We start from the raw sequence: 55,811 nt of genomic DNA, 5'->3' as shown, positions 1-55,811 counted from the left end.
CTGACCCCGGCGCTGTGCAGCCGCTTCCTCAGCGCGCACGACCACAAGGCGGCACCATCGCGCTTCGGCCGCTGGCTTGATGCCGGTCACGAGCGGATGCTGCGCATCTACACCGTGCTCCTTGATTTCTCGCTGCGCCATGCGCTGCTGCTGTCGTTGACGCCGTTGATCCTGATCGGCGTCACCATCTTCCTGTTCGGTGCGGTGAAGAAGGGGGCGTTCCCGCCGCAGGACACCGGCCTGATCTGGGGCCGCGCCAACTCCAGTGCGACGGTGTCCTTCGAGGACATGGTCAGCCGACAGCGCCGCATCACCGACATGCTGATGGCCGACCCGGCGGTGAAGACCGTGGGCGTACGCCTGGGCAGTGGCCGCCAAGGCTCCAGCGCACAGTTCAACGTCGAACTGAAGTCGCGCAAGGAAGGCCGCCGCGAAACCACCGCACACGCACTGGCACGGCTGAGTGCGAAGGCCGACCGCTACCCGGACCTGCAGCTGCGCCTGCGCGCGATCCAGGACCTGCCCAGCAATGATGGCGGTGGCAACAGCCAGGGCGCGCAGTACCGCGTCTCGCTGCAGGGCAACGATCTGGCCGCGCTGCAGGAATGGTTACCCAAGCTGCAGGCGGCGTTGAAGAAGAATCCGAAGCTGCGCGATGTCGGCACCGACGTCGACAACGCCGGGCTGCGCCAGAACATCGAGATCGACCGTGCCAAGGCTGCACGCCTGGGTATTTCGGTGGGCGCCATCGACGGTGCGCTGTATGGCGCCTTCGGCCAGCGCCAGATCTCCACCATCTACTCGGACATCAACCAGTACAGCGTGGTGGTCAATGCGCTGCCGTCGCAGACCGCCACGCCCTCGGCGCTGGACGAAGTGCATGTGCGCGCACGCAACGGCGAGATGGTGCCGATCACCGCGGTGGCCAGACAGGCGCCGGGCCTGGCGCCCTCGCAGATCACCCATGAAAACCAGTACACGACGATGGACCTGAGCTACAACCTCGCCCCCGGCGTCAGCATGGGCGAGGCCAAGGCCATCATCGACAGCACCGTGGCCGGCATGCGCATGCCCGGCGACATCCGCCTGGCCGATGACGCGGGCTTCGGCTTCAATTCCGACCCCAGCGACATGCTGATCCTGGTACTGGCGGCGATCCTCACCGTCTATCTGGTGCTGGGCATCCTGTACGAAAGCCTGATCCACCCGGTGACGATCCTGTCCACCCTGCCGGCGGCCGGCGTGGGTGCGTTGCTGGCGCTGTTCGGCACCAACACCGAACTGTCGGTGATTTCGATGATCGCGCTGGTGCTGCTGATCGGCATCGTCAAGAAGAACGCGATCATGATGATCGACTTCGCCCTGGTGGCGCAGCGCGAACATGGGCTGACCCCGCGCGAGGCGGCACGCGAAGCCAGCATCGTGCGTTTCCGCCCGATCATGATGACCACGATGGTGGCGATCCTGGCGGCGGTGCCGCTGGCGATCGGCCTGGGTGAAGGGTCGGAACTGCGTCGCCCGCTGGGCATCGCGATGATCGGCGGCCTGCTGTTCTCGCAGAGCCTGACCCTGCTCAGCACGCCGGCCTTGTACGTGATCTTCTCGTGCCTGGCCGACCGCTGGAAGGCGCGGCGTGCGCGCAGGCGTGAAGCGAAGCTGCTCAGGCGCGCGCAGCGGGCATAGGAAGGCCCATCCACGCATGGCGTGGATCTACTGCAACACCTGCCTCTGGTGGGTGCGGACCGTTGGTCCGCACGCCGCTTTGGATTTGACGCGCTGCAACTAAAAGAGAACAATTCTCATCCAGCCATGGTCCTGCGCCCCCTTGCGGCGCCCCGCTGCCGTTGCCGGCACGCCTGTGTGATCCCAGCCACCGACCTTTCCCCCCTGCATGGGCGGATGGCCCGTGGCCGCCCGCCGAGGATCTCCATCGATGTTGCCCATCCGCTCCCCCCGCCTGGCCGTGCTGGCCGTAGCGCTGTCCGCCGCCTGCACGGCACACGCCGAAGCCCCCGCCGACGCCCGTAGTGCCACCGATCTGGACGCGGTCAAGGTCATCGCCGAGCGTACCCACACCGAGGCCGGCGCCCTGGGCGACCGCGCCCTGCGTGATACCCCGTTTGCGATCACCGCGGTCGGCCGTGAGCAGATCGAACAGCGCCAGGTCGTGTCGCTGGGCGAAGCCTTCCTACTCGACCCCTCGGTCACCACGCAGGTAAGCGCCTATGCCAGCGGCTGGAGCTCTCCGATCCGCAACCGCGGCATCGACCTGAATTTCGACAGCTACCGGGTCAACGGCCTGCAGGTCTCGTCCTGGGGCACCGAGTGGCCGCTGGAAGTGATGGAACAGGTCGACCTGCTGAAGGGCCCCGGCGGGTTCCTGTACGGCTTCGGCGCACCCGGCGGCATCGTCAACTACATCACCAAGAAGCCGACCGAGGTACCGACCTTCTCCGCCCAGCTCGGCTGGCGCGAGCAGGGCATCGTCAGCGGCGGCATCGACGTCGGTGGCCGCTTCGGCAACGAGCAGATGTTCGGCTACCGCTTCAACGCCTTCCAGGAAAAGGGCGAAACCTTCAACGGTGGCCATGTCGATCGCAAGGTCGGCGCACTGTCGCTGGACGCGCGCTTGAGCGATGCGCTCACCTGGACCTTCGACGGCGTATTCCAGTCGCGCGACCTGCGCGAGGAATCACCGCAGTACTATTTCCGTGGCCTGACATCGCTGCCGCGGCAGATCGCTGGCGATGTCGACAACAGCGTGCCTGGCACCTACTACGACACCCGCTCCAGCCTGCTGTCCACAGCCCTGGACTGGCAGATCAACAGCGACTGGAAGGCCAGCCTGAGCTATGGCGTCACCACCTCGTGGAACGACGTCAACAAGATCTTTGCCTACATCGACGACCTCAACGGCGACTACAACGTCAACGTCTACGAGCTCGGCGGCAAGAGCGAGTGGAAGCTGGCGCAGGCACTGGTGCAGGGCAGCTTCGGCACCGGTCCGCTGCAGCACCAGCTGGTGGCCGGTGTCAGCCATCAGATCGGGCTGGGCTGGGACCGTCCGTACGAATTCAACCTGATCGGCCGCGCCAACCTCTACCAGCGCCATGACATCCGCCACGACGCAGTCGGGTCGCGGGTGATGAGCCGTGGCAGCGAAACCGTGCAGAAGGCCGTGTTCGTCAGCGATACCGTCGACCTCGGCCATGGCTGGTCGGTGCTGGCCGGCTGGCGCTACAACGACTTCGAGACCAAGGGCGTCTACCACACCTATCCGGTTACCCCGACCTACGCGGTGATGTTCAAGCCCACCGAGGCCGTCACCCTGTATGCCAGCTACATCGAGTCGCTGGAAGCCGGCGGTCGCGTGGGCAACAGCTACGTCAACGCCGGCGATGTGCTCGACCCCACCATCAGCAAGCAGTACGAGATCGGCGCCAAGGTTGAGGCGGATCGCTGGAACGCGAACGTCGCTGCGTTCCGCTTGGAGCGCGGCGCCAACATCGATCAGCTGACCGATGCAGGCAAGCGCCTGGTGCAGGATGGCATCACCCTGTACGAAGGCATCGAGGCCAGCGCCGACCTGCACCTGAGCGATGCGCTGACCGTCGGCGGTGGCGTGACCTGGCTTGACCCGACCTACGACAAGCTGTCACCGGGCAGCGTGGCGCAGGAAGGCAACCGCACCGCCGGTGCTGCACGCTGGAGCGGCGTGCTGCACGCCACCTACCAGCTGCCATGGGTGGAAGGGCTGGAGACCTATGCCGCCGTGCGCTACTACGGCGATGTCTGGTATGACGCCGACAACACCCTGAAGCTGCCCGACTACACGCTCGTCAATGCGGGCATCGGCTACCGCCTGCTGGCCTCCGGCCACCCGGTGACCCTGCGTGCCAGTGTGGAGAATCTGGCCAACCGCAGGTACTGGTCGAATGCGGGCGTCGGCCTGCCGCGGACCTTCGCGCTGAGCGTGCGGTTCGACATGTAAGCGGCAGGCAAACGGTAGTGCCGGCCGCTGGCCGGCTCTTCATGAGCCCGGATGAAGATGCGAGGAGCCGGCCAGCGGCCGGCACTACCGGCTATCGAGCGGAAAATCATCCACGCATGGCGTGGATCTACCATTTCACGCGCGGCCCGCAATAATGGAGGTCGATCCTTCCGCCGAGCCTGCATGTCCGCACGCCAATCCCGCCTCAGCCGCCTGTGGGCCCACGAGAAGGCCAGCTATGGCCTGCGGGTGTTCATTGCCCTGACAGCGGCCTTGGCCGTGTGCTGGCACCTGGATGCGCTGACTGCACTGCCCGGCGTGTTCCTTGGCATCATCGCCAGTGCGATTGCCGAGACCGATGACAACTGGTGGGGCCGAACCAAGGCCGTACTGCTGTCGCTGCTGTGCTTCTGCCTGGCGGCGGCCTCGGTGATCTGGCTGTTCCCTTGGCCGTGGATATTCATCGCCGCCCTGGCGTTGTCGACGTTCGGCCTGACACTGCTCGGTGCACTCGGCGAGCGTTACGCGTCCATCGCCCAGGCGACCGTGACCCTGGCCATCTACACCATGATCGGCCTGGAACAACATGGTGCCCATGACCTGCACAGTGCGCTGGACGCGGTCAGCCACCTGCTGGCGGGTGCGGTCTGGTACGGGCTGCTGTCGATTCTGTGGACCACGCTGTTCGCCAACCGGCCGGTGCGCGAGCGCGTGGCGCGTCTGTATGTGGAACTGGGCCGTTACCTGCAGCTCAAGGCCGCCCTGTTCGAACCCGTGCGCGAGGCGGACCTGCAGCGCCGCCAGCTCGACCTGGCCGAGCAGAACCGCCGCGTGGTGGGTGCGTTGAACGAGGCGAAGACGGCGATCCTGGCGCGCTTTGGCCGCTCCGGCCGGCCCGGCGTCAACTCCGGCCTGTACCTGCGCTTGTATTACATGGCACAGGATTTCCATGAGCGCGCCAGCTCCTCCCACTATCCGTACGGCGCGCTGGTCGATGCGTTCTTCCACAGCGACGTGCTGTACCGCTGCCAGCGCTTGCTCGACCTGCAGGGCCAGGCCTGTGCGCGGCTGGGCGAAGCAATCCGGCTGCGTCGACCGTTCGTCTACGGCGAGAGCAACCAGCAGGCCGGACGCGATCTGGCCGATGCGCTGACCTACCTGCGCGACCAGCAACGCCCGCAGTGGCAGCGCCTGCTCGGCTCGCTGGACCTGCTGGTGCACAACCTGCGCAGCATCGAGCGCCGCCTGCTCGATGCCGAACGTTCCGAAGCCAGCCTGGACAACGTCGACACCCGCCTGCGCGACAGCAACCCGCACACCTTGCGGGAGATGGGCGTGCGCCTGCGCCAGCAGCTCACCCCGGGTTCGGTGTTGTTCCGCCATGGCCTGCGCATGGCGCTGGCACTGATCGCCGGTTTCGTTGCCATCCATCTGTTCAATGCACAGAACGGCTCGTGGGTGCTGCTGACCATCGTGTTCGTGTGCCGGCCCAGTTTCGGCGCCACCCGCCAGCGCCTGGCCCAGCGTATCGTCGGTACGCTGGCCGGCCTGGTACTGACCTGGGCGCTGCTGCAGCTGTTCCCACGGTTGGAGATCCAGCTGCTGATCGCGCTGCTGTCGGCGCTGCTGTTCTTCTTCACTCGTACCGACCGCTATCTGGTCGCCTCGGCTGCCATCACGGTGATGGCACTGACCTGCTTCAACCTGATCGGCGACGGCTTCGTTCTGATCGTGCCGCGCATGGTCGATACGATCCTCGGCTGCGCGATTGCCGCAGCCGCCGCGTTCCTGATCCTGCCGGACTGGCAGGGTCGACAGCTGCACCGCGTGCTGGCGCGGGTGCTGGATACCGCCGCCCGCTATCTGGAATCGGTGCTGGGCCAATACCGCAGCGGCATGCGCGACGATCTGGCCTACCGCATTGCCCGTCGTGACATGCACAACGCCGATGCCGCGCTGTCCACCGCCTTGTCGAACATGCTGCGCGAACCGGGTCACGTGCGCCGCAACCTCGATTCGGGTTTCCACTTCCTGGCGTTGTCCAACACCCTGCTCGGGCACCTGTCGGCGCTGGGTGCGCACCGCGACCAGGTCGACAGTTACGCGGGTGATCCACTTGCACTGGCCGCCGGCGAGCGGGTGCGCAAGGCATTGCAGCAGCTGGCGTCGGCGTTGACGGCGCAGCAGCCGGTGTCGGAGGAAGACAACGATGCAGATCGCGCGGTGGCTGCGGAACTGGAGCAGCTTGATGAGACGATGCCACCGAAACTGCAGTTGATCCGCACGCAGATGGCGCTGGTGCTGCGGATGCTGCCGAAGGTGAGAGCGGCGGCCAATGGCGCGGTGCGTGGTTTGAGCTGACGGCATCCACGCATGGCGTGGATCTACTGGAATGGCATCCACGCATGGCGTGGATCTACTGGAGCGGCTGTCGGCCGTGCAACATCGTGTTGCGTCCACGGGGGCATTCCGATCACGCCCCGGCGCCGATACTGCCGTGTCGCCCACGCAGGATCTCCCCCATGAAGATCGAACTCAACGACCGCACCGCGCTGGTCACCGCCTCCACCGCTGGCATCGGCCAGGCCATCGCGCAGGGGCTCGCCGCCGCCGGTGCGCAGGTCATCCTCAACGGCCGCAGTGCCGACAGCGTGGAACGCGCACGCCAGCGCCTGCTGGCTGCCATTCCCGGCGCCAACGTGCTGGGCGTGGCCGCCGACCTGTCCGACGCCAGCGGTGTCGACACCCTGCTGGCCGGCCTGCCGGGAAGAATCGACATCCTGGTCAACAACGCCGGCATCTTCGGGCCGCAGGATTTCTTCGAAACCGACGATGCCACCTGGGAGCAGTACTGGCAGACCAACGTCATGTCCGGCGTGCGCCTGTCGCGCGCCCTGCTGCCGGCGATGGTCGACGCCGGCTGGGGCCGCGTGCTGTTCATCTCCTCCGAATCGGCACGCAACATTCCCGCCGACATGATCCACTACGGCGTCAGCAAGACCGCGCAGCTGTCGCTGTCGCGCGGCCTGGCCAAGCGCGTGGCCGGCAGCGGCGTCACCGTCAATGCGGTGTTGCCCGGCCCGACGTTGTCCGACGGCTTCGCAACGATGTTCGAAGAAGAACGCGCACGTACCGGCAAGCCGCTGGAGCAGATCGGCCGTGAGTTCGTGATGGCCCATCGTCCTGCGTCGGTGATCCAGCGCGCGGCCACGGTCGAAGAAGTGGCCAACATGGTGGTTTACCTCGCCTCGCCGCAGGCGTCGGCCACCTCTGGTGCAGCATTGCGGGTCGATGGCGGCGTGGTCGACGATATCGTCTGAGGTTCTCAGGTGTGCGGACCAACGGTCCGCACCCACCGTCCGCACCCACCCATGGGGTCTGAGTAGATCCACGCCATGCGTGGATGCATGCCGCCACGGTCCCGACAGATGGGCAGGAATGCTAGGCTGCGCCGGTCCAAGGAGGTTCCATGTCCGGTCACAACCAGTTCGCCCTGCTGCGCCAGCGCCGTTTCCTGCCGTTCTTCATCGTGCAGGGGTTGGGTGCCTTCAACGACAACGTGTACCGGCAGGCGATCATCGGCCTGCTGTTCTATCTTGGCGTGGCCGAGAGCGAGCGCACGCTCTACACCAACCTGGCGCCGGCGCTGTTCATCCTGCCCTACTTCCTGTTCTCCGCCCTGGCCGGGCAGATCGCGGAAAAGCTGGAGAAGTCGCGACTGATCGTGATCACTACCACCATGGAGATCGTGATCATGACGCTGGCCGCGGTGGGCTTTCTTACCGAGAGCCTGCCGGTGCTGCTGGTGGCCCTGTTCTGCACGGGCCTGCAATCCACCCTGTTCGGCCCGGTGAAGTACTCGGTGCTGCCCTCGGTACTGCGCCCGGAAGAACTGACCGGTGGCAATGGCCTGGTCGAGATGGGCACGTCGATGTCGATCCTGACCGGCATGATCGTCGGCGGCCTGGTGTTCACCCTGGCCGGCACCCATGGGCCGATCGTGGCCGCCACGGCGGTCATCGCGCTGGCGATCTGCGGCAACCTCGCCGCGCGCATGATCCCCAAGGTCGATGCCGGCGCCCCGGATCTGAAGATCAACTGGAACCCGATTCCCGAATCGCTGGCCGTGCTGCGCATGGCCAGGAAACAGAAATCGGTACGCAACGCCATCCTCGGCGTGTCCTGGTTCTGGTTCGTCGGCACCATCCTCACCGCGCAGCTGCCGTCCTATGCGGTCACCAACCTCGGTGGCGAACCCACCCTCTACATCTTCGCGCTGGCGCTGTTTTCGGTAGGCACCGGCATCGGTTCGCTGCTGTGCGAAAAGCTGTCGGCACGCACCGTGGAGATCGGCCTGGTGCCGCTGGGCGCGTTCGGCATGACCGCGTTCCTGCTGGACCTGTACTTCGCACGCGCCGGTGAAGCCACCGCGCAGGGCCTGTCGGTCACCCAGTTCGTGCACCAGGCCGGCAGCATCCGCATCATCATCGATCTGCTCGGCATCGGCCTGTTCACCGGTTTCTTCGTGGTACCGCTGTTTGCGTTGATCCAGAGCCGCACGCCGAAATCGGAAATGTCGCGCGTGTTCGCCGCGCTGAACATCCAGAACTCCGGCTTCATCGTCGCTGCGGCCGTACTTGGCCTGCTTACCCAGCGCCTGCTCGGCTGGACCATCCCGCAGCTGTTCCTGGCATTGGCCATCGCCAACGCTGTGGTGGCGATCTACATCTTCACCATCGTCCCCGAATTCCTGATGCGGTTCCTCAGCTGGGTGATGGTGCGCACGCTGTATCGCCTGCGCCCGCATGGCATCGAGGGCAACGTGCCCGATGAAGGCGCCGCACTGCTGGTCTGCAACCACGTCAGCTACATGGACGCGCTGATTTTGTCGGCGACGATTCCGCGTCCCGTGCGCTTCGTCATGTACTACAAGATCTTCAACATCCCGGTGATGCGCTGGATCTTCCGCACCGCCAAGGCGATTCCCATCGCCGGTGCGCGCGAAGACCCGGCCTTGATGCAGCGCGCGTTCGATGAAGTTGATGCCGCACTGGCCGAGGGCGAGCTGGTGTGCATCTTCCCGGAAGGCGCATTGACCCGCGACGGTACGATGGCACCGTTCAAATCCGGCGTGGAGAAGATCCTCGAACGACGCCCGGTACCCGTGGTGCCGATGGCACTGCGTGGCATGTGGTCGAGCATGTGGAGCCGCCGCGATACCCGGCTGGGCCGCATGCGCGTGCCGCGCCGGTTCCGGGCAACCGTAGAGGTGGTCGCGGCACCGGCGGTGGATGGCCATTCGACCGATGCCGCCACTTTGGAAGCCCAGGTCCGCACCCTGCGCGGCGACCTCGCCTGAGGGGCCGATCACGCCGCAGCGTGCTCTGAAAGGCCGGCGCCAAGCGCCGGCTTTTTCTTGTCCCGTCAAGCGCCAAAGGCGACGGGATCTGGCTGTAACCGCATACATGCGTCGCAGGTTGCGGTAGATTACGCACCCACAGGGGGGAGGTTCGGCCCGTTCACACGGCCGGCCACCAAGGAATGGAGTCTTGCTTTGAATCAACCGCCACCGCTCAGCCGTCCGGTCTACATCCCCAACCATCTGGTCTGGGCGATCCTGACGACGCTGTTCTGCTGCCTGCCGTTGGGCGTGGTGTCGATCGTGTATGCCGCCCAGGTCGATGGTCGCCGCGCGGCCGGTGACCTGCCGGGGGCCTATAGCGCGTCGCGCAAGGCGGGCTGGTGGGCGGTGGCTTCGGCCGTTGCCCTGCCGGTCCTGTTGCTGTTGTGGTTCGGGCTGTTCGGCGGCTTGGCCGTGCTGGGCGCTCTATCCGACCTTTGATTCACCACCACCACCCATCGAGGAGCTTGAACCATGAACACCAGTACCCCGCAGGTCCCCAACAATCTGGTCTGGGCCATCCTGTCCACCCTGTTCTGCTGCCTGCCGGCTGGCATCGTGTCGATCGTCTACGCCGCGCAGGTCAACGGCAAGCTGGCTGCTGGCGACCTCGCCGGTGCCCGTGATTCGGCCGACAAGGCCAAGAAGTGGGCCATGTGGTCGGCCATCGCCGCCGTCGTCGTCATGGTGCTGTACTTCATCGTGATCATGGCCGTTGGCGGCCTGGGCGCCCTGAGCGGCGGCAACGGCAGCTACTGATGCCCGCGACGGGGTCCGGCCACGCGCCGGATCCCGCTCCTGCATGTCCGCACTTCCCGCTCGTTCCCGCCTGGCCCGCTGGGCCCCGCTGCTGGCCGCGTCCGGCCTGGCTGTGGGTGCCGCCGTGGTGCTGCGCCACGTCAATCCGTATGTCTCCGGCAATCCGCTGCCGGGCTGCCCGCTGTATGCACTGACCGGCTTCTACTGCCCCGGCTGTGGCAGCACGCGCTGCCTGTATTCACTGGTCCACTTCGACCTGCCCGGCGCGATGGCGATGAACCCGTTGCTGGTCATCAGCCTGCCCTTCCTGTTCCTGATGCTGCTCAACATGGCTGGCGTGCGCCCGCGCGTGCTCGATCCGCTGATGCGGGTACTGGCCAGTCCTATGTTCTGGCTGTGGCTGCTGCCGGGCTATGCCGTGCTGCGCAACCTGCCGTGGGCGCCTTTTACCTCGTTGGCTCCGGTGTAGGTTTCCAGCCAACGGCGAAGCCCCTCGTGGTTGGTCGCTGGAAGCAGAAGCCGTTGGAGTTGGCCGGGCGGGTGGGTTGCGCAGGGGCCGCCGTAAACCCATCCATGGGGGCTCGGGCGCGCCATCCATGGCGCTTACGCCCCTGCGCAACCCACCCGCCCGGCCACGGACAGTTTCCGTGCGCCCACCACGGAAGAAAGAAGAGAAGATCAAAAGCGGAAGCGGGTCGCTGCGCTCGGCATCCACGCATGGCGTGGATCTACCGTGTCGACCAAGGTCGACACCTACCAACAGCCGCCGGAATCTGTCCGGGGTGGGGCGGTGTGGGGCTGCAGGACCGTTGGCGCCATGGATGGCGCCATCGAGCCCCCATGGATGGGTTTACGGCGTGTCCTGCAGCCCCACACCGCCCCGCCCAACCCTCAGCAACCCAGAGCCGCTGTTGCTGTTGCTGTTGCTTTCAGCGGGTGCAGGGCTGCAAGCCCTGCAAAGCAATTAGGTCACCCAGCCTGCAATCACCAGCAAGGCCAGCACCGCCAGCCACAGCAGCAGCATCCGCCACACCAGGCTCATCGCATCACGCAGGTCCGGCAGTCGCTGCCACACCGGCAGCAGACCGGCTTCGGTGTAATCGTGCGCATCTTCGCGCAGTTCGGCGTTGACGCTGGCACGCGCCACCGCGCCCAGGAAACCAATGTCGCCGGCCAAGCGCTCACCATGCGCCTGCCGCCACGCCTTCCAGGCCGTGTCGAAGTTGCCGACCAGGGCCATCGAGAACGCCATCAACTGCGCCACCGGCCACTCGATCCAGCCCAGCAGCCGCTGCGCCAGCGCCAGCGGTTCCACCGGCACGCGCGCACGCATCGGGCTTTCCGCCATCAATGCCAGCAGCCGATACCCGAGCGCACCCACCGGGCCCAGCAGCAGGAACCAGAACAGCACCGCGAACCAGCGCCGCAGTGCATTGAGCACGGTCGCCTCGACCAGCGAAGGAACATCCTCGCGCAGGCTGCCACCGGCTGACTGCAGGTTGCGTACCGCCGCCTGCCGGGTCGGGGCATCGTCGGCATCGATGATCGCTTCGATGTCGCGGTCCAGATCCCGCGGTCCCCAGCACCAGGCTAGCACGGCCACGCCCAGCAGCAGCGCCGGCAGGCCGAACAGCACTCCGCGCAGCAGCCAGGCAACCAGTGCCATCAGCAGCAAGGGGGGTGCGATCGCCAGCGCCACGCCGGCCGCTCCCTGCCAGGTACGACCACCGCGCGCGTCCAGCCAGCCCAGCCAGCGCCGGAAGCCGTCGAAACGGCGCAGCGACGCGGCAGCGGCCGGGGCGACATGGCCAAGGGCCAGTGCCACCAACACGGCGACCAGGGTGGTGAACATGGCAGGTCTCCCTACGAGCAAGCGTTCGGCGTCGCTACCTTACCTGTCGCAGCGTCGCCGTCAGCGGTGAACCGTACTGTAACCGGCAGCGTGTTCAGGTGGCGGCAATGCTGGCGCCACCAGATGCCGGTTGCTGGCGGTACCAATGCTCGATCAGGCCGCGCGAAATGGAGATCGGCGGTGACAGACGGATGCCTTCACCATCGTCATCGACGTCACGTGCGAGGGCAGCTCCCACCTCTTCGGCGCTGAACCAGCGCGCGTCTTCCAGCTCGCCGTCCACGGTCGGCACGTCGTCCTGTGCCTGTGCACGGAAGCCGACCATCAATGCCCCGGGGAAGGGCCAGGGCTGCGAGCCCAGGTACTGGCAGGCGGTCACCCGCACCTTGCTCTCTTCGTGCACTTCGCGCGCTACGGTCTGCTCGAAGGTCTCGCCCGGCTCGACAAAGCCAGCCAGCACCGAATAGCGGCGCGGCGCCCAGTTGGACTGACGGCCCAGCAGCAGCCGGCCCTGGTTTTCCACCGCGACGATCACTGCCGGATCAACGCGCGGATAGTGCTCGGTCGCGCACTGCGGACAGCGACCGACGAAGCCACCACGGGCGAACGTCACGGCCGTGCCGCAGACGCCGCAGAAGCGGGTACGCGATTGCCAGTAGGACATGCCGCGGGCATAGCTGAAGGCGGTCGCATCGGCCACGGTCCACAGCAGCGCGGCCTGGCGCAGATCGAGCCGGCGTGGCGCGGTGACGGTCACGCTGGCAGCTTCCACCGAGAACCACGCCTGCTCGCCGCGCAGGCCGAGGAAGATCGCGACACCGGGCCCGCCACCGACATCAGCGCCGGTCAGCGCCAGTGGCTGGTCGTCATCACCGGTGAAGGCGGTGCCGTCCTGGTCCAGGACAAGAATGCGCGCATCGGGCCACAGGCGCGCCAGAGCATCGGCATCTTCGCGCATGGCATCGGCGCGCTCCAACGGTTCACCCACGAAGGCAAAACCGGAAAGCGGCGAAGGAGAAGTGAGCATCCAGCTAGCCTGCCGCCAATCACGGCAAGTGGCAAGCCGCAGACGTTGCAGAAACCCGCCTGTGGGTGCAGGAAAGGCCATCCACGCATAGCGTGGATCCACCGACGGCGCGGCGCGGGGCGCATGCCCCACGCCCTGCAATTACATGCTGAAACTGCTGCCGCAGCCGCAGGTGGTCTTGGCGTTCGGATTGCGGATCACGAACTGCGCACCAGTCAGGCTCTCGGTGTAATCCACCTCGGCACCCATCAGGTACTGCAGGCTGAGCGGATCGACCAGCAGGGTGACCCCGCTGGTCTGCACCGCCAGGTCATCGCCGGCACGGTTCTCGTCGAACTCGAACCCGTACTGGAAGCCCGAACAGCCGCCCCCCTCGATGTACACGCGCAACGACAGGTCGGGGTTGCCCTCGTCCTGGATCAGTTCCTTGACCTTGGCCGCAGCGGCCTCGGTGAAGTTCAGCGGCCGATCCAGCGACTGGTAGTCGGGGGCGGCAGCCGGCGTGGCGCCGGGAAGGGAGACGAGCGTGTTCATGGGCTCAGCATGGGGGCGCCGGCGGTGGCTTTCAAGCCATCGCCTCGGCCAGCTTGCGGCGTGCGGCGGTGTCGCCCTTGCCGTCACCGGCGTCCTGGCTCTCCGGCGCTGGCAGAGCCTGCATCGGGGCGCTGGCATGGATCAGCCGGCCGTTCAGCTGGGCACCCGCGTTCATTTCCACCACCTGGTAATGAACGTTGCCGTTGACCCGGGCACTCGGGGTCAGTTCGACCTTCTCGGTGGCGTGCACATCGCCGTCCAGGCGGCCACTGATGACCACCACCTGGGCACGGATCTCACCCTCGATCACGCCATGCTCGGCGAGGGTCAGGGTGGCCGCGCTGGCGCCCTCCTGGGCGATCACCTTGCCGTGGATGCGACCTTCCACATACAGGCCACCACTGAATTCCACATCGCCACGGATCACCACCTGGTTGCCGATCAGGGCATCCACCACCAGTTGGCCATCACGGCTGGATTTGCTGCTTCCGAACATCTGCCTACTCCCCTTTGCTGGCCGGTGCGCCGGCCTGTTTCCAGTCGAATACCTGCGTGGTGCCCCCCGCACCACTCCCCAATGTCACCTTCACCCGTTGCGGGGTGAAGTCAGCCGGCAGCATCACGCTGCCGGTGAGCTGCTGGAAGTACCGGAACGAGTAATCCTGTCCCGGCACCTTGCTGCGCTGGTGCAGCTCGTCCCAGCTGATGGTGGCCAGCTTGCCGTTCTTCACGCCTTCCACCGTGAAACGCATCTGCCCCTGGCTGATCGCGCCGCGGTTGAGGTTCTGGGTCAGCACCACGCTGTACTGCCAGGTGCCGGCCGATTCCGGGCTGAATTCAATCGAATGGGTATTCAGGCCCTTGCGCTGGCTGGTCGAGCCCACCAGACGTTCGTAGAAGGCGACGTCCGCGCGCAGGCCGGCGATCTCTTCGTCGCGCTCGGCCAGTGAAGACTGCACTTCGTTGTTGGCGGCGCGGCTGATGCGGTCCGACGCTTCCAGCGTGGCCTGCTTCTGCTGCAACTCGGTCAACTGGGTCTGCAGGGTATCGGCGTGCTTCTCGGCAACCTGCACGCGCTGGCCCTGTTCACCGCGCGGCGCACCCAGCCAGCACCCACCCAGCACCGCAAGCACCAGGCTGAGCAGCCAGATGCCGGCCATCACCAGCAGGCGACGGCGGTCGGCAGGTGGTTGCGGGGCACCGGGAAGGCGGACCTGCACACGCATGGGAGGGCGGTTGTTCATGGGTAGTCTCCGTGGCATCGCAGTGGCGACGCCAGTACGGCCCCTGGGGCAAACGACGGGCTAGTGTATGACAGGAACGGCAGGTTTCCCCCGTGCCGGCCGGCATCGGGCGGTGGCATTCAGCCACTCCATCGTCGATAGTGTGGCACCCCGCACAGTTCCGCCGCCGGAGCCCGCCATGACCGAAGCCCACCTGTTCGTGATCGGCATCCTGCTGGCCTGGCTGGCCGGTATCCGCGTCTACCTCACCGTATTCGGCGTCGGCATTGCCGGCCTGCTCGGCTGGGTCGACCTGCCACCGGCACTGCAGGCCACCGAATCGTGGTGGGTGCTGGGCACGTCGGCGGCGCTGGCCATCGCCGAATTCTTCGCGGACAAGATTCCCGGCGTGGATTCAGTCTGGGACCTGGTGCAGACCCTGGCGCGCGTACCCGCCGGTGCCTTCCTCGCAGCAGCCACTTTGTCACCCGATGGCGACCTCGGCACCGGTGCACTGGTGGCTGGCGCAGGCGTTGCACTGGCCAGCCACGGCCTGAAGGCCGGCACCCGCGCCCTGCTCAACACGTCACCGGAACCGGCCAGCAACTGGGTCGCCTCTGCGGCCGAAGATACCGTGGTGATCGGCGGCCTGGCGCTCGCGCTGGCGCATCCGTGGATCGCGCTGGTGGTGGTGCTGGCCTGCAGCCTGGCCGGTGCACTGCTGGTCTGGCTGGTCTGGCGCACCCTGTGGAAAAGTGTGCGCTGGTTGGCACGTGGTGGCAGCGACGACGGACAACGGCAACCCCGTACCGGCTGATCGGCAGGCTTGTCGCATAATGGCCGCGAACACCAGGAGCATCGATGGCCGCAAACGAATCCGCCGCGGGCCCCCGCCCGGGACGCGCTGAAACCCCTCCGGCCGATCATTGGCAACGTTGGGCCGCCCCCGTAGCTGCGGCGGTGCCTGCCGAGGCACCCTCAGCGGCAGTGCAGGGGCCTGCGTCGTCAGCGCCCGGCGACGGTGTCCGACTGGCCGCCCCGCCGCCCCTGCCCTCGGCCGCAGCACTGCCAGAGGCGGGCAACAGTGACATGGCGCCTGTCGACGCCGACTCGCCCTACCGCGTGCTGATCGTCGAAGACGACCGTGCCCAGGCCCTGTTCGCACAGAGCGTGCTGCACGGCGCCGGCATGCAGGCGATCGTGCTCGGCGACGCCGATGGCGTACAGCAGGCCATCCGCGAGCAACGCCCGGACCTGATCCTGATGGATCTGCACCTGCCCGGGCTGGATGGCATGCGTTTGACCGCGATGATCCGCCAGCAGCCCGGCATGCAGCTGCTGCCGATCGTGTTCCTCAGCGGCGACCCGGACCCGGAGCGCCAGTTCGAAGTGCTCGACTGCGGTGCCGACGATTACCTGAGCAAGCCGATCCGGCCGCGCCACCTGATCGCTGCGGTGGCCAACCGTATCCGCCGCGCACGCGCGCAGGCAGCAACCCTGCCGGGCGCCAACGGCGCACCAGCCACCAGCAACCCGGAAACCGGGCTGCCCACGCGCCACCATGTGCTGCAGCAGCTCAACGCGACGCTCGCCCAGCACGAACGCGGTGGCGTGTTCTTCGTGGAAATCTCCAGCGCGCTGGGCCTGCGCGAGCGCTACGGCTACGCGGCCTTCGAGCGGCTGATGGTGCAGGCCGGGCAACGTCTTGCCGAGGCCGGCCATCCGCATCTGCTGGCACGCCTGAACGACAACAGCTTCCTGCTGCTTGCCCGCAACACCGATGAGGACAGCCTGGAAGCGATCGCCGGCACCCTGCGCGAGCAGCTGTCCGCACGCGCCTTCGTGATCCGCGACGACGAGTCGGTGCACCTGCGTGGTGTGGTCGGCTACGCGCCGTTGTCGCCGGGCTTCGATGATGCCAGCAGTGCCCTGGAAGCGGTAGAACGCACCACCCTGCAGGCACGCCTGCTCAGCGCCGGCGTGGCGGGCCACGTGCATCGCCAGATGACGACCGAGCAGGAGCACCTGGCGTTGCTGGAAGGCCAGCTGGAGCTTGCTTACCAGCCGATCGTCGCCGTCGCCGGTGGCAGCAGCGCGCAATACCAGCTGCTGCTGCGCCTGCGCCGGGCCGATGGCAGCGTGCTGACCGCCGGCCAGGTGATCCCGGCCGCCGAAGCTGCCGGTCGCATCGCCGACCTCGACCAGCAGGTGTTGGAGCATGCAATGGGCCTGCTCGACCTGTATCGCCATGCAACCCAACCGCTGAACCTGTTCGTCTCGCAGTCGCTGCGTACCCTGCAGCGCGATGCGTTCGCCGACTGGCTGCTGGAATCGCTGCAGCAACGCCGCCTGCCCGGCAGCGCGCTGGTGATCGACGTGCGCCTACCCGATGCGCTGATCCACACCGTGCCGTTGCAGCAGTTCTGCCAGCGCATGGCCAGCGTCGGCGTGCGCTTCTGTCTGAGCCAGTTCGAACCGGGCAACGAAGCGCTTGCCCTGCTCACCCAGCTGCCGCTGTCGTTCGTGCGCATGGCCGCACGCTTCTCCAGCAGCCACTCCAACCCGGATACGCGCGAAGAACTGCGCCGATCGATCGAGCAGGCGCATGCAGCCGGCCTGCAGATCATCGGCCAGCAGATCGAAGACCCGCAGGCAGCGGCCGCGATGTGGGTCGGTGGTGTCGATTACATCCAGGGCAACATGGTGCAGTCGGCCGGCAGCGACCTGAACTTCGACTTCCACAACGCGGTGCTCTGAGTGTCATCGACGGTCGCGCTGCTGGCGGTGTTGGCTCTGGCCATCATCGCCCTGCTGGTACTGGGCCTGCGATTGCGTTCGCGCAATCACATGCTGACGGCACTGCAGCGCGACCGCATTACCCTGACCAGCGAGCGCGACCAACTGCGCCGCACCACCGAGCGCCAGGGCCAGCTGGAACATCAGCTGCTGCAGGCCAAGCAGGCCGCCGAAGCGGCCGTGTTGGCCAAGGGCGAGTTCCTGGCCACCATGAGCCATGAAATCCGCACGCCGCTCAACGGCATCCTGCCGATGTTGGAGCTGATCGCCCGTGGTCCGCTCGGCGAGGACCAGCGGCAGATGCTGGCCACCGCCTCGGCCAGCTCACAGCAGCTGCTGCGCATCGTCGATGACATCCTCGACTACTCGCGACTGGAAGCCCAGGCACTGGAACTGGAGATCACCAGCTTCAACCTGCGCGAGCTGCTCGACGGCGTGGTGCAGCTGCTGCAGCGCGCCGCCGAAACCAAGGGCCTGACGCTGAGCCTGCAGCTGGATCCGGCCGTGCGCCTGCCGGTACGCGGCGACCCGGTGCGCCTGCGCCAGGTACTGGGCAACCTGCTGGCCAATGCCATCAAGTTCACCGCACGTGGCCAGGTGCAGCTGCGCGTGCAGCGGCTGGGCGAGGGCCCCGCCCAGCACCAGCTGCGTTTCGAAGTGGTCGACACCGGCATCGGCATCGATGAGGCCCAGCAGGCGCGGCTGTTCCAGTCCTTCAGCCAGGCCGACGCGTCCACCACCCGCATCTATGGTGGCACCGGCCTGGGCCTGGCCATCTGCAAGCGCATCACCGACCTGATGCAGGGCGACATCGGCGTGCGTTCCACCCCGGGACAGGGTGCAACGTTCTGGTTTGAAATACCGCTGTTGAAGGTCCCCGGCGATCTGCCGGCGCTGGCACGTTCGCCGACAGCGCTGCTGCTGTACACCGCCGATGCACAGCTGCAGCCACGCATCGAACGCGTCGCCGCGCACCATGGCCTGCAGGTACAGCTGCTGGCCAGTATTGATGAGGCCATGGAACGTCTGCGCGCAGCACCACGCCCGGGCCAGAGCACACCGGCATGGCTGCTGATCGACGCGCGCCAACGCCGCAATGGCGAGGCGGCCCTGCAGCGGGCCCTGGCCGAGCGCGGTGCCGACGACACGCTGCAGGTGCTGTGGCTGCAGGACGATCCGGTCGCACTGCGGCCGCGCCAGCAGCAGCTGCACAGCACATTCAACGATGCCGCCCTGCATGCGCTGCTGGCGCAGCCAACAGCTACAGCGCGTCCGGCAGCGCTGCTGGCCAATGCCGAAGACGCACAGCCGGCCGCCATGCTTCCGTCATTGGATCTGCGTGTCCTGCTGGTCGAGGACAACTCGGTCAACCGGATGGTGGCCGAGCACCTGCTGCGGGTCTTCCAGTGCCAGGTGCGCAACGCCGCCGACGGCGAGCAGGCCCTCGCACTGCTGCGCGACGGTGGAATCGACGTCGTGCTGATGGACTGCCAGATGCCGGTACTCGACGGCTACAGCGCAACACAGCGCTGGCGCAGCGAGGAAGCCGATGCGGGGCGCACGCGGTTGCCGATCATCGCGATGACCGCCAACGCCATGGCGGGTGATCGCGAACGCTGCCTGCAGGCAGGCATGGACGACTATCTGTCAAAGCCGATCGCGCGCGAAACGCTGCATGCGTTGCTGCAACGCTGGGGTCGGGTTTCCGTGGATCGCGGACATGCAGCGCTGCCGGATCCTGTGCAGTTGCCCGCAGCGCCGAGCGTGCTCGACAGCGAAAGCCCGCACGATGGCCGAGCACGCTCGACCCCGACTTCACAGCCGGTGCTTGATCGCAGCGTGCTGGATGAACTGCATGCAGTGATCGGCGATGCCGCTGCGCAGATCGTGGCGGTGTTCCTGGAAGACGCACCGCAGCTGGTGCAGCAGTTGCAGCAGGCGGCACAGGGCAACGATATCGAACGCCTGCAGGCGTTGTCGCACAGCCTGAAATCTTCCAGCGCCAATGTCGGCGCGCTGTCGCTGTCAGCAGTAGCACGGCGGATCGAACACGAAGCCCGCAGTGGCAGCCTGCAGCGCCCTGCCGTGGCAGTAGCGCTGCTGGTGGCCGAGTTTGCGCGCGCGCGCGTGGCGCTGACCGGCTACCTCGCCGGCCAGGCCCGCTGAATCACTCTTCGAGCTTGCTCAGCAGGTACTTCGGCTCACCGATGCGCTCGATCAGCTCCAGCTGGGTTTCCAGCCAGTCGATGTGCTCTTCCTCGGAGTCGAGGATCTTCACGAACAGCTGGCGGCTGACGTAGTCGCCGACCGAATCGGCGTAGGCCACGGCCTCGCGCAGCGTGACCACGCCATCGCGTTCCAGCGACAGATCGCACTGCAGGATTTCGCTCGGGTTCTCACCGATGCGCAGCTTGCCCAGCGCCTGGAAGTTCGGCAGGCCTTCGAGGAACAGGATGCGATCGGCGAGCATGTCGGCATGCTTCATTTCCTCGATCGATTCCTTGTACTCGTGTTCGGCCAGTTCCTTGATGCCCCAGTTCTTCAGCATCTTGGCGTGCAGGAAGTACTGGTTGATCGCGGTCAGCTCGTTGTAGAGGACCTTGTTGAGGAATTCGATGACCTTGGTGTCGCCCTTCATGGGGATGCTCCTGCACGCTGAAATCGCGGGCACTGTAACGCCTTGCGCGCGCGCGTGAAGGAACGCGAATCGTGCGCATTGGCCAGTGCGGCCAGCAATGAAGATGAGGAGAGCGCAGCGTCAACGCGCCGCGAAACGACTCAGGCGACCTGCGCCAGGCCCAGTACCGGCAACGGCAGATCGTGGGTGGCACGCGCCTTGGCCAGCAGGTCGCCGGCCATGTCCAGGCAGGAACCACAGGTAGCGCCGCATCCGGTACGCATGGTCAACTCGGCCACCGACGTGACGCCATGGCTGGCGGCTTCGCGGATCTGGTGGTCGGTAACACCGTTGCAGATGCAGACGTACACGGGCGGGAACCAAGGCAACAGGCCAGTAGCGGCCTGGTCGCTATTCCAATGGAAACGAGAATGGTTGTCAATCAGAGACCTGAACCATTCTCGATACGGTTCAGAGTCCAGCCGGATCCGCCCGCCATGAGGGGGCTACAGACGCATCAGCCCAAGCGCCAGCACCGGTGTACTGAAGAAGACGATCAGCCACTGGACACCCCCACCTGCCGCTCTCAGGCGTAGCAGGTGGTCCGCCAGGAACAGTGCACCCGCACAGGTCGCGAAGGCGAGGCACGCCCCCAGCGCAAGCGGCATCCATGCGATGCCGCCGAGGACCACCACGCTCAACAACAACCAGGGAAGGCTTGCCAGACGGACAGCCAGCCCCTGCCGGAAATAGCCGGCAGAGGTGCGTTGTGACCGTTCGACCCGCTCTCTGCGCAGCCTGCCCGTCAAACGGCCCCCGGCTCACCCTTGGCTTTCCGCGGCCAGTACCCGCCGCGCATGGGTGTGCGCTTCCTGGGTCTGTCGTGGCCGGCGGCGTGGCCTGGCATCCAGGCCTCGGCAGCGCTCTTGGGCATGGCACTGATGCCCTGCCCCGCCACCCCCTGGGCCAACGGCGCCAGATGTCGCAGGGCGCGCGCATAGACGCCACGCTTGAACACCACCACATGCTCCACCGGGTACCAGAAGTCGACCCAGCGCCAATGATCGAACTCGGGCGAGTCGGTATGGTCCAGGCTGACGTGGGCCTCGTCACCGGTCAGGCGCAGCAGGAACCAGACCTGCTTCTGGCCGATGCAGACCTGGCGTTCATTACGGCGGATGGCACGCGCCGGCAGCTTGTAACGCAGCCAGCCCGGTGTCGCCCCAAGCACTTCAACGTGCTCCGGCAACAGCCCGGTCTCTTCCTGCAGTTCACGATACATGGCCTCGACAGGCGTCTCGTCGGTGTTCATGCCACCTTGCGGGAACTGCCAGCCATCCCGGCGCACACGTCGTGCCCAGAACACCTGCCCGTCCTGCCGCATCAGCACGATGCCGACGTTCGGTCGATAGCCGTCCGGATCGATCACGATGCGGACTCCTAAGAAAATCTACTGGTTGGGACTATCCCATGCCGTTTGTCGGGCCACAAGCACGATACAAAGGTGTTGACAGTCCTTGTACACATCAGCAGAATAGCGGGCTCACCAAGGCTATGTAGCTCAGCCGGTTAGAGCACAGCACTCATAATGCTGGGGTCGGTGGTTCGAGTCCACCCATAGCCACCACGTTGAAGTTGTTTTTCAATGTGAAAAGTGAGAAAATAGTTACACGTTACATTGCCCCTTAGCCAAGCGGTAAGGCACCTGACTCTGACTCAGGCATCGGTGGTTCGAATCCATCAGGGGCAGCCAAATTAAACGCAAAAGGCCAGATCGAAAGATCTGGCCTTTTGCGTTTAATTTGGTCACGCATTCCACCTTATCCCCGCGCCTGTCGGCGCACCCCCTTGAACATCAAGGGGGCTCTCCTCCAGACAGAACTCCAGGGTCGGGTCTGCGGAACCACGAGGAGTGCCGACCGCTGGCCGGCAACCTCGAAATGCATGACTGCAGAACGACAAAAGCCCGGCCGAAGCCGGGCTTTTGCGTTTCCAACCAGCGGGCTCCCGAGGGAGCCCAGCCAGGCGCGGTAAATCAGCGCTTGGAGAACTGGGTGGCGCGGCGGGCCTTGTGCAGACCGACCTTCTTACGTTCGACTTCGCGGGCGTCGCGGGTCATGAAGCCAGCCTTGCGCAGCTCGGACTTCAGGGTCTCGTCGTACTCGACCAGAGCACGGGCGATGCCCAGACGGATCGCACCGGCCTGGCCGGTGGTGCCGCCGCCAGCGGCGGTGACCAGGATGTCGAAGCTCTCGGTGTTCTTGGTCAGCTCGAGCGGCTGGCGCACGATCATGCGAGCGGTCTCACGGCCGAAGAACTCGTCCAGCGGACGGCCATTGACGGTGATGTTGCCCGAACCCTTGCGCAGGAACACGCGAGCGGTGGAGGACTTGCGGCGGCCAGTGCCGTAGTTTTGAGTGATAGCCATGATTAGATATCCAGAACCTGCGGCTGCTGTGCGGCGTGCGGATGCTCAGTGCCGGCGTAGACCTTGAGCTTGCGGTACATCTGGCGACCCAGCGTGCCCTTCGGCAGCATGCCCTTGACGGCGGTCTCGATCACGCGCTCCGGGTGGCGCTCAAGCGCCTGGGCGAGGGATTCGGTCTTCAGGTTGCCGATGTAACCGGTGAAACGGTGATACATCTTGTCCTGCAGCTTCTTGCCGGTGACGACAATCTTTTCTGCATTGATGACGACCAGGTAGTCGCCGGTATCAACGTGCGGGGTGTAGACCGGCTTGTGCTTGCCACGCAGACGGCGGGCCAGCTCGGTGCAGAGACGGCCCAGGGTCTTGCCCTCGGCGTCGACGAGGTACCAGTCGCGCTGGACGGTCTCGTTCTTGGCAGTGAAAGTGCTCATGAAGAACTCTTGGTTAGGTCGGGCTCATTGCGGCGAAGGACTCGCCGGAACTCTGCCACGCGTTGTGAAAGGTGGAGCGTAAGGGGCGGCATTGTACGCACCTTGGCTGGCGGGTGCAAGCCGGCTCCAGCCCCGGGTTGGCAGGGGGCCTAGGCCGGGCGAGAATCGGGCCTCCCCCGCTCCACGCCGTGCCGCCATGACCGTGCTTCGCCAGACCACCCCGCTGGACCATCTGCTGACCGAGGCGCAGCGCGCCCTGGACACGGTGTTCGGCAACCCGCCGGCCAGCCGCCCCTACCCGGCCGTGGACACCGGCGAGCCCGGCATGGACAGCGCGCAGCGTCGCCACGCGGCCGGGCTGATGCGGATCAACCATGTCGGCGAGGTCTGCGCCCAGGGCCTGTATTTCGGCCAGGCCGCGGTGGCGCGCGACCCGGCGACCCGCGAACATCTGCTGGAAGCGGCCCAGGAAGAGACCGACCACCTGGCCTGGTGCGCCACCCGGCTGGGCGAGTTGGACAGCCGTCCGAGCCTGTTCAATCCGCTCTGGTACGCAGGCAGCTACACCATCGGCACCCTGGCGGGGCTGCGCGGCGATGGCTGGAACCTGGGTTTCGTGGTCGAGACCGAGCGCCAGGTGGAGGCCCATCTGGACGAACACCTGGTCGACCTGCCGGCCGGGGATCTGCGCAGCCGCGCGGTCATCCGGGTGATGAAGGAAGACGAGGCCCGGCATGCCGAGCATGCGGAGCAGGCCGGCGCACGTCGCCTGCCGTTCCCGATTCCCGGCGCGATGGCGCTGGCCTCAAAGGTGATGAAGACCATTGCCTACCGGCTGTAAGGCCACCCAAGGGTAGTGCCGGCCGCTGGCCGGCAACCACGCATGGGTCGCCGCGGGTCATGAGGCTGCCGGCCAGCGGCCGGCACTACCCGGGCTTAGTTGGGCGACACCAGCTTCAGGCCGATCACACCGGCCACGATCAGGCCCACACAGGCCAGGCGTGCCGGCGAGGCGCTGTCGTTGAACAGGTAGATGCCCAGCACGGTCACGCCCATGGCGCCGATGCCGGTCCAGATCGCATAGGCGGTGCCGACCGGAATGTTCTTCATCGCCTGGCTCATCAGGTACAGGCTGATCAGGGCCGACACCACCGTCAGGGCGGTCGGCACGGGTTTGCTGAAACCTTCGGAGTACTTCATTCCAAGGGCGAATCCGATCTCGAACAGACCGGCCAGCAGCAGATAGATCCAGGGCATGGGTGGGGGCTCCTTACCTTTTTTGAGAAAAACGAAACGGCCCGGTGTTTTCACACCGGGCCGTAGGTCGGTACATCGCCGTGGAACTGAAGATTGCGCCAAGCGCAGGCTCCACGGGGCGGGGCGTCCCGCCTGGGTGGCGATGCCTGACGGCATCGCGCATGGGTCACTCAGCCAGGTTGCGGCCGTGGAACAGCTCTTCGATCTCACGACGCAGCAGCGCTTCGATCTTCATGCGTTCCTTGAACGAGATGTTCTTGGCCTTCTCCTCGAACAGGTACTGGTCCAGGTCAAAGTCCTTCAGGTGCATCTTCGTGTGGAAGATGTTTTCCTGGTAGACGTTGACGTCGAACATCTCGTAACGCGACTTGATGTTCTTGGCCAGGAAGTTCTGGATCGAGTTGATCTTGTGATCGATGTAGTGCTTCTTGCCCTTCACGTCACGCGTGAAGCCACGGACACGGTAGTCCATGATCACGATGTCCGATTCCAGGCTCTCGATCAGGTAGTTCAGTGCCTTCAACGGCGAAATGACGCCGCAGGTAGCCACGTCGATATCGGCGCGGAAGGTGGCAATGCCTTCCTGCGGGTGCGTTTCCGGATAGGTGTGCACGGTGATGTGCGACTTGTCCATGTGCGCGACCACGGCATCGGAAATCAACTCCTTGCCGGCCTGCTTCTTGTCGATCACCGGCTCTTCGGAGATCAGGATCGTCACCGAGGCACCCTGCGGATCGTAATCCTGGCGCGCCACGTTGAGGATGTTGGCGCCGATGATCTCAGCGACATCGGTCAAGATTTGAGTAAGCCTGTCGGCGTTGTACTCTTCATCGATGTATTCAATGTAACGCTGACGCTCCTCTTCGGTGCGCGCGTAACACACGTCATAGATGTTGAAGCTCAGCGCCTTGGTGAGGTTGTTGAAACCCTGCAACCTCAGGCGAGGCAACGGCTTGACCACGGCGGTCGATTCCTGTGTAAGAAGGGAAAGGGGGAATTATGCGGCATAAGTGTCTCCAGGGGGAACGTGAAGACGCTCAGGTTCTGGCACACTGTTTGCCCTTAACAATTGCGCTGGTTAAGCTCCGCTATCGACCCCGTGAATCCGTTCATGCGCAGAGGGAGCGCCCCTATCGTGTCAACCGTGCGCCTAGCTAGCAGCCCATTGGCCTTGGACATCGCAACAATCGACCGCTTCCTGGCACACAGCCACAGGCGGCGCTATCCCACCCGTACCGACGTCTTCCGACCCGGTGACCCGGCCGGCACCCTGTATTACGTCATCAGCGGCTCGGTTTCGATCATGGCCGAGGAGGAAGAGGACCGTGAGCTGGTACTGGGCTATTTCGGCGCCGGTGAGTTCGTCGGCGAGATGGGCCTGTTCGTGGAGTCGGACCGCCGCGAGGTGATCCTGCGCACCCGCACGGCCTGTGAGCTGGCCGAAATCAGCTACGAGCGGCTGCATCAGCTGTTCCTCGGACCGCTGTCGGCCGATGCCCCGCGCCTGCTGTACGCGCTGGGCCAGCAGATCTCAAAGCGCTTGCTGGACACCAGCCGCAAGGCCAGCCGTCTGGCATTCCTGGATGTCACCGACCGTATCGTGCGCACCCTGCACGATCTGGCGCAGGAGCCGGAGTCGATGACTCACCCGCAGGGCAGCCAGCTGCGCGTCTCACGCCAGGAACTGGCCCGTCTGGTCGGTTGCTCGCGCGAAATGGCCGGCCGGGTGTTGAAGAAGCTGCAGACCGACGGCCTGCTGCATGCCCGCGGCAAGACCGTGGTGCTGTACGGCACCCGTTGATCGACCTGCGTCCGCCGGGCCATGCCCGGCGGATCGCCGTACGTGCGACCTACCATCGCATCTCCCGCACACCCGCTTCCGCTAGGCTCGACCCATGGAGCTGAGCAGCGAATTCTGGTGGTTCATCCTTATCGGCCTCGGCGCACAGCTGGTCGATGGTGCGCTGGGCATGGCATTCGGGCTGGTTTCTTCATCAGTGCTGCTCAGCATGGGGCTGCCTCCCGCACAGGTCAGCGCCAGCGTGCATACCGCTGAAGTGTTCACCACCGGGGCCTCCGGTGTGTCGCATCTGGTCGCCGGCAATGTCGACAAGCGCCTGTTCTTCCGCCTCGCCCTGCCCGGCGCCCTGGGCGGCGCACTCGGCGCGTACGTCCTGACACAGGTTCCAGGCGACCTGATCCGCCCGCTGATCTACCTGTACCTGCTGGTGCTGGCCATCATCATCCTGGCCCGCGCGGCCGGACGCTGGATGCCCAAGGGCGAGATCCGCCGGGTGCCGGTGCTGGGCTTCTTCGCCGGCCTGCTCGATGCCAGCGGCGGCGGCGGCTGGGGCCCGGTGGCCACCTCCACCCTGCTCGCCGGCGGCGGTCAGGCGCGAACCACGATCGGCACCGTCAACGCGGCCGAGTTCGTGGTCACTTTGACCATTTCGGCCACCTTCCTGCTGTCGATGGGTGTGCAGCACCTGCAGATCGTCGCCGGCCTGCTGATCGGCGGCATGATGGCCGCGCCCGTGGCGGCGATGCTGGTGAAGCGGGTGAAGGAACGCTGGGTACTGGTCGCGGTGGGCGTACTGGTGCTGGGCATCAGCCTGTTCCAGGTAGGCCATTCGCTGTTCGGGTACCTGTACCGCTGACCGCTCGCCGGGTGGGATCCGGTAGTGCCGGCCGCTGGCCGGCAACTTCATGACCTCCGGAAACGCGTGCAAGGTTGCCGGCCAGCGGCCGGCACTACCAGGGCGTTATCCGGCAGATCCGTCATCCCGCGCGGGCAGGCGGGATCGATTACGCCCTGTCGCCACCGCGGTCCACGCAACCCCAGTTGAGGATGCGGGTGCCGGCCGGCAGCACGCGGCGGAAGAATTCCACCTTGGCCGGCTTCGGGTTGACCACCACCGGCGCTTTCGCCGCAAGCAGCAGCGGAAGGTCGGCGGTGCTGTCGGAGTAAGCGATATCGATATCGCCGTAGCCGCGCTCGCGCAGCATGCGCATCTTCTCTTCGTTGTGGCAGTGCCGGGTCGGCCCTACCCCGCCCAGACGCGGTCCCACTTCGGTGCCGATCACCGGCACGTCCTGATGGGCGACAAAGGCCAGGATCGCGCGGGCAAGCTCTGGCGGTGCGCCGGTGGCGACCACCACGCGATCGCCCTTGGCACGGTGCGCGGCGAATACGTCCAGTGCCTGTGGCAGCAGCTTGGCGCGCATCTGCGCCTCGTTGCGCAGCACATAGGCGTCGATCACCTTGTTGAACTCGCGGGCGCGGTGCAGGCCGAAGCTGCCGATCCAGACGTAGACCGAGATACCGGCACGGCGGGTCGGCAGCATCGCCACCAGCGGTCCGGCAATCGGGGTGACCAGCAGCGCCGCCAGCATCCGCAGCGGGTTGCGCTTGATCAGCGAGGCGAACAGGTGGGTACCCGAATCGCCGTCATACAGGGTGTGGTCGAAGTCGAAGACCACCAGCGGCGCATCCTCGCGCGGCGTTGGATAGTACGTTTTCATGCTGCGAAGAATAGCTGACGCAGACCCTCGCCCGGCTCTTCCACGCGCATGAAGGCCTCGCCGACCAGGAACGAGTGGATGCCGGCATCGCGCATCAGCGCCACATCCTGCGGGCCGAGAATGCCGCTCTCGGTGACCAGCAGGCGGTCGCGCGGCACGGCCAGGCGCATGTCCAGGGTGGTCTGCAGCGACACCTCGAAGGTGCGCAGGTTGCGGTTGTTGATGCCGATCATCGGCGCCGGCACCTGCAGTGCACGCTCCAGCTCATCGATGTCGTGCACTTCCACCAGCACGTCCATGCCCAGCGACATCGCCAGTTCGGACAGCGTGGCCAGCTGCGTATCGTCCAGCGCGGCAACGATCAGCAGGATGCAGTCGGCGCCGAGCACGCGCGCCTCGACCACCTGGTAGGCGTCGATCACGAAGTCCTTGCGCAGCACCGGCAGCGTGCAGGCTTCGCGCGCCTGCTGCAGGTAGGCATCGGCCCCCTGGAAGAAGTCGACGTCGGTCAGCACCGACAGGCAGCTGGCGCCGCCGAACTCATAGCTGACCGCGATGTCGGCCGGGCGGAAGTCGGGGCGGATCACGCCCTTGGACGGGCTGGCCTTCTTTACTTCGGCAATCACCGCTGGATCGCCATTGGCGACGGCAGCCTGCAGCGCTCGCACGAAGCCGCGCACCGGGGGCGCATCGGCCAGCGCCGCCTGCAGCTCCTCAAGCGGTCGCTGTGCGCGGCGCTGGGCTACTTCTTCGGCCTTGCGGGCCAGGATCGTCTGCAGGATATCGCTCATCGTCGTCGGGTCGGTGCTGGGGCGGTGAGGACGACCATTATCGGCCATCGGGTGGGTCAGGCTGAACCGCGCGCTCAGGCAACCAGTGCGCGGGTGGTATCGACATACTGCTGCAGGCGGGCACGGGCGCTGCCATCGGCGATGACCGCGCGGGCGCGGGCCAGGCCGTCGCCGATATCGCTGGCCACGCCGGCCACGTACAACGCCGCGCCCGCATTCAGGGCGACGATGTCCAGTGCCGGGCCCGGCTCGTTGTCGAGCACCGCACGCAGCATGGCGATGGACTGTTCCGGGCCGTCCACGCGCAGGTTGCGGCTGGCCGACATGGCGATGCCGAAGTCTTCCGGGTGGATCTCGTACTCGCGCACCTTGCCGTCGCGCAGCTCACCCACCAGGGTGCCCGCGCCCAGCGAGATCTCGTCCATGTTGTCGCGGCCCCACACCACCATCGCGCGCTCGGCGCCCAGCTCGCGCAGCACGCGCGCCTGGATGCCCACCAGATCGGGGTGGAACACGCCCATCAGCACCGACGGCGCGTTGGCCGGGTTGGTCAGCGGACCGAGGATGTTGAAGATGGTGCGCACCCCCATCTCGCGACGCACCGGCGCCACCACCTTCATCGACGGGTGGTGGATCGGCGCGAACATGAAGCCGATGCCGGTCTGTTCGATGGCCGCGGCCACCTGCGCCGGCTGCAGCTCGATCGCCGCGCCCAGTGCTTCGACCGCATCGGCACTGCCGGACTTGGACGACACGCTGCGGTTGCCGTGCTTGGCCACGCGCGCGCCGGCGGCAGCGGCAACGAACATCGCGCAGGTGGAGATGTTGAAGGTATGCGAGCCATCGCCACCGGTGCCGACAATGTCGACCAGGTGGGTGGTATCGGCGACCGGCACGGCCAGCGCGAATTCGCGCATCACCGTTGCGGCGGCAGCGATCTCGTCGATGGTTTCCTTCTTCACGCGCAGGCCGGTGAGGATGGCGGCGGTCATCATCGGCGAGACGTCACCGCGCATGATCTGCCGCATCAGGTCGACCATTTCGTCGAAGAAGATCTCGCGATGCTCGATGGTGCGTTGCAGGGCTTCCTGGGGGGAGAAGCTCATCGGAATACTCCTTGGATCAGGCAGCCGGGCGCTGCAGGAAATTGCGCAGCAGCGCGTGACCATGCTCGGTGAGGATCGATTCGGGATGGAACTGCACGCCCTCCACCGGGAACTGGCGGTGGCGCAGGCCCATGATCTCTTCGATCGAGCCATCCTCGTTTTCGGTCCATGCGGTCACTTCCAGCGCATCGGGCAGGCTGTTCTTGTCCACCACCAGCGAGTGGTAGCGGGTGGCCTGGTAGCCATCCGGCAGGCCGGCGAACACGCCCTTGCCTTGATGCCGGATCGGCGAGGTCTTGCCGTGCATGATGTTGCCGGCGCGGATGACCGTGCCGCCGTAGACCTGGCCGATGCCCTGGTGGCCCAGGCACACGCCGAGGATCGGCGTGGTCGGGCCCAGGCGCCGGATCAGCTCCAGCGACACGCCCGCTTCGTTGGGCGTGCACGGGCCGGGTGAGATGACGATGCGTTCGGGCTTCTGCGCGGCGATCTCGTCCACGCTCATCGCATCGTTGCGCACCACCTTCACTTCGGCACCCAGCGTCTGCAGGTACTGCACGAGGTTGTAGGTGAAGCTGTCGTAGTTGTCGATCATCCACAACATGGTCAGGTTCCGTCGCTTATCAGGAAAATGGCGTACACGTTTTCGGTATAGGTGATGGGGCCCGCTTCGATGGATTCGGGTGCAGCGGGAGCAGGCGCCGAGGCCGGTGCGTAGCTGCCGGTCACCGAGATCCTGTCGAGATACTCACCATCCTCGCCCGGCTGCGGCCATTGCCCGGCCTGGATGCCATATGCGAAGTCCGGCGCCACATCGGAGATGCTGTACAGGCCACGCACCTTTGTTCCATAGGCCTTGGCCAGCCCCTGCGCGGACTCGCGGGTCTTGGCCGCGGCCTCGCCCTTGAGTTCACGGCGCAGCGCCACCTCTCCCGAGTACGTCGGGGCCAGGCTGCTGACCTGTACGTTTTCATTGGCCTTCAGCGCACCCAGCACATCCTGCATCGCCTTCACGCTGGCAAAGCTGGCGCGCAGCTGGCGTGACACGCGCGTACCGATGAAGACCTGCCGGCTTTGCTCATAGCGCGTCGCTGGGCCGATGCGCAGGTTATCCGCGCGCACGCTGCCGTCCACCGCTTTGTGCTGCTTGAACAGCGCCAGCACGCGGGCGACGTTGTCCTGCACGCGGCGACGCGCGGCATCGGCATCCATATCGGTCTCTTCGATGTTCAATTGCAGGCCGAACCGGTCAGGCATCACCAGACGGCGCGCCTCGCCCTTCACCAGCAGGTGCGGCTGCGAGGGAATGGTGTTGGCCTGCGCCCAGGCAGACGGGGCCATCGTGGCCAGCAGCGACGACCACAGCAATGCGCTCAGCAGCTTCATGCGGTACTCCTCCCCGGCGTCAAAAGTTGTCAGGAAACTCACTGCGGAGATGCCGGTTCAGGCAGACCCGCAGCGACCAGGTCTGCGGCGTGATCCTGGGCGAGGCGCGCGCCGAGAAAGTGCGCAAATCCCAGCGACAGATGGTGCTGGTCGTAGAAAGCCGGTTCGCCGTTCGCTTCCACCACACAGCGCTCCAAGTCACGCCCCCCGCACAGCAGCTCGTACTTGCTGATGTAGGTGTAGTCGAGCGACTTCACCTGCGGAATGGTCGAGAGCGCGCGCTCGTCGGGATTGAAGTAGTTCACCTGGTCCTTCCGCTTGCAGGCGTCAAAGCTTCCATATCGGTTGTAGAGCGATGCACAGTCGGAGGTTGTCTGCAGGTACGAACCGATCGCGATGATCTTCACATGCGGATTGCGCTTCTTGAGAATCTCCAGGACGCTCCACAGGTCGCGGGCGACGGGATCAAATCCCTGATGCGTGTTGTAGACGATCACGTCGAGTTTGCTGATCAGACGGTTATCGTCGAGTACCGCAAAACGCTTGTCGCAGGCAAGCTCAGGAGTCGATGACGCGATCTTTCCCTTACCAAGCACGAGTACGCAGTCGTTGACGGTACCAAAGTTGATCAGATTGACCTTGTTGTCGCGCCCATAGATCTGGTCGAAAGCATTGAACGCATCGGGTTCATGCGAGTTCCCGAACAACAGGACCTGCACCGGCCGCTCCATTGCACAGCGGCTGGGATCCTGCAGCGACTGGACATTGCATGCCGCGGCCAGCGCTTCGAATCGCCGCCCCTTGCCTGCATCGATCACGGCAGCATCCATGGGTACGAACACCGGGCCGGCTTTGGATGCATCGGGCGTCGCTTTCTCGCCGGGCTTGGTGTTGCCATGAGCAGTGGCAACCAGCAAATTTTCCTGTCCGCCAATCATGCCCGGGGTGAAGTACTGGTAGCGCCAGACCATACCGTTGGATGACAGGACCCCAATGCCGAGCGCACAGCACAGGGCTGAAACCGCCAAGGTCCGGCCCACTACCTTCCTCTTGCGCGCGGTCGGATCGACATAGCGGAAGCGCACTTCCACCAGTTGATGCAGGGCGATCGCGGTCAGCAGCGAAAGCACGACCATCGTGGCGAACTGTACTGCCCACGATGCATGCGGCATGAACTGCACGACGAATACCACTACTGGCCAATGGGTCAGGTACAAGGAGTAACTGATCTTGCCCAGCCATACTGCAACGGGATTGGCCAAAACCCAGTGTGTTGCCCGCGAGCGGCTGGACGCGATGAGCAACAGCGTTCCAATGCACGGTGCAATGGCATTGACGTAGGGAAACACGTCGCCCTCGACAAGCGTCACGATCGAATAAGCGACCAGTGCGATGCCTGCAGCGAACATGGCCTCCTGCAATGCCTGCGAGGCCGGCATGCGCGCCACGATGAAGCAGCCAACAGCACCGATGGCGAATTCGAATACGCGGAAATGGGGCAGGAAGAACAGGTCCGATGCAAACCCGATGGACTGACCAGTTACTGCAGCATGATTGGCAATGAAGCTGGCCGCCCCGGAAACCAGGATTCCCAAAGCGATTCCCTTCCGTCCGCCAATGCGGTAACAGAAGAACAGGAAGGCCGGCCAAACCAGATAGAACTGCTCCTCCACACTCAGCGACCAAGTGTGTAGCAGGGGCTTGGTCTGTGAGGCGGCGTCGAAATAACCGCTTTCAGACCAGAACAGCAGGTTGGATACCGATAGCGCGGAGGCAATTAATGACCTGCCATAGGCCACCAGATCGGCCGGCGTCAGGCTGGCTACCGCCAACAGGCTGGTGACCACCAGCGTGACCAGTAGTGCCGGAAGGATGCGACGGATACGACGGACATAGAAGCTTCCGAAGCTGAACCTGCCGGTTTCCACCAGTTCATTGCGAATGATGGAGGTGATCAGATAGCCACTGATGACGAAGAAGATGTCGACGCCGACATAGCCCCCGCCGAGACCCGGCACACCGAAGTGGAACAGCAGGACAGCCAGCACCGCAACGCATCGCAGTCCATCGATATGCGGCATGTATCGGGAGTTTGTGCTTTTCATTGTTTTTAGAGATCGTATCCATGAGGCGCAGGGCGTCCATCGCCCTGCGTGCGAACAACCGCAGACTTCAACGGAAGATTACAGGCCCTTGGCGGCCTGGGCGACGGCGCGGAACAGCGCGCGGCCCTTGTTCATCGTCTCGTCCCACTCCTTGTCCGGGTCCGAGTCGTAGACGATGCCGGCGCCGGCCTGCACGTACAGGCGGCCGTCCTTGATCACGGCGGTGCGGATCGCGATCGCGGTATCGGCATCGCCGTGCCAGCCGATGTAGCCGATGCTGCCGGCGTAGACATTGCGCTTGATCGGTTCCAGTTCGCGGATCACTTCCAGCGCGCGGATCTTCGGCGCACCGCTGACCGTACCGGCCGGGAAGGTGGCGCGCAGCACGTCGGCGTAGCTCAGGCCCGGCTGCAGCTGCCCGGTCACTTCGCTGACGATGTGCATGACGTGGCTGTAGCGTTCGATCACGAACTGCTCGCCCACTTCCACGGTACCGGCCTTGGACACGCGGCCGGCGTCGTTGCGGCCCAGGTCGATCAGCATCAGGTGCTCGGCGCGTTCCTTCGGATCGGCCAGCAGCTCGGCTTCCAGCGCCTGGTCCAGCTCCGGCGTGGCGCCGCGCGGACGGGTACCGGCGATCGGGCGCACGGTCACTTCACCGTCCTGCAGACGCACCAGGATTTCCGGCGAGGAGCCAACCACCTGCAGGTCGCCAACATCCAGGAAATACATGTACGGCGAGGGGTTCAGTGCACGCAGCGCGCGGTACACATCCACCGGACGCGCCTTGAACGGCACGCTCATGCGCTGGCTGAGCACCACCTGGAAGATGTCGCCGGCACGGATGTACTCCTTGCTGCGCTGAACCGCGTCGACGAAGCCTTCGCGGGTGAAACCGGAAACGAAATCGGACTCGTCCAGCACATCGCTGGTCAGCGGTGCCGGATAGCCGGCACCCGGCGCGCGCAGCGTGGCCGCCAGCGCGTCCAGGCGCGCCTGGGCCTGCTCGAAGGCGCCTTCGACACGCGGATCGGCGTGCACGATCAGGTACAGCCGGCCCTTCAGGTTGTCGAACACTGCCAGCTCATCGGAGTGCAGCAGCAGGATGTCCGGGGTGCCGAGTTCGTCACGGCCGGCCGGCGATGCAAGGCGCGGCTCGATGTAGCCGATGCATTCGAAGCCGAACCAGCCGACCAGGCCACCGGTAAAGCCCGGCAGGCCTTCCAGCTTCGGCACCGAGTGGGCGCTGCGCAGCGCCTCGACCTCGGCGAACGGGTCGGCCACCTCACGGGTTTCCAGCACCTGGCCGTGCTCGCGCACGGTCAGGGTGTGGCCGTGGAAGGCATACACACGACGTGCCGGCAGGCCGATGATCGAGTAACGACCAAAGCGCTCGCCGCCTTCGACGGATTCAAACAGGTAGGTATTGGGGCCGTCGGCGAGCTTCAGATAGACCGAAAGCGGCGTGTCCAGGTCGGACAGCACTTCGCGGACGACGGGAATATGGGTGTGGCCTTCAGCGGCCTGCTGCTGAAACTGAGCGTGCGAGATCAAGACGACTTTCCTTCCGGGACACAGCGTTATGGGGACGGACGACGGCAACAGGCCACCATCGCCACCAACGGCGTGCGGAAGAAAGGGTATGCGGGGTCGTCAGGCTGGACACCCAATGACTGTATCGCAGCTTTGGCCGCAGGGAAACCCTTTGGCGACGGGCGGTTTGTCGCCGCCCTAGCCCATCCGCCGTGCCTGTTCCTGGGTCTCCTGCACCTGCTGCTGGGCCAGAGACACCCCCTGCGCCTGCTCGCGACTGGCGTTGAGCGCGTCAATCTGCGCCGTGCTCGCGCTCAGCGGCTGGGCCATCCCCGCCGCCACATCGACGTGCGCATGGCGCCGGTGCGCGGCGTTCAGGTCGGGCGTATCCACCGCGAAGGCGCGGCTCTGATCGTTGCTGAGCACCACGTGGGAAATGGACTCCAGCCCCTCGCGCTTGGCCTGCACGGCCAGTGCACCGGCGAGCTGGTCGCTCTGCAGGTTCGGCACACGGTTGTGGGCGGCATCCAGGGCGTGCACGCCGGTCTGTGCGCCATTGAACAACCGGTAATCGGCGTGGCCAGGGTCGTTGATGCCGGGCCCGCGCGCAGCGGGTTCTGCCGCCACGCTCGCGCGGCGGCCATCCTCCGGATGCTGGATGCGCTGGTGCTGCTCGACCAGCTTACGGGCGGCGGCCTCCTGCTTGATCAGCTCTGAATCCAGGCTGGGGATGACGGTCTCGGCCATGCCATGGCGCGCGGTTGCTTCACCGAAGGCCGGGCCGATACTTCGGATCAATCGCGCGGACTGAGCGAGATTGGACAGCTTCACTGCATCCGATGGCAGGACACCGGTGGGTACATGGGTGGCAGCGGCGGTACCCACTCCCACACTGATGCCCCCAACGGTCGCCATGGCGGCTGGCGCTTGGGCGGTAACGCCCTTCACCTTCGATGCCACCAGGTCATAACCGTGGTCCACATGGGCGCCGGCGGTGGCGAACCCGTTCTGCAGCTTGCCGGCCACCCACTGGCCGTCGTGGTTGATGGCCGTGGCCGTCCGCTCGCCAAAGGCGCGCGTCCCTTCGGCATCGGCATGTGCTTGTCGCGACGCATGTACCGCGCGTTGCTCGCCCGTAGTACGTGTCCTTTCGGCCTCTTTGGCCAACCTGTCGGACGCGTCATCCAAACCGATCCGACCGGCCACCCACGACAGTGCGGACATGCCATGGGAACTGGCCTGCGATTGCGCCCGATGCAGGGTCGCCTCGATGCTTCCGGTCAACTCGCGCCCGGAGGCGATCACGGTGGTGGTCGCCCGGGTACCCACCTGGAGCGTGGTCGATCCCATGTTCACGACCTGGCCAATGGCCATGCCCTGGGTCCTCAGGATCTGCTCCGCGCCATCACCGGCCCTGTCCAGTACATGCGCGCCAGTCGCCCCCGCGCGTTCAACCTGCTCACCGATCACACGTCCGCCGCGCATACCGTAGCCGGTGGCGTGCAGCACCGTGGAAAGCGGTCCAGCCAACTCTGCAACCTGGCTTGGCGCCGCTACCTGCGAACGATTGACGATAGTGCCCTGTGCGTCGCGTGTCTTGGCCTCAAGCAGCAGTTCGGCACGGCCAGCGGCCACCGGGATATTGCGCAGAGCTTCCTGCCCCGGCTGTGTCGCCAGTTGTTCGATGAACTGCGCTGCGGACGTCTGCGCACCCGGTGGCATCATCTCGCGCAGCTTGTCGCCCACCAGCTTCTGCATGGCGGGCTCCTTCAGCAACATGCCCATTTCATTGGCAAGCACGCCATAGCCGCGACGCTGCTGCTCGCTCAGGCGCTGCATGCCGTTCTGCACATCATTCAGCACCTCGCCGGTGGTCTGGTAGGTGTGCACGCTTTGTTGCGGGTTGAAGGTGGGCAGACCATTTTCCTTCGCGAAACGTGCCGCCGTTTCCGGATGCAGGCCTGCCGCATTGAAGGTGGTGGCGCGTGCGCCGGTGACGGCCGACGCGGCCGAGGCCATGCCACCGCCGAGGGAGTGGCCGGCAATTTCGAAACCACCCGGGCGCTCTTGATTGACGATCGATGCGAGACGCATGGCGCGATCGTAGTAATCGCTGCGCATTCCAATGCCCTGCTGGCCATTGTTGAGAAAGTCCTCACCACCGGATTCGCGCCGTCCACTGGGCGAAGACGGGTCGACAATTTGACCCGTAGAGCCCTTGTAGACGATGACAGGCGTTGCATCCTCGCCTAGAACGCGCCTGTCAGGGAGATAGATTTCAGCGCGAAACCCAGAGTGCCGGGGTTGCAACAGTTCCTTGAGATCTTCGTTCGAAATGTCGATCCCGGCAGCACGAAGTGCAGCTGGATCGCTGCTCGCACGCGCCCAACCAACCGGCGCCTGCCCTTCTTCATTCGCGGATTGATACACATCGGCTGCCAATCCTGACATTTCACGAGCGTGATACGTCTCTTGAAGACGATCCGCCTCTTTGTCATTCCCACTTTCACGCAGTTGCTGAACAAGAAGATTCTGTTCCCGGACGGCGCGGGCACGCGCCTCAGCATCTGGACCACTCATGGCAAACTCCATTGCACAGTGAAAGCCGCGCATCTCGATCCGCGACACTTATGGATTATCAGAACATTTTGCTAATGTCACGTCATCATCGGTTCAACAGGAAGATCATGCCCGCCATTCTTCACGCCATGACGACAAGGCTCCTCATCTGCGTGGCTTGGACCGCACTGTTCTTGGCTACGGGCTGCTCTGCCTCCTCTGCACACAGGGCCAATGACTACTTTGAAGGCGGGGCATTACGATTGGCCATTGCCGCCGAGAATGGCGACGTCGAAACCATCCAGCGTCTTATCAAGGACGAAAAAATAGATCCGGATAAAACATTCTCGAATCGGGATGGTATTCCGTTGATCGCGTGGCCCCTGCGAGCCCGCAACATTGAAGGACTCAGGGCATTGCTGGAGGCCGGCGCAGACCCCAATGCGCGCGAGTCAAAGCAGATGAATGGCGAACTGATCAAGTTCGACAACGCGATGGTCTATGCGGCCAAGATGGACGACCCCCGCTTCCTCGAACTCCTGCTGAGACATGGGGGAAACCCCAATACGCGCAACGTCAACAACGAGACATTGCTGCTGCAGGCGTTCCTGAGCGGCAATCAGTGGAAAAACGTGCAGGTTCTGGTGGAGAACGGCGCGGACATCAATGAGTCCAATCTGAAAAGCCTGGGCGATGACACGGTACTGAGCTGGTACACCACGCGAGGCGGCTTTGACTACGCATACTGGCTGCTGGAACATGGTGCTGATCCCGCGATTGCAAAGCCGGAAGGGTCAAGCCAGCCTGGCCGGCAGAAGATGGTCGAGGACATCTACTGGGAAGTCACCACGCCAGACAACCTGCCGTGGCAGAAGAAATGCCAGCAGTGGCTGATCGAACGCAACATTCCCCGCCCACCGATGCCCGAACACATCCGCAGGAAGCGCGAGGCCTTCAAATTCCCGAGCAGGGAAGAAGACATCCCGCTGCTGTAGTTCCTGTATCAGCGGCCGGAAAGCAGCACGCAATCCTCCGGCAGGTGCATCCGCACCCTGCCCGCCACGCATTCGATGCGGAAGCTGCGTGCCTGCACCGGTTCGCCGTCCAGGTTCAACGTCAGCGGCTTCGTGGCTTCGATCTGCAGCCACGGCAACTGCGCCCGCGTGGCGACGCGTTCCAGCGCCGCTTCCTTGCCACCGGTCAGCATCTGTCCAAGGGTGGCTGCGACTTCACCGTCCAGTTCCGGCACCACGGTGACGTCCAGCAGGCCGTCATCGATCAGCGCCTGCGGGCAGAGCTGCTGACCGCCACCGGCCTGACGGCCGTTGCCGATGCCCAGTGCGATGAACCCGCCTTCCCACTGGAAGTCCGGCCCGCTCAGGCGCGCGGTGATCGGTTCGATGCGGCCAAGCTTGGCGATACCAGTGATGACATAGGCCAGGCCGCCGAGCATCTTCTTCAAGCCGGCATCGGTTTCCACCGTGACCTGGGTACCGAAGCCGCCGCTGGCGAGGTTGGCGCACCACCATGGTTTGCCATCGGCATCAACGCGCAGAAGGTCCATCTCTCGCGGCGTGCTGCTGGCAATCAGCTCGAAGGCGTCCTGCGGCTGCACCGGAATACCGGCAGCGGTCGCGAAATCATTGGCAGTACCCATCGGCACCAGCGCCAGCGAAGGCAGTGCCTCGGCCGGCTCGTCCCTATGGGCCAGGGTCTCGGCCACCGCGCTTAGCGTGCCGTCGCCACCGGCCGCCACGATCACGTCTACGCCGTGGTCGATGGCCTCGGCAACGTAGCGCTCGGCGTCACCGTCTTCCCAGGTCACCCGCACTTCCAGGTGTACGCCACGGTCGCGCCAGTGGCCCACGGCATCGCGCAGGTCATCGTTGCCTGCGGACTTGCCGTTGAGGATCAGGCGCCAACGCGGTGTGCTCATGCGGTACTTCCAGGGAAAGGCGGCACAGGCTAGCAATCGCGCGTTCGGGACCAGTGAAAGACGCTGGCAACCGTTCAGGTCAGGTGGTTGGCGCCGCCAGTGCGCGATGTCATGCAGGTGTCATCGGCAGCCCGGAGAATGGAAGGCCATAGCAGGGACGACGGATGGAGGCAGGATCAGCCTCCCACGCATGCAGCAAGGCCACGCCAGTGTTTGGCGTGGCTTTTTTTTGCCTGTCATGCGTGGATGCATTCCGCCTCAACCGTTGGCGAAATCGTGCAGCGCCGCGCCTTCCAGCCGGTACACCGTCCATTCGTCCTGCGGCTTCGCACCGGCGGCGGTGTAGAACTCGATGGCCGGCGTGTTCCAGTCCAGCACCGACCACTCGAAGCGGCCGCAACCTTCAGCCACCGCCTGGCGGGCGATGTACTTCAGCAGCGCTTTGCCCGCACCAGAACCACGCTTTTCCGGACTTACGTACAGGTCTTCCAGGTAGATGCCCTTGCGGCCCAGCCAGGTGGAATAGTTGTAGAAATACACCGCGTAGCCGATGGCGTCGCCGTTCGCCTCACAGACCAGCGCGCGGGCGGTGGCGTCGGGACCGAACAGGCTTTCGGCGATGCCGATCTCATCGGTCTGCACCGAATGCTCGGCCTTCTCGTAGATCGCCAGTTCGCGGATGAAGCGCAGGATCAGGCCGGCATCGGCGACGGTGGCCGGGCGGATGCTCAACACGGCCACCGTGCTCATGGCTCAGCCCCGTGCCGCAGCGACGTTGGCGCGCATCTGCGCGATCACGTCCTGGTAGCTGGTCTTGGCGTTGAAGATGGCCGAGCCGGCGACAAAGGTGTCGGCACCGGCAGCGGCGATCTCACCGATGTTGTCGGCCTTCACGCCACCATCGATCTCCAGGCGGATGTCACGGCCGCTGGCATCGATCTTCTGGCGCACCACGCGCAGCTTGTCCAAGGCCGAAGGAATGAAGGCCTGGCCGCCGAAGCCCGGGTTGACCGACATCAACAGCACCAGGTCGAGGTCGTCCAGCACCCAGTCGAGGATGTCCACCGGGGTGGCCGGGTTGAGCACGATGCCCGGCTTGCAGCCCAGCGAGCGGATCAGCTGGATGGTGCGGTGCACGTGGCGGCTGGCCTCCGGGTGGAAGCTGATGTAGGTGGCACCGGCCTCGGCGAAATCCGGGATGATGCGGTCCACCGGCTCGACCATCAGGTGCACGTCGATCGGTGCGGTGACGCCGTGCTTGCGCAGTGCCTGGCAGACCATCGGGCCAATGGTCAGGTTCGGCACGTAGTGGTTGTCCATCACATCGAAATGGACCCAGTCGGCGCCAGCGGCCAGGACGTTGTCGACTTCCTCGCCCAGGCGGGCGAAGTTGGCCGAGAGGATGGAAGGAGCGATGAGGCAGTTGGACATGGCCGGGGCCTTCGGAACGGGGAAAGGGGTCTCCCGCCCGCAGGCGGGACTGTGGGGTCAGCGCTTGCGCAGGGTCTTGATGCGGTCGTAGGCGGCGTTGATGCGCCGCGACTTGTGTTCGGCCTGCTGCTGCAGCTCGGGGGCGGCGCCGCCCAGCTTGTCGGGGTGGTACTGGGAGATAAGCTTGCGGTAGGCACGCTCGACCTCGGCATCGGTGGCCTCGGAAGTCAGCCCCAGCTCCCGGTACGGGTTCTCCTTGTTCAGGCGGAACCAGTCCGAGTCGAAGGCGTGGCCGATCAACAGGCCGACCACCGCGCCGAACAGCGGATTGGGCCGGAACAGCAGGGCCCCGGCGATGAATCCGAGCAGTTTTCCGTACCAGCGCATGGCGCTCCGGGGTCGGCCGACGAAATGGACGCTCATTTTACGTCACAGCGGGCCCGGACCGCTTTACACTAGGCCGCCCGCTGGTCAGTTGCGGGCCCGCCGGGTCCCCTGGGCAGCCGTCTCGACGAAGCCCCAGGAGTGCCCGTGCCAACCACGCTGTTGCAATCCGATCTCCCCGGCCTGCCCTTGCGCCACCGCGGCAAGGTGCGTGATGTGTTCGATATCCCGCGCGAGCGACTGCCGGCCGGTACCCCGCCGGGGGACTACCTTTTGATGGTCGCCACCGATCGCCTGTCGGCGTTCGACGTGGTCCTGCCCGACCCGATCCCGGGCAAGGGCGAGATGCTCTGCCAGGTGTCCAACTTCTGGTTCGCCAAGACCGCGCACCTGATGCCCAACCACCTGACCGGCATCGACGTGGCCAGCGTGTTGCCCGAAGGCGTGGACGCAGCCCTGTACGCCAAGCGCTCCGTGGTCACCCGCAAGCTGAAGCCGGTACCAGTAGAAGCGATCGCCCGCGGCTACCTGATCGGCAGCGGCTGGAAGGACTACCAGCGCACCGGCAAGGTCAGCGGCATCGACCTGCCCGACGGCCTGCGCCAGGCCGAGCAGTTGCCCGAGCCGATCTTCACCCCCTCGACCAAGGCCGCCGTGGGCGACCATGACGAGAACATCGACTTCGACGCGATGGTGAAGACGGTCGGTGCGGAGATGGCCGAGCGCGTGCGCGACGCCACGCTGCGCATCTACAAGTTCGCGGCCGATTACGCGCGCGAGCGCGGCATCATCCTGGCCGACACCAAGTTCGAGTTCGGTACCGACGCCGACGGTCGCCTGTACATCATGGACGAGATGCTGACACCGGATTCCTCGCGCTACTGGCCTGCCGACGAATACGAAGTGGGCACCAGCCCGCCGAGCTACGACAAGCAGTTCGTGCGCGACTACCTGGAGACGCTGGACTGGGGCAAGACCGCCCCGGGCCCGACCATCCCGGCCGAGATCATCGAGCGCACCCGCGCCAAGTACGCCGAGGCGCTGCAGCGCCTGGCCGGAATCAGCGTCGACTGATTCCCCTGCGCCCCCGGCCGCTCTGGCTGGGGGCGTTCTGAATGCGGTAGTGCCGGCCGCTGGCCGGCAATCTCGCGAACTCGGCTATGCTGGGTTGCCGGCCAGCGGCCGGCACTACCGTTGTCCGACGTTGTCCGAGGAAGCGACGCAGCATGCAGACCACCACCCAGCTTGCGCGGCCGATCGACCGCTACTTCGCCAGCTATTCCGACGACCACCGCAACGTCATCAACCAGCGCATCCACGTGGTGGCGGTGCCGGCGATCCTGTGGTCGGTGGTGGCCCTGCTGTGGTGCATACCGCCGCTGATCACCTGGTTCCAGTACGGCATCTGGTCGGCGTTCGCGATGTTCAGCGCCTGGTGCTTCTACAACAAACTGTCGCGTCCGCTGGGCATCGGCATGCTCATCCAGTTCTTCGTGTTCGGCTGCCTGTGCCGGCTGCTGGAAGCCGAAATCGGCCTGCACAATCTGTTCTGGCTGGCCATCGGCGTCTTCGTCGTCGCCTGGATCGCGCAGTTCATCGGCCATAAGTTCGAGGGCCGCAAGCCCAGCTTCCTGACCGATCTGACCTACCTGCTGATCGGCCCGGCCTGGGTGATGGCCAAGGCCTATCGCAAGCTCGACTGGCGCTACTGACCTGCGTCGCCGCATCGACGCCTTCGTTTCCTGAACGGGCAGATGCCATCACCCACGCTGCACGGCGCGCCTGCCAGCCTGCCCCGGTGACCTCCCCTCCCTGTCCCGCCCAGCGGCGGCGGTCCCTGTGCGACAGGGGCTGCGGTCTCCCTGCGTGGGCGTAGGGTGGACCTGCCAACCGGGTCCTGACGGGGCATCCGCGCCGCATGCTGCATCGCAGAAAAAATGAATCAGCGCACGTTACATGCAATTGATCGCTGTTCAATGGGTTTCGGCGACATTTGGCGGCCTGTTATGCTCCCTGACCTGCTCGTGAATCATGGATTCCCTGCATGCTCCCCAGCCTGCCCCCGCTGCTGGCCCTGCCGTTCCTCATGGCAGTGGCTGTCGCAGCCTTCCCCCGTAGTTCGCGCTCGACTGCTGCCTGGCTGGCGGCGCTGGCGCCGTTGGGCGGGCTGGCGATCCTCGCCTGGCTGACCCCGTCGGTCATCGATGGCCAAGTGGTGCGCACGATGGTGCCGTGGCTGCCGCAGATCGGCCTGGACTTCACCCTGCGTCTGGACGGGCTGGCCTGGATGTTCGCCGGGCTGGTGCTGGGTATCGGCGCGCTGGTGGTGCTGTATGCGCGCTACTACCTGAGCCCGCAGGACAACGCGCACCGCTTCTACACCTACCTGTTGCTTTTCATGGGCGCCATGCTGGGCATGGTGCTGTCGGGCAACCTGTTGCTGCTGATGATCTTCTGGGAAATGACCAGCATCAGCTCGTTCCTGCTGATCGGTTTCTGGTCGCATCGCCAGGACGCCCGCGAGGGCGCACGGATGGCGCTGGTGATCACCGGCGGCGGCGGCCTGGCCCTGCTGGCCGGCGTGCTGCTGATCGGCCGCATCGTCGGCAGCTTCGATCTGGACGTGGTGCTGGCTGCCGGCGAGCAGATCCGCGCCAGCGCGCTGTACCCCTACGCGTTGTTCCTGGTGCTGGCGGGCATCTTCACCAAGAGCGCGCAGTTCCCGTTCCACTTCTGGCTGCCGCACGCGATGGCCGCACCCACCCCGGTGTCGGCCTACCTGCACTCGGCCACCATGGTGAAGGCCGGCGTGTTCCTGCTGGCGCGCCTGCATCCGGCGTTGGCCGGCAGCGATCTGTTCTTCTACACGGTCAGCGGCATCGGTGCGATCACCCTGCTGATCGGTGCCTGGAACGCGATCTTCCAGCATGACCTGAAGGGCCTGCTGGCCTATTCGACGATCTCGCACCTGGGCCTGATCACCCTGCTGTTCGGCCTGTCCACGCCGATGGCGGTGGTGGCCGGCGTGTTCCATATCCTCAACCACGCGACCTTCAAGGCGTCGCTGTTCATGGCCGCCGGCATCATCGACCACGAGACCGGCACCCGTGACATGCGCAAGCTCGGTGGCCTGCGCAGGCTGATGCCGTTCACCAGCGCGCTGGCGATCATCGCCTCGCTGGCGATGGCCGGCATCCCGCTGCTCAACGGCTTCCTGTCCAAGGAAATGCTGTTCGCCGAAGCGCTGTCGGCCGGTGGCACCGACACCATGCGCACGGCGGTGTCGATCGCCGCGCTGCTGGCCGGTGTATTCGGTGTGGCCTACAGCCTGCGCTTCGTGCACGACACCTTCTTCGGCAAGGGCCCGCATGGCCTGGACCGCGTGCCGCACGAGCCGCCGCGCTGGATGAAGGTGCCGGTGGAGATCCTGGTGGTGATCTGCGTGGCGGTGGGTATCGCCCCGGCACTGACGGTGGCGCCGATACTGCATGCGGCAGCCGCCTCGATCCTCGGCAGCGCGATGCCCGAATACAACCTGTCGATCTGGCATGGCTTCAACCTGCCGCTGGCAATGAGCGCCGCGGGCGTGGTCGGTGGCGTGGCCCTCTACTTCGGCCTGCGCAAGCTGATCGACCTGCACGCGGTGACCAACACCACGCCGGGCCGCAATGCCTTCCACCACCAGCTGGACCTGCTGTCGGCCGGCGCGCAGCGGTTGACCGCCGGCATCGCCAACGGCAGCCTGCAGCGGATGCTGCTGGGCCTGGTGCTGGTGGCGATCGTGGTGGCCGCCGCGCCCTACATCGCCAACCCCGCCTCGCCGAACTGGACCAAGCCGCAGCCGATACCGCTGCTGGGCTGGGCACTGTGGCTGGTGATGATGTCCTGCGCGGTAGCGACCCTGCGCATGTACAAGCAGCGCCTGCTGGCGGTGTTGCTGGTCGGCGGTGTCGGCCTGATGGTGGCGCTGACCTTCGTGTTCCTTTCCGCACCGGACCTGGCGCTGACCCAGCTGCTGGTGGAGATGGTGACCCTGGTGCTGATGCTGTTGGGCATGAACTACCTGCCCGCACAGTCCGGCCCGGAGCGGCCGCGCTGGCGCAAGCGCCGTGATGCGCTGATCGCGATCGTGGCCGGTGCCGGCCTCGGCGCACTGGCCTACAGCGCGATGACGCTGCCGCCGAACACCATGGCCGGCGAACTGCTTGCCCGCGCACTGCCCGAGGCATATGGCCAGAACGTGGTCAACGTGATCCTGGTCGACTTCCGCGGCTTCGATACCTTCGGCGAGATCACCGTGTTCGGCATCGCCGCACTGGTCGTGCATGCGCTGCTGCGACGCACGCGGATGGCGCCGGAGCAGATCATGCCCGGCCCGCCGATCAAGCTGCCGGTGCCGGCCGATCTGGCCCAGATCATGTTCCCACTGACCCTGACGGTCTCCATCTTCCTGTTCCTGCGCGGCCACAACGCGCCGGGCGGCGGCTTCATCGCCGGCCTGGTGCTGGCAGTGCCGCTGCTGATCCAGTACGTGATCCAGGGCACCGCGTCGGTGGAATCGCGCTTCGGCTTCGACTACATCCGCTGCATCGGTACCGGCCTGCTGATCGCCATCCTCAGCGGCGGTGCGTCGATGCTGTTCGGCGTGCCATTCCTGACCAGCGGTCACCTGGACCTGCATCTGCCGTTGATCGGCGAAGTGCCGCTGGCCAGCGCGATTGGTTTTGACATCGGCGTGTACCTGGTGGTGTTCGGTGGCGCGATGCTGATGCTGTCGATGATGGCCACCGTCAAACCCTCGCGGACGCGCACCGCGCGCAAGGGCGAGATCGACCTGCAACGCCGCTCGGCACGAACGGGGGAGATGCACTGATGGAACTGGCCCTGGCCTCTGCGATCGGCGTGCTGACCGCCATCGGCATCTACCTGCTGCTGCGTGCACGCAGCTTCGATGTGATCCTTGGCATGACCTTCCTGTCCTACGCCACCAACCTGCTGATCTTCGCCGGTGGCCGCGTGGTGCAGGGCAAGGCACCGGTGCTGCAGGAAGGCGTGGAAAGCCACCTCGGCAACTACACCGATCCGCTGCCGCAGGCACTGGTATTGACCGCGATCGTGATCGCGTTTGCGATGACCGCCGTCAGCATCGTGCTGGCCATGCGCAGCCGCAGCGACAACCACAGTGACCATGTGGATGCGCACGAGCCGGACGACGATGCACCGCCGCGCCGGGGCGAGGACCGCGCATGAATCATCTGGTGATCCTGCCGATCCTGGTACCGCTGCTCGGCGCTGCGCTGTCGCTGTTCGTCGAACACCGGCGCTATGGGCCGAAGGTGCAACGCGCCGTGGCGTGGACATCGCTGGCCGCGCTGGCGGTGGTGGTCGGCCTGTTGTTTGCCGACACCGTGGGCGGTGACATCCGCGTGTACCTGTTGGGCGACTGGCCATCACGGCTGGGCATCGCGCTGGTGGCCGACCAGTTGTCCGCGTGGATGCTGCTGACCACCCTGTTGCTGGCCATTCCGTGCCTGCTGCACGCGTGTTCGGGGTGGGACCGGCGCGCACCGCACTTCCATGCGCTGTTCCAGTTCCAGCTGGTGGGCCTCAATGGCGCCTTCCTGACCGGCGACATCTTCAACCTGTTCGTGTTCTTCGAGGTGATGCTGATCGCCTCCTACGGCCTGCTGCTCAGTGGCGGTCGTGGCCTGCGCATGCGCATCGGCCTGCACTACGTGGTGTTCAACGTCACTGCCTCGACCCTGTTCCTGATCGCGTTGGGCCTGCTGTACGCCTCGCTGGGGTCGTTGAACATGGCCGAGCTGTCGCAGCGCATTGCCGAGGTACCGCCCGCGCAGCTGACCCTGGTGAAGGCGACGATGGGCCTGTTGCTGCTGGTGTTCTGTGCCAAGGCGGCGCTGATGCCGCTGTACCTGTGGCTGCCCGAATCGTATGCGCGTGCACCGGCTGCGGTGGCGGCGCTGTTCGCGATCATGACCAAGGTGGGCCTGTATGCCGTGCTGCGCATCCAGATGCTGTGGTTCGGCGAGGATGCGGGTGCGATGGCCGGCTACGGCCGCGACTGGCTGCTGTGGGCCGGCGTAGCGACGCTGGTGCTGGGCGGCCTGGGCGCGTTGGCAGCAGCGCGCCTGCGCGTGTTGATTTCGTATCTGGTGATCGTCTCGGCGGCGACGCTGTTCATCGCGTTCTCTGTCGGCACGCCGAAGGTGCTGTCGGCCGGCCTGTATTACCTGCCGCACAGCAGCTTCGTCGCCGCCGCACTGTTCCTGGTCGCCGACCTGATCCGACGCCGCCGTGGCGGCGCCAGCGACCGCAAGGAAGTGATCGCGCCGATGCCCGGCAAGGAGACGCCCGCCGTGCTGTTCCTGATTGCGGCGGTGTCAGTTGCCGGTCTGCCGCCGCTGTCCGGCTTCCTGGCCAAGGCCGCGCTGTTGGCCGGCATGCCCGCGCAGTACACCGGCGCAGTATGGACGGCGGTGCTGGTCAGCAGCCTGCTGGTCATCATGGGCCTGACCCGCGGTGGCATCCGACTGTTCTGGCGCGTGCCGCTGCCCGATCCCGATGCACCGCCGCCACGCAAGGCACCGCTGCGCCGTGTGGAGCTGTTTGCCGCCTGCATCCTGCTGGCGTACGGCATCGGCATGACGCTGTTCGCTGCGCCGCTGATGCAGCACACCGACGCCATCGCCACCCAGCTGCTGCAGCCGGGCGATTACGTGCAGCAGTTGCGCGCGACCACGCCGGAGATCCGCCAGCCATGACCGCCAAGCGTTCCCCGATCCGCCGCCTGCTGCCCTCGCCCGCGCTGAGCGTGATGGTGGTGGTGTTCTGGCTGCTGATGTCCGACAGCTTCACGCTCGGCCAGTTCCTGCTGGGCCTGATGCTGGGCGTGGTGATTCCGTTGTTTGCTGCGCGCCTGGACCGCGAGTTCGCCCGCATCGGCACCCTGCGGCCGCTGCCGAAGCTGCTGTTCGTGACGCTGTGGGACATCCTGATGTCCAACATCCGCGTGGCCATCCAGGTGCTGGGCCCGGAAAAGAACATCCACCCCGGTTTCATCTGGCTGCCGCTGGACATCGCCAACATCCACGGCATCGCCGCGCTGACCAGCATGATCACCCTGACCCCTGGCACGGTGTCGGCCGCGCTCAGCGACGACCGCAGGTTCCTGCTGGTGCACGTGCTGCACCTGGACGACCCGCAGGCGCTGATCGACACGATCAAGCGCCGTTATGAAGCCCCGTTGATGGAGATCTTCCCATGACTGGATTCCAGATCATCCAGACCACCCTGGTGGTGTGCATGCATGTGGTCGGCCTGGCCATGCTGCTGGCCACCTGGCGCCTGCTGCGCGGGCCGACCGTGCCAGACCGCATCCTGGCACTGGACACGCTGTCGGTGACGGCCATCGCCGAGCTGATGCTGTTCGGCATGTACCTCAATTCGGCGATCTACTTCGAGGCGGCATTGATCATTGCCATGCTCGGCTTCGGCAGCACCGTCGTGCTGAGCAAGTTCGTGCTGCGGCGGGACATCGTCGAATGATCACCTTCATCCAGATCGCGCTGTCGATCCTGCTGCTGTTCGGCTGCTTCTTCATCCTGGTCGGCGCACTGGGCCTGGTGAAGCTGTCCACCTTCTTCAAGCGTCTGCACGCACCGACCAAGGCCAGCACGCTGGGCGTGGGCTGCGTGCTGGTGTGTTCGGTGTGTTACCACATCTTCCTGGGCCAGGACCCGCAGCCGCGCGAGCTGCTGATCACCGTGTTCCTGTTCATCACCGCGCCGATCAGCGCGCATCTGATGGCCAAAGCGGCACTGTCGCTGCTGATGGAAACGCGCCCCACTCTGCCGGGTAACGAGCGTGCGGAAGAAGAGCAACTGCCGCCGCCGGAACCGGAGCGGGAAGAGGAAACCACCACGCGTTGACGGTGGGTGCCGACCGTTGGTCGGCACTACCCCGGATAACCGCCAGTAGAGCCAGGCCATGCCTGGCTGCGGGTTCGCCGACTTGCCGGCCAGCGGCCGGCACTACCGGGTCCACGCGCGGCGTGGATCCATCGCATCGGTCAGACCGGTGTGACCAGCGCGATTTCCAGCCCCAACCAGGCCACGAACGCACCCAGCAGCACCGCGCCTTCAACGCGGCTGATGCGCAGGTCGCCTCGCAACATCGGGTACAGCACCAACGCGAAGGCCAGCAGCGCCGGCAGTTCCAGGCGTACGAACGAGGCGGGCAGCGCCAGCGGCTGCAGCAGCCCCATCGCACCGATCACCAGCATCAGGTTGACTACGCTGGAACCGAGCACGTGGCCCAGCACCATGTCGCCGTGGCCACGGCGCGCCGCCGCGACGGCGGCTGCCACCTCCGGCAACGCGGTGCCGATCGCCACCGGCAGCAGACCGACCAGCAGGGGTGTCCATCCCAGCGCGGTGCCGAAATCAGCGGCCGCACCGACCATCAGGCGCGCGCCCCAGTACAGCGCCAGCCCTGCGAACAGCACGCGCAACACGTTCAACGGCAGGCTGGTGCGGCTCAGTGCCGACTCGGCGATGACCGCCTGTACCTCGGCGCTCTCATGGCGCCCGCGTCGCAGCAGCAGAAACTGCACCACCACGAACCCGGCCACCAGCACGCCGGCCTCCCAACGCACCAGGCGACCATCGAGCCCGAACACGATCAGCAGCAGGCCCGCGGCCAGCAACGCCCACCACAGCACCGTCTGCAGGCGGGCACGCAACAACAGTGGGGCGGCAATGGCAGCCATTGCCAAGGTCAGGCCGAGGTTGACCACGCTGCTGCCGACGGCGTTGCCCAAGGCCAGCTCCGGCTGCCCCACCACCAGCGCGCGGGCGTTGACCGCCAGCTCCGGCAGCGAAGTAGTGATGCCCAGCAACAGCAGGCCAGCGGTGAATGCGCTGGCACCGAAGCGCTGCGCCAGGCCGGAAACGGCTTTGACGATGGAGTCCCCACCCAGGGCCAGCAACAGCAGGCCAAGCAGAAACCAGGCAATGGCAATGGCGATCATCGAGCACTCCCCAGCGGTCGTGGCGCGATTCTACGCTCGGCCCACCCGCTGCGGGTGAGCCGAGGATGGTGGATCAGCCGCAACCTTCGGCGTAGTCCACCTGCGGGGTTTTACCGACCCGCCAAGCGCCGACCTTGCCGTCAGCGCCAAGAGCGAAATCGATGATCGCCGCGCCCTCCTGCGCCGGGCGCACGCGCAGGTGCTGGGCCTTATCGTCGTACTTGTCCGGGCCGACGTCTGCGCGCTCGGGATAGAGCACCTGCAGCTCGCCCAGGGTCATGCCGACGCGGCCGCCACCGGGGGCGACGATGGACGGGCTGCGCACGTCGTAGCGGACCAGCTTGCGCGCCTCGAACATCAGGCGCGGGTCTTCGGCGTCCTGCGGGCGCAGGAAGTAGCAGCCTTCATTGGCATCGTCGGCAGGTAGCGGCTTGCCGGCGGCATCGGTACCCAGGCCCTGCAAGGGAGTGCCGAAGCCGCTGCGGACCTCGGCGATGCCGGCGCCCAGCGTGGCGCCGCCGAATCCATCCAGGCGTGCCGGGCTGTCGCGGCGCGGGTCCACCGGTGAAGCGGTGGCCAGATCGGCGTCGGCGGGGACGGAGGCATCCTTCGCCGGTGCGGTGGCGGCGGCAGGTGCATCCGGCGCGGCGGTATCGGGACTACGGTTGCAGGCGGCCAGCGACAACAGCAGCAGGCCGGCAATCGGGAGGTGCTTCATCGGTGCGGATCCTTGGCACAGGGTGGGTGCACGCTACCCCAGCGCGCGTGCAGGCGCTGCATTGTCATCGCGGTTTCATCGCCCTCATTCAGGCTGGGCAAGCACCGACTTGGCTGTCCTCCCCATGCAACCGCGCAAGACCGACCTCGCCCGAACCGCGCTGCAGGCCCACCGCGCGCCGCTGGACATGCGCCAGCGACGGCTGCTGATCCTGTGCGATGGCCAGCGCAGCATCCCCGAGCTGACCGGACTGCTGGGGCAGGACGCAGCAGCGATGGTGATCCAGCTGATCCAGGCCGGCTACCTGGTGACCGGCGCGGACGCCGCCGTTTCCATGCAACCTGCGCCGATTGTGGCTGCTGCTCCGCTGGCGCCGCCAGTCGCCGCAGCATCCGCCGCGCCAGTCGAGCGACGCCGCTCACTTGTCGCCGCGCGCATCTATGTGCTGGGAATCCTGGAGATGCAGCGGCATCCCAACGCAGCGGCGCTGTTCCGCGACCTGCAGCAGGCGCGCGCCGAAAACGAGGTACTGCGGGTGATGCAATCAGCGCTGCAGGTGCTGCCGGCGCTGACCTCGGAAGGGTACTGCCAGCGCGTGCGGCAGCGGCTGATGGAGGCGCTGCCGGTGGAGCATTGCAGCGCGTTCGCGGCCATTGCCTGAACCGGTGAACAGCATCCACGCATGGCGTGGATCTACTGGGAAGCGCGATAGCGCACCCGCACATGGCGCGGATCCATCCGTGTGCGTGGTGCAGTAGATCCACGCCATGCGTGGATGCGGACGATCAACGGAAATTGTTGCGCAGGCCGTTCCAGCACTGCTGGTAATCACCCTGCCGATGGCCCGCGGCCAGCGCCTGCGCGGTCGGACGGATCACGCCACGGGTCTCGAACATGAAGGCCATGGTGTCCTTGATCACGTCCGGCTTGGACAGGTCTGCACTGGAGGCCTTGTCGAAGGTCGGCGCATCCGGACCGTGGCCGCTCATGCAGTTGTGCAGCGACGCACCGCCCGGCACGAAGCCTTCGGCCTTGGCGTCGTAGGCACCATGCACCAGGCCCATGAACTCGCTGGCGATGTTGCGGTGGAACCACGGCGGACGGAACGTGTTCTGCGCCACCAGCCAGCGCGGCGGGAAGATCGCAAAGTCCATGTTGCTGGTGCCCGGGGTGTCGCTGGGCGAGTGCAGCACCAGGAAGATCGACGGATCCGGGTGGTCGTGGCTGATCGAGCCGATGGTGTTGAAGCGGCGCAGATCATAGCGGTACGGCGCGTAGTTGCCGTGCCAGGCGACCACGTCCAGCGGCGAATGATTGATCGGCGCACGCCACAGGCGGCCGTCGAACTTGGCAATCAGTTCGAAATCGCCGTCGACGTCTTCGAACGCGGCATGCGGGGTCTCGAAATCGCGCGGATTGGCCAGGCCGTTGGAACCGATCGGGCCCAGGTCGGGCAGCTTCAGCAGTGTGCCGAAGTTCTCGCAGATGTAGCCGCGGCTCGGGCCATCCGGCAGCTCGACGCGGAAGCGCACGCCGCGCGGAATCACCGCGATCTGCTGCGGTTCGATCTCGATCACGCCCAGCTCGGTCAGCAGGCGCAGGCTGCCCAGCTGCGGCACGATCAGCAGTTCGCCGTCGGCGTCGTAGAAGTAGCGGCCGACCATGTCACGGTTGGCTGCGTACAGATGGATGCCGACACCGGCATGCGCGTCGGGCGAGCCGTTGCCGCCCATCGTGTACAGGCCTTCGACGAAATCGGTGGGCAGCTCCGGCAGCGGCAGCGGGCTCCAGCGCAGCTGGTTCGGCGATGCCGGCTGCGCACCGAAATCACACTGCAGCTGCGATTGCGCGAACGGAGTGAACTCGCCGTGGTTCACCGCCGGACGGATCCGGTACAGCCAGCTGCGGCGGTTGCTGCCGCGCGGTGCGGTGAACGCAGTGCCGGTCAGCTGTTCGGCATACAGGCCATGGGCCACCTTCTGCGGCGAGTTCTGGCCAATGGGCAGTGCGCCGGGCACGGCCTCGCTGGCGAATTCGTTGCCGAAACCGGTCTGGTAGCCACGGGCGGTAATGGAGGGGGACATGGGAGCTCCAGAGGTTGCCGGCCAGCGGCCGGCACTACCATTCGAACAGGAATTGCCGGCCAGTGGCCGGCATTGCCTGCAGACCTTACAGCACGCCGCGGCGGATCTGGTCGCGCTCGATGCTCTCGAACAGCGCGGTGAAGTTGCCTTCGCCGAAGCCTTCGTTGCCCTTGCGCTGGATGATCTCGAAGAAGATCGGGCCGATGCAGTTCTGGGTGAAGATCTGCAGCAGCTTGCGCTGGTGGGTTTCCGGATCGGCATCGATCAGGATCTTGTTCTTGGCCAGGCGGGCGACGTCCTCACCGTGGTTCGGCACGCGCTGATCGATCACGTCGAAGTAGGTCTCCGGCGTGTCGAGGAAAGCCACGCCCTGCGCGCGCATTGCTTCAACGGTGTCGTAGATGTTCTCGGTGAAGCAGGCGATGTGCTGGATGCCCTCGCCCTTGTACGCGTCCAGATACTCGTTGATCTGGCTCTTCGGGTCGGACGATTCGTTCAGCGGGATGCGCACGATGCCGTCCGGCGCGGTCATCGCCTTGGACACCAGGCCGGTCTTCAGGCCCTTGATGTCGAAGTAGCGGATCTCGCGGAAGTTGAACAGGCGCTCGTAGTAGTCCGACCACTGCTGCATGTTGCCGAAGTACAGGTTGTGGGTCAGGTGGTCGATGAAGGTCAGGCCGAAGCCCTTCGGGCGCAGCTCGGCGCCAGCGATCAGCTCGTAGTCGCCATCGAAGATGCTGCCGGCATCGCCGTAGCGGTCCACCAGGTACAGCATGCAGTCGCCGATGCCCTTGATGATCGGGGCGTTGACCGCCTTGCTCTCCGGCTTGAAGGCGATGGCTTCAGCGCCATTGCCCAGCGCGGTCTGGTAGACCTCCGCACCCGGCTTCTTGAAGCGGATGGCGAAGCCGCAGGCGCACGGGCCGTGCTTTTCAGCGAAGTCGGCAGCGAACGAGTCGGGGTCTTCATTGACCAGGAAGTTGACGTCGCCCTGGCGATAGACGGTAATCGGACGCTGCTTGTGCTTGAGCACCGCGCTGAAGCCCATCTTGCGGAAGTACTCGTGCAGCTCGGCGCCACGGCCGGCCGGTGCGGCGAATTCGACGAACTCGAAGCCGTCGATGCCCATCGGGTTTTCGAAGGTGGTGACCTGCATGCCAGGGTTGGGATGCGAGGCGGACGGGACTGCGGTATTCATGGCGTGGCTCCGAATCGGTGCCGCATCGGCACAAACCAGGTGCGGGCGGGGTTGGACCCGGCGAGAATGCAGGGTACGGACCCAACACTTATAGTTACACTTGAAACCACCAGCAAGGTGCACCGCAACATGAGCCCCGCCGATCCCGCTTCCACCCGCCTGCGTGCCTCCCACGTCCTGCTCGATCTGGAACAGTTCCTGCCGTACCGGCTGAGCGTGCTGTCCAACCGGGTCAGCGGCAATATCGCCAAGCTGTACGGCGACCGCTATGGCCTGGCCATTCCGGAGTGGCGGGTGATCACCATCCTGGCGCTGTACCCCGGGTCGTCGGCCAGCGAGGTCTCCGACCGCACGGCGATGGACAAGGTGGCGGTCAGCCGCGCGGTGGCCCGCCTGCTGGAGCGCGGTTTCATCAAGCGTGAGACGCATGGCGATGACCGCCGACGTTCGGTGCTGGCCCTGTCGGCGGCGGGGTTCGAGGTGTACGAGACGATCGCACCGATGGTGATCGAGATCACCCGCAAGCTGATGTCGGTGCTGAGCGAGGAAGAGGAGCAGGTGCTGGAGAAGCTGATTCTGCGCCTGGCCGGGGATGGCCTGGAGCGGATGGGCGAAGGGGTCTGAGGGGTTTCCGGGGCTGCGCCCCGGGCCCTGCAGAGACTCTCAAGCAACGGCAACGGCGCAAAGCCAGCTTCCTGCAGCTGGACGGGGTGGAGCCGATTGCGGGGGACGCCGTGAATCCGTCCCTGGAGGCTCGGTCGCGCCATCCATGGCGCTCACGCCCCCGCAATCGGCTCCACCCCGCCTTCGACAATTTCCCGCTGCTGTTGGTAGGTGTCGACCTTGGTCGACACATGGATCCACGCCATGCGTGGATGATGTCGCGGGCTGCGCTGTGAGGGATCCAGCGCGCTCCATCGATGACGTGCAACGCGTGGTGTTCATGGCCCGCCGACAAACGGTCTTTCGGCCGGGTTCGACTCGACGTGTCGCGTTTACCACCTGATGTTTCGGCATCGGGCCGGTAGCGTCCTGATCGACAGAGCCGTTGTATCGAAATTCGCGCATCGAATGGCATTGCCTATTGGACTGCCGGTCCCATCGGCCTGAGGGTAGGCGCACAGCGGAGCACCGCTGCCGGGGTTGAAAGCCCGATGATCCGAAGGAAACCACGCCGCACCCGTCGCCGTCCTTCGCGGGCGGCGGCGACTCGCGCTGCCCTGCTTTGGCGGGCGGTGCGTGGGGCCGCATGGCCGCCGTTCTTCCTTCGGATCACGGTCTTTCAACCACGCATCGCCTGCCGCCTTTCCGGCGGACTCGCCACGGAGCTTCGCCATGACACGTCCCCATCACCCCACTACCGAGCCCATCGACTGCGAAGCCGACCTGCAGCGCATCGATGAGGCATTGGCCACGCTGGAAACCGTCACCGAGGCGTGGCTCGAACATCATCGCCTGAAGGCCTGCCAGCCAGGCCTGCTGCTGTCGTTGAACCGGCTGCTTGACCTGACCAGTCTCGCCAAGGGCTACGCCAGTGCGCTGCGGGTGATTGCCGAACCCTGAGTGGTGGATGCGGAACCACCAGCACCAGCAGTAGATCCACGCCATGAGTGGATGCGGGACCACCAGCGCCAGCAGTAGATCCACGCCATGCGTGGATGCGGCCTCACGCGTGGATGCCCCACGTACTCAG

General features: G+C 65.6%; 54 protein-coding genes and 2 tRNA genes (1 of these 56 running past the window's edge). 28 read left to right on the top strand and 28 right to left on the bottom strand.

The features are described from left to right. The 8 genes from ACQ5SA_RS14735 to ACQ5SA_RS14700 all read left to right on the top strand — a co-directional run. On the top strand, positions 1–1,683 hold the 3' portion of the coding sequence (locus tag ACQ5SA_RS14735) for an efflux RND transporter permease subunit (protein ID WP_499314678.1). It extends 1,440 nt beyond the left edge of the window; 1,683 of the gene's 3,123 nt are visible here — the last part of the coding sequence; the start codon falls outside the window, past its left edge; it ends in the stop codon at positions 1,681–1,683. 250 nt (positions 1,684–1,933) lie between these two features. Beyond that, positions 1,934–3,991 (top strand): TonB-dependent siderophore receptor, encoded by a 2,058-nt coding sequence (locus ACQ5SA_RS14730; protein WP_499314676.1) that lies wholly within the window; start codon positions 1,934–1,936, stop codon positions 3,989–3,991. A 183-nt stretch (positions 3,992–4,174) separates the two neighbouring features. Next, positions 4,175–6,352 (top strand): YccS family putative transporter, encoded by a 2,178-nt coding sequence (yccS, locus tag ACQ5SA_RS14725; RefSeq protein WP_499314675.1) that lies wholly within the window; start codon positions 4,175–4,177, stop codon positions 6,350–6,352. 161 nt (positions 6,353–6,513) lie between these two features. Continuing rightward, positions 6,514–7,311, top strand: coding sequence for an SDR family NAD(P)-dependent oxidoreductase (locus ACQ5SA_RS14720; RefSeq protein WP_499314673.1), 798 nt, complete (start codon positions 6,514–6,516; stop codon positions 7,309–7,311). A 149-nt stretch (positions 7,312–7,460) separates the two neighbouring features. Further along, on the top strand, positions 7,461–9,350 hold the full coding sequence (locus ACQ5SA_RS14715; protein ID WP_499314671.1) for an MFS transporter: 1,890 nt from the start codon (positions 7,461–7,463) through the stop codon (positions 9,348–9,350). 195 nt (positions 9,351–9,545) lie between these two features. Beyond that, positions 9,546–9,833 (top strand): CD225/dispanin family protein, encoded by a 288-nt coding sequence (locus tag ACQ5SA_RS14710; RefSeq protein WP_089237339.1) that lies wholly within the window; start codon positions 9,546–9,548, stop codon positions 9,831–9,833. Between the two features lie 33 nt (positions 9,834–9,866). After that, entirely contained in the window at positions 9,867–10,151 is a 285-nt protein-coding gene (locus tag ACQ5SA_RS14705) for a CD225/dispanin family protein (protein WP_499314669.1), read from the top strand. Between the two features lie 43 nt (positions 10,152–10,194). Beyond that, entirely contained in the window at positions 10,195–10,620 is a 426-nt protein-coding gene (locus tag ACQ5SA_RS14700) for a DUF2752 domain-containing protein (protein ID WP_499314667.1), read from the top strand. Between the two features lie 495 nt (positions 10,621–11,115). On the opposite strand, the gene ampE is transcribed toward ACQ5SA_RS14700, so the two are convergent. The 5 genes from ampE to ACQ5SA_RS14675 form a co-directional block, all read right to left on the bottom strand. Beyond that, positions 11,116–12,003 (bottom strand): regulatory signaling modulator protein AmpE, encoded by an 888-nt coding sequence (ampE, locus tag ACQ5SA_RS14695; protein ID WP_499314665.1) that lies wholly within the window; start codon positions 12,001–12,003, stop codon positions 11,116–11,118. A gap of 94 nt (positions 12,004–12,097) precedes the next feature. Then, positions 12,098–13,030: an NAD(+) diphosphatase gene (gene nudC / locus ACQ5SA_RS14690; RefSeq protein ID WP_499314663.1), complete on the bottom strand. Its 933-nt coding sequence runs from the start codon at positions 13,028–13,030 to the stop codon at positions 12,098–12,100. 141 nt (positions 13,031–13,171) lie between these two features. Further along, positions 13,172–13,564: an iron-sulfur cluster insertion protein ErpA gene (gene erpA / locus ACQ5SA_RS14685; protein WP_025874631.1), complete on the bottom strand. Its 393-nt coding sequence runs from the start codon at positions 13,562–13,564 to the stop codon at positions 13,172–13,174. 31 nt (positions 13,565–13,595) lie between these two features. After that, the gene (locus ACQ5SA_RS14680) at positions 13,596–14,060 is read right to left on the bottom strand and encodes a bactofilin family protein (protein WP_089237350.1); all 465 of its coding nucleotides are present in this window, start codon (positions 14,058–14,060) and stop codon (positions 13,596–13,598) included. Positions 14,061–14,064: 4 nt separating this feature from the next. After that, positions 14,065–14,808, bottom strand: coding sequence for a DUF6776 family protein (locus ACQ5SA_RS14675; RefSeq protein WP_499314661.1), 744 nt, complete (start codon positions 14,806–14,808; stop codon positions 14,065–14,067). A 178-nt stretch (positions 14,809–14,986) separates the two neighbouring features. Between ACQ5SA_RS14675 and ACQ5SA_RS14670 the strand changes: the two genes are divergently transcribed. Genes ACQ5SA_RS14670 through ACQ5SA_RS14660 form a run of 3 tightly spaced genes read left to right on the top strand, consistent with a single transcriptional unit; the run spans position 14,987 to position 19,749 of the window. After that, the gene (locus tag ACQ5SA_RS14670; RefSeq protein WP_394123081.1) at positions 14,987–15,604 is read left to right on the top strand and encodes a DUF4126 domain-containing protein; all 618 of its coding nucleotides are present in this window, start codon (positions 14,987–14,989) and stop codon (positions 15,602–15,604) included. A gap of 44 nt (positions 15,605–15,648) precedes the next feature. Then, positions 15,649–17,544 carry an EAL domain-containing protein gene (locus ACQ5SA_RS14665; RefSeq protein WP_499314659.1) on the top strand — a complete coding sequence of 632 codons (1,896 nt, stop codon included), beginning with the start codon at positions 15,649–15,651 and terminating at the stop codon, positions 17,542–17,544. Beyond that, positions 17,545–19,749: a hybrid sensor histidine kinase/response regulator gene (locus ACQ5SA_RS14660; RefSeq protein ID WP_499314657.1), complete on the top strand. Its 2,205-nt coding sequence runs from the start codon at positions 17,545–17,547 to the stop codon at positions 19,747–19,749. Position 19,750: 1 nt separating this feature from the next. Here ACQ5SA_RS14660 and bfr read toward each other — a convergent pair whose 3' ends face one another. The 3 genes from bfr to ACQ5SA_RS14645 all read right to left on the bottom strand — a co-directional run bounded on the left by bfr (position 19,751) and on the right by ACQ5SA_RS14645 (position 21,629). Next, complete coding sequence (gene bfr / locus ACQ5SA_RS14655) at positions 19,751–20,221, bottom strand: bacterioferritin (RefSeq protein WP_230112195.1); 471 nt, start codon at positions 20,219–20,221, stop codon at positions 19,751–19,753. Positions 20,222–20,361: 140 nt separating this feature from the next. Next, positions 20,362–20,571, bottom strand: a complete 210-nt coding sequence (locus tag ACQ5SA_RS14650) for a (2Fe-2S)-binding protein (protein WP_089237360.1) — start codon at positions 20,569–20,571, stop codon at positions 20,362–20,364. Positions 20,572–21,005: 434 nt separating this feature from the next. Continuing rightward, the gene (locus ACQ5SA_RS14645) at positions 21,006–21,629 is read right to left on the bottom strand and encodes an RNA pyrophosphohydrolase (RefSeq protein WP_025874624.1); all 624 of its coding nucleotides are present in this window, start codon (positions 21,627–21,629) and stop codon (positions 21,006–21,008) included. 121 nt (positions 21,630–21,750) lie between these two features. Between ACQ5SA_RS14645 and ACQ5SA_RS14640 the strand changes: the two genes are divergently transcribed. Next, a tRNA-Met gene (locus ACQ5SA_RS14640) sits at positions 21,751–21,827 on the top strand. A 52-nt stretch (positions 21,828–21,879) separates the two neighbouring features. Then, positions 21,880–21,953, top strand: a tRNA-Gln gene (locus ACQ5SA_RS14635). Positions 21,954–22,235: 282 nt separating this feature from the next. Here ACQ5SA_RS14635 and rpsI read toward each other — a convergent pair. Together rpsI and rplM are read right to left on the bottom strand one after the other, a co-directional pair. Next, the gene (gene rpsI / locus ACQ5SA_RS14630; protein ID WP_005411311.1) at positions 22,236–22,628 is read right to left on the bottom strand and encodes a 30S ribosomal protein S9; all 393 of its coding nucleotides are present in this window, start codon (positions 22,626–22,628) and stop codon (positions 22,236–22,238) included. Positions 22,629–22,630: 2 nt separating this feature from the next. Beyond that, the gene (gene rplM / locus ACQ5SA_RS14625) at positions 22,631–23,059 is read right to left on the bottom strand and encodes a 50S ribosomal protein L13 (protein ID WP_025874623.1); all 429 of its coding nucleotides are present in this window, start codon (positions 23,057–23,059) and stop codon (positions 22,631–22,633) included. Between the two features lie 196 nt (positions 23,060–23,255). Here rplM and coq7 point away from each other — a divergent pair, with 196 nt between their 5' ends. Then, on the top strand, positions 23,256–23,900 hold the full coding sequence (gene coq7, locus ACQ5SA_RS14620) for a 2-polyprenyl-3-methyl-6-methoxy-1,4-benzoquinone monooxygenase (protein WP_353101984.1): 645 nt from the start codon (positions 23,256–23,258) through the stop codon (positions 23,898–23,900). Between the two features lie 95 nt (positions 23,901–23,995). On the opposite strand, the gene ACQ5SA_RS14615 is transcribed toward coq7, so the two are convergent. Further along, the gene (locus ACQ5SA_RS14615; RefSeq protein ID WP_025874621.1) at positions 23,996–24,316 is read right to left on the bottom strand and encodes a DMT family transporter; all 321 of its coding nucleotides are present in this window, start codon (positions 24,314–24,316) and stop codon (positions 23,996–23,998) included. Positions 24,317–24,482: 166 nt separating this feature from the next. Next, a complete protein-coding gene (gene speD, locus ACQ5SA_RS14610; protein ID WP_025874620.1) occupies positions 24,483–25,277 on the bottom strand; it encodes an adenosylmethionine decarboxylase in 795 nt (264 codons plus the stop codon). 150 nt (positions 25,278–25,427) lie between these two features. Between speD and crp the strand changes: the two genes are divergently transcribed. After that, positions 25,428–26,117, top strand: coding sequence for a cAMP-activated global transcriptional regulator CRP (gene crp / locus ACQ5SA_RS14605; RefSeq protein WP_089238148.1), 690 nt, complete (start codon positions 25,428–25,430; stop codon positions 26,115–26,117). Positions 26,118–26,211: 94 nt separating this feature from the next. Further along, a complete protein-coding gene (locus ACQ5SA_RS14600; RefSeq protein ID WP_353098882.1) occupies positions 26,212–26,973 on the top strand; it encodes a sulfite exporter TauE/SafE family protein in 762 nt (253 codons plus the stop codon). A 148-nt stretch (positions 26,974–27,121) separates the two neighbouring features. On the opposite strand, the gene ACQ5SA_RS14595 is transcribed toward ACQ5SA_RS14600, so the two are convergent. The 8 genes from ACQ5SA_RS14595 to ACQ5SA_RS14560 form a co-directional block, all read right to left on the bottom strand. Next, positions 27,122–27,838, bottom strand: coding sequence for a haloacid dehalogenase-like hydrolase (locus ACQ5SA_RS14595; RefSeq protein ID WP_499314655.1), 717 nt, complete (start codon positions 27,836–27,838; stop codon positions 27,122–27,124). Further along, positions 27,835–28,629, bottom strand: a complete 795-nt coding sequence (trpC, locus tag ACQ5SA_RS14590; RefSeq protein ID WP_033832398.1) for an indole-3-glycerol phosphate synthase TrpC — start codon at positions 28,627–28,629, stop codon at positions 27,835–27,837. Before trpC ends, ACQ5SA_RS14595 begins: the two co-directional genes overlap by 4 nt. 74 nt (positions 28,630–28,703) lie before the next feature. Next, positions 28,704–29,735 carry an anthranilate phosphoribosyltransferase gene (gene trpD / locus ACQ5SA_RS14585; RefSeq protein WP_089237368.1) on the bottom strand — a complete coding sequence of 344 codons (1,032 nt, stop codon included), beginning with the start codon at positions 29,733–29,735 and terminating at the stop codon, positions 28,704–28,706. 16 nt (positions 29,736–29,751) lie between these two features. After that, entirely contained in the window at positions 29,752–30,339 is a 588-nt protein-coding gene (locus ACQ5SA_RS14580) for an anthranilate synthase component II (RefSeq protein WP_363733955.1), read from the bottom strand. Positions 30,340–30,341: 2 nt separating this feature from the next. Further along, positions 30,342–31,121: an SIMPL domain-containing protein gene (locus tag ACQ5SA_RS14575; protein WP_478033308.1), complete on the bottom strand. Its 780-nt coding sequence runs from the start codon at positions 31,119–31,121 to the stop codon at positions 30,342–30,344. A gap of 38 nt (positions 31,122–31,159) precedes the next feature. Beyond that, positions 31,160–33,202, bottom strand: coding sequence for an acyltransferase family protein (locus ACQ5SA_RS14570; protein ID WP_499314652.1), 2,043 nt, complete (start codon positions 33,200–33,202; stop codon positions 31,160–31,162). Between the two features lie 102 nt (positions 33,203–33,304). After that, positions 33,305–34,780, bottom strand: a complete 1,476-nt coding sequence (gene trpE, locus ACQ5SA_RS14565; protein WP_499314650.1) for an anthranilate synthase component I — start codon at positions 34,778–34,780, stop codon at positions 33,305–33,307. A gap of 177 nt (positions 34,781–34,957) precedes the next feature. Beyond that, a complete protein-coding gene (locus ACQ5SA_RS14560; RefSeq protein ID WP_499314648.1) occupies positions 34,958–37,339 on the bottom strand; it encodes a Tle-like phospholipase domain-containing protein in 2,382 nt (793 codons plus the stop codon). Positions 37,340–37,446: 107 nt separating this feature from the next. Here ACQ5SA_RS14560 and ACQ5SA_RS14555 point away from each other — a divergent pair, with 107 nt between their 5' ends. After that, positions 37,447–38,313 (top strand): ankyrin repeat domain-containing protein, encoded by an 867-nt coding sequence (locus ACQ5SA_RS14555; protein WP_353098876.1) that lies wholly within the window; start codon positions 37,447–37,449, stop codon positions 38,311–38,313. Positions 38,314–38,321: 8 nt separating this feature from the next. On the opposite strand, the gene yegS is transcribed toward ACQ5SA_RS14555, so the two are convergent. From yegS to ACQ5SA_RS14535, 4 genes are all read right to left on the bottom strand, one after another. Then, positions 38,322–39,254, bottom strand: a complete 933-nt coding sequence (gene yegS, locus ACQ5SA_RS14550; protein WP_499314646.1) for a lipid kinase YegS — start codon at positions 39,252–39,254, stop codon at positions 38,322–38,324. Between the two features lie 258 nt (positions 39,255–39,512). Then, positions 39,513–39,995 (bottom strand): GNAT family N-acetyltransferase, encoded by a 483-nt coding sequence (locus tag ACQ5SA_RS14545; RefSeq protein WP_499314915.1) that lies wholly within the window; start codon positions 39,993–39,995, stop codon positions 39,513–39,515. Between the two features lie 12 nt (positions 39,996–40,007). Beyond that, complete coding sequence (gene rpe / locus ACQ5SA_RS14540; RefSeq protein ID WP_046983681.1) at positions 40,008–40,685, bottom strand: ribulose-phosphate 3-epimerase; 678 nt, start codon at positions 40,683–40,685, stop codon at positions 40,008–40,010. A gap of 57 nt (positions 40,686–40,742) precedes the next feature. Next, positions 40,743–41,072, bottom strand: a complete 330-nt coding sequence (locus ACQ5SA_RS14535; RefSeq protein WP_230112175.1) for a J domain-containing protein — start codon at positions 41,070–41,072, stop codon at positions 40,743–40,745. 144 nt (positions 41,073–41,216) lie between these two features. Between ACQ5SA_RS14535 and ACQ5SA_RS14530 the strand changes: the two genes are divergently transcribed. The 8 genes from ACQ5SA_RS14530 (at position 41,217) to ACQ5SA_RS14495 (ending at position 49,018) form a co-directional block, all read left to right on the top strand. Next, positions 41,217–42,143 (top strand): phosphoribosylaminoimidazolesuccinocarboxamide synthase, encoded by a 927-nt coding sequence (locus ACQ5SA_RS14530; RefSeq protein WP_499314645.1) that lies wholly within the window; start codon positions 41,217–41,219, stop codon positions 42,141–42,143. 152 nt (positions 42,144–42,295) lie between these two features. Next, complete coding sequence (locus tag ACQ5SA_RS14525; RefSeq protein WP_230112173.1) at positions 42,296–42,781, top strand: Mpo1 family 2-hydroxy fatty acid dioxygenase; 486 nt, start codon at positions 42,296–42,298, stop codon at positions 42,779–42,781. 332 nt (positions 42,782–43,113) lie between these two features. Next, positions 43,114–45,942 (top strand): monovalent cation/H+ antiporter subunit A, encoded by a 2,829-nt coding sequence (locus ACQ5SA_RS14520; RefSeq protein WP_499314643.1) that lies wholly within the window; start codon positions 43,114–43,116, stop codon positions 45,940–45,942. Next, positions 45,942–46,319 (top strand): Na+/H+ antiporter subunit C, encoded by a 378-nt coding sequence (locus ACQ5SA_RS14515; protein ID WP_025874601.1) that lies wholly within the window; start codon positions 45,942–45,944, stop codon positions 46,317–46,319. Before ACQ5SA_RS14520 ends, ACQ5SA_RS14515 begins: the two co-directional genes overlap by 1 nt. Then, positions 46,316–47,851: a monovalent cation/H+ antiporter subunit D gene (locus ACQ5SA_RS14510; protein ID WP_230112169.1), complete on the top strand. Its 1,536-nt coding sequence runs from the start codon at positions 46,316–46,318 to the stop codon at positions 47,849–47,851. The genes ACQ5SA_RS14515 and ACQ5SA_RS14510 overlap by 4 nt, the downstream gene beginning before the upstream one ends. Beyond that, a complete protein-coding gene (locus ACQ5SA_RS14505; protein ID WP_176022140.1) occupies positions 47,848–48,354 on the top strand; it encodes a Na+/H+ antiporter subunit E in 507 nt (168 codons plus the stop codon). Before ACQ5SA_RS14510 ends, ACQ5SA_RS14505 begins: the two co-directional genes overlap by 4 nt. Beyond that, positions 48,351–48,635, top strand: a complete 285-nt coding sequence (locus ACQ5SA_RS14500) for a K+/H+ antiporter subunit F (RefSeq protein WP_025874598.1) — start codon at positions 48,351–48,353, stop codon at positions 48,633–48,635. Before ACQ5SA_RS14505 ends, ACQ5SA_RS14500 begins: the two co-directional genes overlap by 4 nt. Next, positions 48,632–49,018, top strand: coding sequence for a Na+/H+ antiporter subunit G (locus ACQ5SA_RS14495; RefSeq protein ID WP_108267242.1), 387 nt, complete (start codon positions 48,632–48,634; stop codon positions 49,016–49,018). Before ACQ5SA_RS14500 ends, ACQ5SA_RS14495 begins: the two co-directional genes overlap by 4 nt. Before the next feature lie 140 nt (positions 49,019–49,158). Here ACQ5SA_RS14495 and ACQ5SA_RS14490 read toward each other — a convergent pair whose 3' ends face one another. Then, complete coding sequence (locus ACQ5SA_RS14490) at positions 49,159–50,118, bottom strand: sodium:calcium antiporter (protein WP_499314640.1); 960 nt, start codon at positions 50,116–50,118, stop codon at positions 49,159–49,161. 73 nt (positions 50,119–50,191) lie between these two features. After that, a complete protein-coding gene (locus tag ACQ5SA_RS14485) occupies positions 50,192–50,836 on the bottom strand; it encodes a hypothetical protein (protein ID WP_230112165.1) in 645 nt (214 codons plus the stop codon). Between the two features lie 124 nt (positions 50,837–50,960). Between ACQ5SA_RS14485 and ACQ5SA_RS14480 the strand changes: the two genes are divergently transcribed. Next, on the top strand, positions 50,961–51,497 hold the full coding sequence (locus ACQ5SA_RS14480) for a hypothetical protein (protein WP_499314638.1): 537 nt from the start codon (positions 50,961–50,963) through the stop codon (positions 51,495–51,497). Between the two features lie 124 nt (positions 51,498–51,621). Here ACQ5SA_RS14480 and hmgA read toward each other — a convergent pair whose 3' ends face one another. Both hmgA and hppD read right to left on the bottom strand, forming a co-directional pair. Further along, entirely contained in the window at positions 51,622–52,920 is a 1,299-nt protein-coding gene (gene hmgA, locus ACQ5SA_RS14475) for a homogentisate 1,2-dioxygenase (protein WP_499314636.1), read from the bottom strand. An 85-nt stretch (positions 52,921–53,005) separates the two neighbouring features. Further along, complete coding sequence (hppD, locus tag ACQ5SA_RS14470) at positions 53,006–54,118, bottom strand: 4-hydroxyphenylpyruvate dioxygenase (protein WP_229979519.1); 1,113 nt, start codon at positions 54,116–54,118, stop codon at positions 53,006–53,008. Positions 54,119–54,247: 129 nt separating this feature from the next. On the opposite strand from hppD, the gene ACQ5SA_RS14465 reads away from it, so the two are divergent. Together ACQ5SA_RS14465 and ACQ5SA_RS14460 are read left to right on the top strand one after the other, a co-directional pair. Then, positions 54,248–54,742: a MarR family winged helix-turn-helix transcriptional regulator gene (locus ACQ5SA_RS14465; RefSeq protein WP_050815698.1), complete on the top strand. Its 495-nt coding sequence runs from the start codon at positions 54,248–54,250 to the stop codon at positions 54,740–54,742. 711 nt (positions 54,743–55,453) lie between these two features. Continuing rightward, complete coding sequence (locus ACQ5SA_RS14460) at positions 55,454–55,681, top strand: hypothetical protein (protein WP_353098867.1); 228 nt, start codon at positions 55,454–55,456, stop codon at positions 55,679–55,681. Positions 55,682–55,811: the final 130 nt, after the last annotated feature.

Source organism: Stenotrophomonas indicatrix (assembly GCF_050573115.1).
Taxonomy (GTDB): Bacteria; Pseudomonadota; Gammaproteobacteria; order Xanthomonadales; family Xanthomonadaceae; genus Stenotrophomonas; species Stenotrophomonas lactitubi_A.
Note: the sequence above shows the minus strand (reverse complement) of the source record. Positions and strands in the feature narration are given on the sequence as shown.

Excerpts from the sequence above, each read along its gene's own strand:
- ACQ5SA_RS14730 (WP_499314676.1), top strand. The coding sequence starts at position 1,934 with ATGTTGCCCATCCGCTCCCCCCGCCTGGCCGTGCTGGCCGTAGCGCTG.
- yccS (WP_499314675.1), top strand. The coding sequence starts at position 4,175 with ATGTCCGCACGCCAATCCCGCCTCAGCCGCCTGTGGGCCCACGAGAAG.
- ACQ5SA_RS14720 (WP_499314673.1), top strand. The coding sequence starts at position 6,514 with ATGAAGATCGAACTCAACGACCGCACCGCGCTGGTCACCGCCTCCACC.
- ACQ5SA_RS14715 (WP_499314671.1), top strand. The coding sequence starts at position 7,461 with ATGTCCGGTCACAACCAGTTCGCCCTGCTGCGCCAGCGCCGTTTCCTG.
- ACQ5SA_RS14705 (WP_499314669.1), top strand. The coding sequence starts at position 9,867 with ATGAACACCAGTACCCCGCAGGTCCCCAACAATCTGGTCTGGGCCATC.
- ACQ5SA_RS14700 (WP_499314667.1), top strand. The coding sequence starts at position 10,195 with ATGTCCGCACTTCCCGCTCGTTCCCGCCTGGCCCGCTGGGCCCCGCTG.
- ampE (WP_499314665.1), bottom strand. The coding sequence starts at position 12,003 with ATGTTCACCACCCTGGTCGCCGTGTTGGTGGCACTGGCCCTTGGCCAT.
- nudC (WP_499314663.1), bottom strand. The coding sequence starts at position 13,030 with ATGCTCACTTCTCCTTCGCCGCTTTCCGGTTTTGCCTTCGTGGGTGAA.
- erpA (WP_025874631.1), bottom strand. The coding sequence starts at position 13,564 with ATGAACACGCTCGTCTCCCTTCCCGGCGCCACGCCGGCTGCCGCCCCC.
- ACQ5SA_RS14680 (WP_089237350.1), bottom strand. The coding sequence starts at position 14,060 with ATGTTCGGAAGCAGCAAATCCAGCCGTGATGGCCAACTGGTGGTGGAT.
- ACQ5SA_RS14675 (WP_499314661.1), bottom strand. The coding sequence starts at position 14,808 with ATGAACAACCGCCCTCCCATGCGTGTGCAGGTCCGCCTTCCCGGTGCC.
- ACQ5SA_RS14670 (WP_394123081.1), top strand. The coding sequence starts at position 14,987 with ATGACCGAAGCCCACCTGTTCGTGATCGGCATCCTGCTGGCCTGGCTG.
- ACQ5SA_RS14665 (WP_499314659.1), top strand. The coding sequence starts at position 15,649 with ATGGCCGCAAACGAATCCGCCGCGGGCCCCCGCCCGGGACGCGCTGAA.
- bfr (WP_230112195.1), bottom strand. The coding sequence starts at position 20,221 with ATGAAGGGCGACACCAAGGTCATCGAATTCCTCAACAAGGTCCTCTAC.
- rpsI (WP_005411311.1), bottom strand. The coding sequence starts at position 22,628 with ATGGCTATCACTCAAAACTACGGCACTGGCCGCCGCAAGTCCTCCACC.
- rplM (WP_025874623.1), bottom strand. The coding sequence starts at position 23,059 with ATGAGCACTTTCACTGCCAAGAACGAGACCGTCCAGCGCGACTGGTAC.
- coq7 (WP_353101984.1), top strand. The coding sequence starts at position 23,256 with ATGACCGTGCTTCGCCAGACCACCCCGCTGGACCATCTGCTGACCGAG.
- ACQ5SA_RS14615 (WP_025874621.1), bottom strand. The coding sequence starts at position 24,316 with ATGCCCTGGATCTATCTGCTGCTGGCCGGTCTGTTCGAGATCGGATTC.
- crp (WP_089238148.1), top strand. The coding sequence starts at position 25,428 with ATGCGCAGAGGGAGCGCCCCTATCGTGTCAACCGTGCGCCTAGCTAGC.
- ACQ5SA_RS14600 (WP_353098882.1), top strand. The coding sequence starts at position 26,212 with ATGGAGCTGAGCAGCGAATTCTGGTGGTTCATCCTTATCGGCCTCGGC.
- ACQ5SA_RS14595 (WP_499314655.1), bottom strand. The coding sequence starts at position 27,838 with ATGAAAACGTACTATCCAACGCCGCGCGAGGATGCGCCGCTGGTGGTC.
- trpC (WP_033832398.1), bottom strand. The coding sequence starts at position 28,629 with ATGAGCGATATCCTGCAGACGATCCTGGCCCGCAAGGCCGAAGAAGTA.
- trpD (WP_089237368.1), bottom strand. The coding sequence starts at position 29,735 with ATGAGCTTCTCCCCCCAGGAAGCCCTGCAACGCACCATCGAGCATCGC.
- ACQ5SA_RS14580 (WP_363733955.1), bottom strand. The coding sequence starts at position 30,339 with ATGTTGTGGATGATCGACAACTACGACAGCTTCACCTACAACCTCGTG.
- ACQ5SA_RS14575 (WP_478033308.1), bottom strand. The coding sequence starts at position 31,121 with ATGAAGCTGCTGAGCGCATTGCTGTGGTCGTCGCTGCTGGCCACGATG.
- ACQ5SA_RS14570 (WP_499314652.1), bottom strand. The coding sequence starts at position 33,202 with ATGCCGCATATCGATGGACTGCGATGCGTTGCGGTGCTGGCTGTCCTG.
- ACQ5SA_RS14560 (WP_499314648.1), bottom strand. The coding sequence starts at position 37,339 with ATGAGTGGTCCAGATGCTGAGGCGCGTGCCCGCGCCGTCCGGGAACAG.
- ACQ5SA_RS14555 (WP_353098876.1), top strand. The coding sequence starts at position 37,447 with ATGCCCGCCATTCTTCACGCCATGACGACAAGGCTCCTCATCTGCGTG.
- yegS (WP_499314646.1), bottom strand. The coding sequence starts at position 39,254 with ATGAGCACACCGCGTTGGCGCCTGATCCTCAACGGCAAGTCCGCAGGC.
- rpe (WP_046983681.1), bottom strand. The coding sequence starts at position 40,685 with ATGTCCAACTGCCTCATCGCTCCTTCCATCCTCTCGGCCAACTTCGCC.
- ACQ5SA_RS14535 (WP_230112175.1), bottom strand. The coding sequence starts at position 41,072 with ATGCGCTGGTACGGAAAACTGCTCGGATTCATCGCCGGGGCCCTGCTG.
- ACQ5SA_RS14525 (WP_230112173.1), top strand. The coding sequence starts at position 42,296 with ATGCAGACCACCACCCAGCTTGCGCGGCCGATCGACCGCTACTTCGCC.
- ACQ5SA_RS14520 (WP_499314643.1), top strand. The coding sequence starts at position 43,114 with ATGCTCCCCAGCCTGCCCCCGCTGCTGGCCCTGCCGTTCCTCATGGCA.
- ACQ5SA_RS14515 (WP_025874601.1), top strand. The coding sequence starts at position 45,942 with ATGGAACTGGCCCTGGCCTCTGCGATCGGCGTGCTGACCGCCATCGGC.
- ACQ5SA_RS14510 (WP_230112169.1), top strand. The coding sequence starts at position 46,316 with ATGAATCATCTGGTGATCCTGCCGATCCTGGTACCGCTGCTCGGCGCT.
- ACQ5SA_RS14505 (WP_176022140.1), top strand. The coding sequence starts at position 47,848 with ATGACCGCCAAGCGTTCCCCGATCCGCCGCCTGCTGCCCTCGCCCGCG.
- ACQ5SA_RS14500 (WP_025874598.1), top strand. The coding sequence starts at position 48,351 with ATGACTGGATTCCAGATCATCCAGACCACCCTGGTGGTGTGCATGCAT.
- ACQ5SA_RS14495 (WP_108267242.1), top strand. The coding sequence starts at position 48,632 with ATGATCACCTTCATCCAGATCGCGCTGTCGATCCTGCTGCTGTTCGGC.
- ACQ5SA_RS14490 (WP_499314640.1), bottom strand. The coding sequence starts at position 50,118 with ATGATCGCCATTGCCATTGCCTGGTTTCTGCTTGGCCTGCTGTTGCTG.
- ACQ5SA_RS14485 (WP_230112165.1), bottom strand. The coding sequence starts at position 50,836 with ATGAAGCACCTCCCGATTGCCGGCCTGCTGCTGTTGTCGCTGGCCGCC.
- ACQ5SA_RS14480 (WP_499314638.1), top strand. The coding sequence starts at position 50,961 with ATGCAACCGCGCAAGACCGACCTCGCCCGAACCGCGCTGCAGGCCCAC.
- hmgA (WP_499314636.1), bottom strand. The coding sequence starts at position 52,920 with ATGTCCCCCTCCATTACCGCCCGTGGCTACCAGACCGGTTTCGGCAAC.
- hppD (WP_229979519.1), bottom strand. The coding sequence starts at position 54,118 with ATGAATACCGCAGTCCCGTCCGCCTCGCATCCCAACCCTGGCATGCAG.
- ACQ5SA_RS14465 (WP_050815698.1), top strand. The coding sequence starts at position 54,248 with ATGAGCCCCGCCGATCCCGCTTCCACCCGCCTGCGTGCCTCCCACGTC.
- ACQ5SA_RS14460 (WP_353098867.1), top strand. The coding sequence starts at position 55,454 with ATGACACGTCCCCATCACCCCACTACCGAGCCCATCGACTGCGAAGCC.